The 42372-nt window shown below is 69.1% G+C and carries 40 protein-coding genes and 2 pseudogenes; 21 read left to right on the plus strand and 21 right to left on the minus strand.

Going from position 1 to position 42372, the window contains the following annotated elements; genetic code table 11:
* Positions 1-87 precede the first annotated feature (87 nt).
* The 7 genes from ACSAMQ_RS09095 to ACSAMQ_RS09125 all read right to left on the minus strand — a co-directional run bounded on the left by ACSAMQ_RS09095 (position 88) and on the right by ACSAMQ_RS09125 (position 6796).
* On the minus strand, positions 88-1077 hold the full coding sequence (locus ACSAMQ_RS09095) for an AAA family ATPase (RefSeq protein WP_036147966.1): 990 nt from the start codon (positions 1075-1077) through the stop codon (positions 88-90).
* Complete coding sequence (locus tag ACSAMQ_RS09100) at positions 1074-2300, minus strand: DUF4350 domain-containing protein (protein WP_435395338.1); 1227 nt, start codon at positions 2298-2300, stop codon at positions 1074-1076. The genes ACSAMQ_RS09095 and ACSAMQ_RS09100 overlap by 4 nt, the downstream gene beginning before the upstream one ends.
* A complete protein-coding gene (locus tag ACSAMQ_RS09105; protein WP_435395339.1) occupies positions 2297-3976 on the minus strand; it encodes a DUF4129 domain-containing protein in 1680 nt (559 codons plus the stop codon). The genes ACSAMQ_RS09100 and ACSAMQ_RS09105 overlap by 4 nt, the downstream gene beginning before the upstream one ends.
* Positions 3973-4989 (minus strand): stage II sporulation protein M, encoded by a 1017-nt coding sequence (locus tag ACSAMQ_RS09110; RefSeq protein ID WP_435395340.1) that lies wholly within the window; start codon positions 4987-4989, stop codon positions 3973-3975. Before ACSAMQ_RS09110 ends, ACSAMQ_RS09105 begins: the two co-directional genes overlap by 4 nt.
* Positions 4986-5669, minus strand: coding sequence for an RDD family protein (locus ACSAMQ_RS09115; protein ID WP_435395341.1), 684 nt, complete (start codon positions 5667-5669; stop codon positions 4986-4988). The genes ACSAMQ_RS09110 and ACSAMQ_RS09115 overlap by 4 nt, the downstream gene beginning before the upstream one ends.
* Entirely contained in the window at positions 5669-6172 is a 504-nt protein-coding gene (locus ACSAMQ_RS09120) for an RDD family protein (protein WP_435395342.1), read from the minus strand. Before ACSAMQ_RS09120 ends, ACSAMQ_RS09115 begins: the two co-directional genes overlap by 1 nt.
* Before the next feature lie 81 nt (positions 6173-6253).
* Entirely contained in the window at positions 6254-6796 is a 543-nt protein-coding gene (locus ACSAMQ_RS09125) for a gamma carbonic anhydrase family protein (RefSeq protein ID WP_435395343.1), read from the minus strand.
* A gap of 174 nt (positions 6797-6970) precedes the next feature.
* Here ACSAMQ_RS09125 and ACSAMQ_RS09130 point away from each other — a divergent pair, with 174 nt between their 5' ends.
* Together ACSAMQ_RS09130 and xth are read left to right on the plus strand one after the other, a co-directional pair.
* Entirely contained in the window at positions 6971-8398 is a 1428-nt protein-coding gene (locus tag ACSAMQ_RS09130) for a coniferyl aldehyde dehydrogenase (RefSeq protein WP_435395344.1), read from the plus strand.
* A 111-nt stretch (positions 8399-8509) separates the two neighbouring features.
* The gene (xth, locus tag ACSAMQ_RS09135; protein ID WP_435395345.1) at positions 8510-9277 is read left to right on the plus strand and encodes an exodeoxyribonuclease III; all 768 of its coding nucleotides are present in this window, start codon (positions 8510-8512) and stop codon (positions 9275-9277) included.
* Positions 9278-9530: 253 nt separating this feature from the next.
* On the opposite strand, the gene ACSAMQ_RS09140 is transcribed toward xth, so the two are convergent.
* Both ACSAMQ_RS09140 and ACSAMQ_RS09145 read right to left on the minus strand, forming a co-directional pair.
* Complete coding sequence (locus ACSAMQ_RS09140) at positions 9531-9806, minus strand: GlsB/YeaQ/YmgE family stress response membrane protein (RefSeq protein ID WP_435395346.1); 276 nt, start codon at positions 9804-9806, stop codon at positions 9531-9533.
* 325 nt (positions 9807-10131) lie between these two features.
* Positions 10132-11517 carry an AMP-binding protein gene (locus tag ACSAMQ_RS09145; RefSeq protein WP_435395347.1) on the minus strand — a complete coding sequence of 462 codons (1386 nt, stop codon included), beginning with the start codon at positions 11515-11517 and terminating at the stop codon, positions 10132-10134.
* A 203-nt stretch (positions 11518-11720) separates the two neighbouring features.
* Between ACSAMQ_RS09145 and ACSAMQ_RS09150 the strand changes: the two genes are divergently transcribed.
* The 10 genes and pseudogenes from ACSAMQ_RS09150 (at position 11721) to rpmG (ending at position 19505) form a co-directional block, all read left to right on the plus strand.
* The gene (locus tag ACSAMQ_RS09150) at positions 11721-12332 is read left to right on the plus strand and encodes a 4'-phosphopantetheinyl transferase family protein (protein ID WP_435395348.1); all 612 of its coding nucleotides are present in this window, start codon (positions 11721-11723) and stop codon (positions 12330-12332) included.
* 198 nt (positions 12333-12530) lie between these two features.
* Positions 12531-13175 (plus strand): annotated as a pseudogene (gene rsmG / locus ACSAMQ_RS09155) (16S rRNA (guanine(527)-N(7))-methyltransferase RsmG); the annotation flags it as partial.
* A gap of 516 nt (positions 13176-13691) precedes the next feature.
* Complete coding sequence (locus tag ACSAMQ_RS09160; RefSeq protein WP_435395349.1) at positions 13692-14510, plus strand: ParA family protein; 819 nt, start codon at positions 13692-13694, stop codon at positions 14508-14510.
* Positions 14507-15424, plus strand: a complete 918-nt coding sequence (locus ACSAMQ_RS09165) for a ParB/RepB/Spo0J family partition protein (protein WP_435395350.1) — start codon at positions 14507-14509, stop codon at positions 15422-15424. The genes ACSAMQ_RS09160 and ACSAMQ_RS09165 overlap by 4 nt, the downstream gene beginning before the upstream one ends.
* A 343-nt stretch (positions 15425-15767) precedes the next feature.
* Entirely contained in the window at positions 15768-16199 is a 432-nt protein-coding gene (locus tag ACSAMQ_RS09170; RefSeq protein WP_435395351.1) for a hypothetical protein, read from the plus strand.
* A 115-nt stretch (positions 16200-16314) separates the two neighbouring features.
* The gene (locus tag ACSAMQ_RS09175) at positions 16315-17280 is read left to right on the plus strand and encodes an NAD-dependent epimerase/dehydratase family protein (RefSeq protein WP_435395352.1); all 966 of its coding nucleotides are present in this window, start codon (positions 16315-16317) and stop codon (positions 17278-17280) included.
* A gap of 298 nt (positions 17281-17578) precedes the next feature.
* Positions 17579-18319, plus strand: a complete 741-nt coding sequence (locus ACSAMQ_RS09180; protein ID WP_435395353.1) for a glycosyltransferase family 2 protein — start codon at positions 17579-17581, stop codon at positions 18317-18319.
* An 8-nt stretch (positions 18320-18327) separates the two neighbouring features.
* Entirely contained in the window at positions 18328-18663 is a 336-nt protein-coding gene (locus ACSAMQ_RS09185; RefSeq protein ID WP_435395354.1) for a lipid-A-disaccharide synthase N-terminal domain-containing protein, read from the plus strand.
* 427 nt (positions 18664-19090) lie between these two features.
* The gene (rpmB, locus tag ACSAMQ_RS09190; RefSeq protein WP_057916198.1) at positions 19091-19327 is read left to right on the plus strand and encodes a 50S ribosomal protein L28; all 237 of its coding nucleotides are present in this window, start codon (positions 19091-19093) and stop codon (positions 19325-19327) included.
* A gap of 13 nt (positions 19328-19340) precedes the next feature.
* Positions 19341-19505, plus strand: coding sequence for a 50S ribosomal protein L33 (gene rpmG / locus ACSAMQ_RS09195; RefSeq protein WP_031370656.1), 165 nt, complete (start codon positions 19341-19343; stop codon positions 19503-19505).
* A gap of 593 nt (positions 19506-20098) precedes the next feature.
* On the opposite strand, the gene ACSAMQ_RS09200 is transcribed toward rpmG, so the two are convergent.
* Positions 20099-21337 carry a trypsin-like serine peptidase gene (locus ACSAMQ_RS09200; RefSeq protein WP_435395355.1) on the minus strand — a complete coding sequence of 413 codons (1239 nt, stop codon included), beginning with the start codon at positions 21335-21337 and terminating at the stop codon, positions 20099-20101.
* Positions 21338-21850: 513 nt separating this feature from the next.
* Complete coding sequence (locus ACSAMQ_RS09205) at positions 21851-23440, minus strand: proprotein convertase P-domain-containing protein (protein WP_435395356.1); 1590 nt, start codon at positions 23438-23440, stop codon at positions 21851-21853.
* 395 nt (positions 23441-23835) lie between these two features.
* Between ACSAMQ_RS09205 and ACSAMQ_RS09210 the strand changes: the two genes are divergently transcribed.
* Complete coding sequence (locus tag ACSAMQ_RS09210) at positions 23836-27345, plus strand: NahK/ErcS family hybrid sensor histidine kinase/response regulator (RefSeq protein ID WP_435395357.1); 3510 nt, start codon at positions 23836-23838, stop codon at positions 27343-27345.
* On the opposite strand, the gene ACSAMQ_RS09215 is transcribed toward ACSAMQ_RS09210, so the two are convergent.
* Complete coding sequence (locus tag ACSAMQ_RS09215) at positions 27333-28088, minus strand: SDR family NAD(P)-dependent oxidoreductase (RefSeq protein ID WP_435395358.1); 756 nt, start codon at positions 28086-28088, stop codon at positions 27333-27335. The genes ACSAMQ_RS09210 and ACSAMQ_RS09215 overlap by 13 nt on opposite strands.
* Positions 28089-28223: 135 nt before the next feature.
* Between ACSAMQ_RS09215 and ACSAMQ_RS09220 the strand changes: the two genes are divergently transcribed.
* Positions 28224-29114, plus strand: coding sequence for an AraC family transcriptional regulator N-terminal domain-containing protein (locus ACSAMQ_RS09220; protein ID WP_435395359.1), 891 nt, complete (start codon positions 28224-28226; stop codon positions 29112-29114).
* Positions 29115-29123: 9 nt separating this feature from the next.
* Here ACSAMQ_RS09220 and ACSAMQ_RS09225 read toward each other — a convergent pair whose 3' ends face one another.
* The 3 genes from ACSAMQ_RS09225 to ACSAMQ_RS09235 all read right to left on the minus strand — a co-directional run bounded on the left by ACSAMQ_RS09225 (position 29124) and on the right by ACSAMQ_RS09235 (position 31056).
* Positions 29124-30011, minus strand: coding sequence for an RNA polymerase sigma-70 factor (locus tag ACSAMQ_RS09225; RefSeq protein ID WP_435395360.1), 888 nt, complete (start codon positions 30009-30011; stop codon positions 29124-29126).
* A gap of 69 nt (positions 30012-30080) precedes the next feature.
* Positions 30081-30491 carry a cupin domain-containing protein gene (locus tag ACSAMQ_RS09230; protein ID WP_435395361.1) on the minus strand — a complete coding sequence of 137 codons (411 nt, stop codon included), beginning with the start codon at positions 30489-30491 and terminating at the stop codon, positions 30081-30083.
* Between the two features lie 85 nt (positions 30492-30576).
* Entirely contained in the window at positions 30577-31056 is a 480-nt protein-coding gene (locus tag ACSAMQ_RS09235) for a carboxymuconolactone decarboxylase family protein (RefSeq protein ID WP_435395362.1), read from the minus strand.
* A gap of 175 nt (positions 31057-31231) precedes the next feature.
* Here ACSAMQ_RS09235 and ACSAMQ_RS09240 point away from each other — a divergent pair, with 175 nt between their 5' ends.
* From ACSAMQ_RS09240 to ACSAMQ_RS09255, 4 genes are all read left to right on the plus strand, one after another.
* Positions 31232-31507, plus strand: coding sequence for a sigma factor-like helix-turn-helix DNA-binding protein (locus tag ACSAMQ_RS09240; RefSeq protein ID WP_435395363.1), 276 nt, complete (start codon positions 31232-31234; stop codon positions 31505-31507).
* 89 nt (positions 31508-31596) lie between these two features.
* The gene (locus ACSAMQ_RS09245; RefSeq protein ID WP_435395364.1) at positions 31597-32544 is read left to right on the plus strand and encodes a LysR substrate-binding domain-containing protein; all 948 of its coding nucleotides are present in this window, start codon (positions 31597-31599) and stop codon (positions 32542-32544) included.
* 137 nt (positions 32545-32681) lie between these two features.
* On the plus strand, positions 32682-33452 hold the full coding sequence (locus tag ACSAMQ_RS09250) for an SDR family oxidoreductase (protein WP_435395365.1): 771 nt from the start codon (positions 32682-32684) through the stop codon (positions 33450-33452).
* Positions 33453-33886: 434 nt separating this feature from the next.
* Entirely contained in the window at positions 33887-34528 is a 642-nt protein-coding gene (locus tag ACSAMQ_RS09255) for a GNAT family N-acetyltransferase (protein WP_435395366.1), read from the plus strand.
* Between the two features lie 69 nt (positions 34529-34597).
* Here the strand turns inward: ACSAMQ_RS09255 and ACSAMQ_RS09260 are convergent, their stop codons facing one another.
* Both ACSAMQ_RS09260 and ACSAMQ_RS09265 read right to left on the minus strand, forming a co-directional pair.
* Positions 34598-34942: a 5-carboxymethyl-2-hydroxymuconate Delta-isomerase gene (locus ACSAMQ_RS09260; protein ID WP_435395367.1), complete on the minus strand. Its 345-nt coding sequence runs from the start codon at positions 34940-34942 to the stop codon at positions 34598-34600.
* A gap of 64 nt (positions 34943-35006) precedes the next feature.
* Positions 35007-35591, minus strand: a complete 585-nt coding sequence (locus ACSAMQ_RS09265) for a lipocalin-like domain-containing protein (protein ID WP_435395368.1) — start codon at positions 35589-35591, stop codon at positions 35007-35009.
* Positions 35592-35621: 30 nt separating this feature from the next.
* Here ACSAMQ_RS09265 and ACSAMQ_RS09270 point away from each other — a divergent pair.
* Together ACSAMQ_RS09270 and ACSAMQ_RS09275 are read left to right on the plus strand one after the other, a co-directional pair.
* Positions 35622-35744, plus strand: a pseudogene (locus ACSAMQ_RS09270) (LysR family transcriptional regulator); the annotation flags it as partial.
* A gap of 75 nt (positions 35745-35819) precedes the next feature.
* On the plus strand, positions 35820-36452 hold the full coding sequence (locus tag ACSAMQ_RS09275) for a LysR substrate-binding domain-containing protein (protein ID WP_435395374.1): 633 nt from the start codon (positions 35820-35822) through the stop codon (positions 36450-36452).
* Positions 36453-36498: 46 nt separating this feature from the next.
* On the opposite strand, the gene ACSAMQ_RS09280 is transcribed toward ACSAMQ_RS09275, so the two are convergent.
* Positions 36499-36918 carry an H-NS histone family protein gene (locus ACSAMQ_RS09280; RefSeq protein ID WP_435395369.1) on the minus strand — a complete coding sequence of 140 codons (420 nt, stop codon included), beginning with the start codon at positions 36916-36918 and terminating at the stop codon, positions 36499-36501.
* Positions 36919-37139: 221 nt separating this feature from the next.
* Here ACSAMQ_RS09280 and ACSAMQ_RS09285 point away from each other — a divergent pair, with 221 nt between their 5' ends.
* Positions 37140-38687, plus strand: a complete 1548-nt coding sequence (locus tag ACSAMQ_RS09285) for an amidase (protein WP_435395370.1) — start codon at positions 37140-37142, stop codon at positions 38685-38687.
* A gap of 275 nt (positions 38688-38962) precedes the next feature.
* On the opposite strand, the gene ACSAMQ_RS09290 is transcribed toward ACSAMQ_RS09285, so the two are convergent.
* The 3 genes from ACSAMQ_RS09290 to ACSAMQ_RS09300 all read right to left on the minus strand — a co-directional run.
* A complete protein-coding gene (locus tag ACSAMQ_RS09290; protein ID WP_435395371.1) occupies positions 38963-39613 on the minus strand; it encodes a response regulator in 651 nt (216 codons plus the stop codon).
* 38 nt (positions 39614-39651) lie between these two features.
* Positions 39652-40395, minus strand: coding sequence for a sensor histidine kinase (locus tag ACSAMQ_RS09295; RefSeq protein ID WP_435395372.1), 744 nt, complete (start codon positions 40393-40395; stop codon positions 39652-39654).
* Positions 40392-42372: tetratricopeptide repeat protein (locus ACSAMQ_RS09300; RefSeq protein WP_435395373.1), on the minus strand; the 1981-nt coding region annotated here is incomplete at its 5' end. The genes ACSAMQ_RS09300 and ACSAMQ_RS09295, both read right to left, overlap by 4 nt.

Consider the following 42372-nt stretch of genomic DNA (forward strand, 5'->3'; position numbering starts at 1 on the left):
AGCCGCGACGCGGCAGGGCCCGGTCGCGCGGCACGCTCAGGCCGGCGCTGGCGACGCCGGTGGGCAACGGCGGTGGCGCGGCACGGCTCATTGCCGGGGCGCTTCGACCTTGGCCAACAGCGCCTGCAGCACGTCGTCGGGCGACTGGCCTTCGATCTGCAGCTCGGGCGCGAGCGCGATGCGATGGCGCAAAGCCGGCTTGGCGATTTCGCGCACGTCGTCGGGCGTGACGAAGTCGCGTCCCGACAGCACCGCCTGCGCGCGCGCCGCGCGGACCAGGGCGAGGCTGCCGCGCGGACCGGCGCCCAGCGCGATGCCGGCCCAGTCGCGGGTCGTGCCGACGATGCGCACGACGTAGTCGATCACCGTCTCGTCGACCCGGACCAGCGCGGTGCCCTGCTGCATCGCCACGATCTCTTCCGGGCCGAGCACGCGCCGCACCTGCGACAGGTCGAAGTCCGACGCGCTGCGGCCCAGGCTGACCGCGGTCACCATGCGCTTCTCGTCGGCGCGGGTCGGGTAACCGATCAGGATCTTCAGCAGGAAACGATCGAGCTGCGCCTCCGGCAACGGATAGGTGCCTTCCTGCTCGACCGGGTTCTGAGTGGCCAGGGTCAGGAACGGCGGCGGCAGTTCGAAGCTGTGGCCTTCGATGGTCACCTGCAGCTCCTGCATCGCCTCCAGCAGCGCCGACTGGGTCTTGGCCGGAGCGCGGTTGATTTCGTCGGCGAGCAGCAGGTTGGTGAAGACCGGGCCGCGACGGATGTTGAAGCTCTCGGTCTTGGGGTCGTAGACCGCATGGCCGCTGATGTCGCTGGGCATCAGGTCGGGGGTGAACTGGACGCGGGCGTAGCCGCAGTCCAGGGCCTTGGACAGCGCGCGCACGACCAAGGTCTTGCCGAGCCCGGGCACGCCTTCGAGCAACGCATGGCCGCCGGCGAGCAGGGCGATCAGGATCTGGTCGAGTACGTCGGCCTGGCCGATGAAGGCCTTGCCGACTTCGTCGCGCACGGCGGCGGCGCGTTCGGCTAGCGCGGTGCCGGTGATCGGGACGAGCGGAGCGGCGTCGAGGCTCATAAGCGGTTTCTCATGCGGATCAAAGTGGCGATGCGGGCGCGGAACGCGGCGTGGTCGCGTACCGGCGGCGGAGTGAGGGCGTCGCGGATGTCGTTGGCGGCGATCGGCGCCGGATCGGCCTTGAAGCGCTCGATCAACAGCGCGATCTGCGGCTCGCCGTCGAGCGCGGCGGCATAGGGGTCGCGGCGGCGCAGGCGGGCGATGAAGGCGCGCCGCGCCGACTCGTACAGGCGCGGGCCGTAACCGTAGCGATATACGTGTTCGCCGCTGGCGACGATGTGTTCGAGCAGCGAGCGCCGCTCCAGCGCCGGCGCCGGTCGCAGCGGGCCGAAGCGCTGGGTGCGCTGCCACAGCCAGCCGAGCAGGCACAGCAGCATCGGCAGCCAGGCCATCCAGCTCTCGCGCAGCAGGGTCTTCCACAGCCTGGGCACTTCGGCGGCGTAGATCAGGTGCACGGTGCCGGCGCGGTAGTTCGGCGCCAGCACCTGGCGCGCGAACGCGGCATTCGCCGGCGCGGCGATCTCGTCGTCGCCCAGGGCGATGCGGTCGAGCAAGGGGTTGCCGCTGCCGGTGCGGTTGGACAGGAAGTCGAGGTCGGCGAGCACGTCGACATGGCCCTGGCCGCGCGGGAAGCGCGCATACACGTAGGCACTGTCCTCGTCGCCCCAGGCGTAAACCGGGTCGGCGTCGCTGTTGTAGAAATAGAAGCGGCGCGCCGAGCAGAACAGGGGTTTCGGCTCCAGGCCGCGCTCGTACAGGCCGACGCATTCGTTGCGCAGGTATTCCGGGTCGGCGGCGTCGGTGGCATCGAGCAGGGTGATGCCGAGCGCATCGAGCACCGGCACCGGCGAGTCGCCGACCTGGTCTTCGAGCGGCGGCGTGCGCACGATCAGGTGACCGCCGCGCTCGACCCAACCCAGCAAGGCCTCGGCTTCGCTGCCGGCCAGGGTGCGCGGGTCGCGATAGATCAGCACCGTGTCGCGCGTCTGCAGCGGGTGGGTCGCCAGTTGCAGGCGCTGGCGCGCCTCGACTTTGACCCGGTCGCGTTGCAGGGCGAGCTTGAGCACGTACAGCGGATTGCTCGCGGCCTCGCCGCTGCGCGCGGCGGCGACGGTTTCCTCCACCTTGTGGTAGTCGCGGCGCCACAGCGCGCCGACGGTCAGCGCCACCACGAACAGCGCGGCCGCGCCGACACCGGCGAGGATCAGGCCGGTGCGGTTCATGCCGCCCACCCGAAGCGCCGGCTCAGCTGACCCACCAGATCGTCGAAGTCGTCGCCGCTCGGCAGGGTTTCGGCGTACGCCGCGTATTGCCAGGTACGCACCGCGCGCGCGAACGCCTCGCGGTCTTCGGCCGAGGCCAGCTTGCGCGAGGCGCGCAGGCACTGGGCTTCGGTCGCGCCCGGCACCAGCACGATGTCGGCGCGTTGCGCCATCGATTCGACCGCGGCGCGGTACATCAGGGCCAGCGCATCCCGCCGGTGGCCGGCCTGCCACAGGCGGCGGATCGCGGTCGGGATATCGTCGGGCAGCGGTGCGTGTTCGGGCAGCGGCGCGTTGCGCACGTCGCCGGGCGTCTCGTCCTCGTCGACGCCGCCGTCGCGGAACCAGCCGATCCAACGCGAAGCGGTCAGCAGCAGGGCGACGACGATCAGGGCCACCACGCCCCACATCGCGACCTGCAGAAAGCCCGCCACGCCGCTGCTGAGCCCCTTGAACAGACCCTGGTTGATCGCGTCCTCGCGTTCGTCCTTGGTCTTGTCCTTGCTCTCGGACTTGGCTTTCCAGACGCTCTGCTTGCGCTTGGGGTCGACGGTCGGGTCCTTCATCGCCCGGGCGACCGCATCGCGCAGGCCGCGATCGTCGCTGCGGCCGTCGCGAAAGACCTCGCCGAGCGTCGACGGCAACCGGCGCGTCTTCTTCGCGTCGTCGTCGTATTCGCGGATCGGCGCTTCGCTCGCCGCTTCCTCTACGGCTTCCTCGGCATCGCCGTCGCGATCGTCGGCAGCGGCCTGCCCGCTCGCGTCGGTGCCCGCGTCGATGTCCACGGCGGCGCCGGTCTCGACCGCAGGCGGCGTCTGCGCGGCCGTGTCGGGCGAGAAACCGATCATCGCGCACAACACCAGCAGCATCGGCGCGGCCGCGGCGGCGAGGCGCGCGCGCAGGCGGCGGAACACGATCTCGATGTCCCAGCCCTCGATCTGGGTACGCCGGTTGAGGTACAGGCCGAAGCCGGCGCCGACGTAAAACGGTTCGATCACGCTGACCGCGCCCCAGGCCAGCAGGTTGAACAAGGCGCTGAGCCACTGCGGCTCCACGCCGATCGCTTCGATCAACGACTTGAAGGTGTCGGGCAGGTAATCGAAGGGCACGAACATCAACCCGCCGAGCACGCTGCCGATGACCAGTGCCATTTCGAAGTTCACGCACACCAGGGTCAGCAAAGCGCACACGCCGTACACCGGCGCGCCGAGCGCGGAACGGCGCTGCCGCGCTTCGCCGCCGTCGCCGCCTTCGAGCAGGTCCACCGGCAGGTACAACGACCGCGCCGGGCTGAGCCGGCGCCAGGTCAGATAGGGCAGCCACCAGCGCGCACCCCAGCGCAGCTGCGCGCGCACGGTCTGGCGGGTACCCGGGGTCTCGCCGAACACCGCGCGCGAGATCACGAACAGCGGGATGCGGTCGAACCAGGGCTTGAGCCACCACATCAGCAGGCCCGACAGCCAAAGCAGATCCAGCGCCCAGCCGGCGACATTGAGCAGCAGCAGGATCGGCAGGGTCACCAGCAGCCAGGGCTTCCAGATCGCGCCGGCGTGGCTGCGCACCAGGGCCATGCCGAGCTCGCAGGCTTCCCAGGCGGTGCGCGGACGCAGCGAGACGGTCAGGGCTTCGAGCTTCATGCCACGTCTTCGTCGTCGCGGTGCACGGCGTTGCGGCCGCCGCGCAGCAGCCACAGGCCGACCAGCACCCACAGCACCAGGCCGACGGCGTACTTGATCCCCGCCGGCACGCTGCCGATCGACGACCAGAACGCTTCGACGAAGGCGGCGAACACCAGCATCGCGAACACGCCGATGCAGATCAGCGCGCCGCGGCGGCCGCCGTGGATCAGCGAATCGATGCGCCGGCGCTGTCCGGGCGCGATCAGGCTCAGGCCCAGGCGCAGGCCGGCGCCGCCGGAGATGACGATGGCGGTGAGCTCGGGCGCGGAGTGGCCGGCGACGAAACGCCAGAACGGCTCGCCGTGGCCGACCGCCTGCAGATGCCCGGCGACGCCGCCGATCATCACGCCGTTGAAGATCAGCACGAACACCGTGCCGAGCCCGGCGACCAGGCCGCTGGCGAAAGTCTGGAAACCGATGCCGACGTTGTTGCCGATGTAGTGGGCGAACATCTGCAGGTCGTCTTCGCTGGTGCGGCCCAGCGCGCTGTCGGGCTTGGCCGGGTCGTACATCTGCTCGAAGCGGACCAGCGACTGCGCGTCGAACAGGCCCGCGGCGAGTTCCGGGCGCATCTGGATGGCGACGAAGATGCTGATCAACGGCAGCCAGAACAACAGCGCCGCGGCCAGCATGCAGCGCCACTCGGCGCGGACCAGGCGCGGGAAACCGGCCAGCAAGTACTCGGCCGCACGCCGCCAGTGCACCGGCTTGGTCCGGTACAGCACGCTGTGGCCGCGCTGCATCAGCTGCTGCAGGCGGTCGGTGACGACCGCGCTGTAGCCGCGCCGGCGCGCGAGCGCCAGTTGCTGGCACAGGCGGCGGTGGCGCTCGGGAATCTTGTCGTCGCGCAGGCCGGTCCAGTCGCGGCGGTGGCTGCGCGCGTTGCGCGCGCTCGCAGCGCGCATCTCCAGCCAACGCTCGAGCTCGCGCCACTCGGCCTCGTGGCGGGCGACGAAATGCTCCTGCCTCATCGCCGCCCCAGCAGCCAGTTGGCGATGCCGTACAGCCGTGTCACCGCAGTTTCGCCGCGGGCCTGGGTCAGGGTTTCGGTGAGGTCGGCCAGTTCGGCCTGGCGCGCCGCGGTCAGGCCCGGGCCGCGCTCGGCGAACGCGACCACCGCCGCCTGTTCGTGCGGCAGCAGCACCATCGACGGCGCCAGCGGCGGGCTGACCGCGGCCGCGCGGATATCGGTCTGGCGCGCGGCGTGCACGACCAGAGTGCCGGCGACCATGTCGCCGAGGCGGCGGCCCCAAGGATCGATCAGGCTGGTGACCAGACCGACCGCGTAGCAGACCGGCAGCGCGTCGACGACGCGCAGCAGGTTGCGGGTGAACGAAGCCATCCAGCCGACCGGGGCGCCGTCGGCGGCGACCACGCGCAGGCCCAGCGCCCACTTGCCGGGCGTGCGGCCCTGCATGAGCACCTCGAACAGCACCTGGTAGAACCAGGTCATCACGAACACCGCCAGGCCCAGGATGGCGTTGCCGGCCTCGCCGAACAGGCCGACCAGAGCGCGGAACAGCGCCACGTAGATGACCGCGCGCAAAGCCAGATCGATGATCCAGGCCAGCGCCCGCGGTACCGGGCCGGCCGCGCGCAGGTGCAGGGCCACGCCCTCCGGCGTCACCACCTGGCGGTAGGTGTCGAGCATCAGGCGTTGACGACCTTCGTATCCGCCATCAGGTCATGCAGGCACAGGCTGTCCTCGCCGAAGATCCACAGCACGTTGACCAGCGCGAACACGCCGCCGAGGCAGGGAATCGCCTCGATCAGGGCGATCAGGAACATGCGCAGGCCGAGGATCCGGCCGAGCGAGGCCGGGGTGCCGTCGGTGCGCACGATCTTGATGCCGATCCAGCGCTTGCCGAGAGTCTGGCCGCTCTGGTTGAGCAGGACGAGGTTGTAGACGAACAGGCCGAGCAGGAGCAGGACGCTCAGGCCCATCATGGCCATCTGGATCGCCGAGGGTTCCTTGCTTTCCGGATCGATCGCGACGGCGACGAACATCGGCAGGAAACACATCAGGGACAGCCCGCCGTCGATCAGGCGGGCGACCAGGCGCATGCCGCGGTCGGCGCGGACGGTTTGTTGCCATTCGGCATTCGGCAGCGCCGGCATGTTCGGCGCAGCGTACGGATTCTGCGTTTCTTCCATGTAACCCCTGACTCCCTGAGTCCTGCTTTCCCCTGCCGCGACTGTAAACGCGGCCATCGGCCCTGACTAGCCCGGCCGGGACTAGCCAGGCAGCATGCCCAGGTAGCGATCCTTGAGCCGCACATAATGCTGTGCGCTGTATTGCAGCTGTTCGATCTCGCGGTCGCTGAGGCGGCGCGCGAGCCGGGCCGGGTTGCCGACCCACAGCTCGCCCTCGCCGACGATCTTGCCCGGCGACAGCACCGCGCCGGCGGCGACGAAGCCGTAGCGCGACACGCGCGCGCCGTCGAGCAGCTTGGCGCCCATGCCGATCAGGGCGAACTCGTCGACCGTGCAGGCGTGGACGATGGCGCCGTGGCCGATGGTGACGTCGTTGGCGATGACCGTCGGCAGGCCGCCGGGCCGGGTGAACGGTCCCTCATGGGTGACGTGGACGATGGTGCCGTCCTGGACGTTGGTGCGCGCGCCGATCGAGATCGAATTGACGTCGCCGCGGACCACGCAGTTGGGCCAGATCGAGACGTCGTCGCCGAGCTCGACCTCGCCGATCACGGTCGCGGCCGGGTCGACGTAGACGCGCGCGCCGAGAGTGGGAAACTTGTCGAGATAGGGACGTAGGCTCATGCGTGCATTGTAGGCGCTCGCGGTCGGCGCAAGACGCCGCGGGCGCGCAACCGCCACGGACGGTACGGTGACGGCGAGCGAGGCGCTGTCTTGAACGCAACGGCCGATCCGCCCCCCTCGGTTGTCCCCTGGCGCCCGCGCGCCGGGCGCCCGAACCCGACTAGACTGCGGCGTATGGATACGATCGCCACGACCGCCCCGACCGAACTCGCCCCCACCCGCGAACGCCTGCGCGCCGCCTGGCAGGCGCGCAAGCCCGACTACGCGCAACGCCGCGCCGACCTGCTGCGTTTGCGCGACGCCTTCCGCGCCCGCGGCGCGGCGATGGATGCGGCGATCCGCGCCGATTTCGGCCACCGCTCCAGCCACGAGAACCTGCTCTCGGAGGCGATGATCACCCTGGCCGAGATCGACCACGCCCTGGGCCACCTGCGCCGCTGGATGCGCCCGCGCCGGGCCGCGGTCGGCTGGCGCTTCTGGCCGGCGCGCGCCGAGATCCGCCCCGAACCGGTCGGCGTGGTCGGCATCCTCTCGCCGTGGAACTACCCGGTGAACCTGGCCCTGGTGCCGCTGGTCTCGGCGATCGCCGCCGGCAATCACGTCTATCTGAAACCCTCCGAACATACCCCGCGCACCGCCCAGTTCCTGCGCGAGCTGCTGGCCGAGGTCTTTCCCGACGACCGCGTCGCGGTCGCGCTCGGCGGCCCGGAGATCGGCGCGGCGTTCTCGGCGCTGCCGTTCGACCACTTGCTGTTCACCGGCTCGACCGCGGTCGGGCGCAAGGTCATGGCCGCGGCCGCGCCTAACCTGACCCCGGTGACCCTGGAACTCGGCGGCAAGGCGCCCGCGTTGATCTGCGCCGACTACCCGATCGAGCGCGCCGCCGCGCGCATCGCCAGCGGCAAGTGGTTCAACGCCGGCCAGACCTGCATCGGCGTCGACTACGTCTTGGTCGACGCGGCGCGCCGCGACGAACTGGTCGCCGCCCTGCTCAAGCAATTGAAGGAACGCTACGGCGACCTGGTCGCGCCGCAGGACTACACCCGCATCATCAACGCCAGCCAATACGCGCGCTTGTCGGGCTATCTCGACGACGCGCGCGCGCGCGGCCTGGAGGTGGTCGAACCCTTCGCCGGCAGCGTGCCGCGCGAGCAACGCGTGGCCGAGCGGATCTTCCCGCCGGCGCTGGTGATCGACCCCGGCGCCGACGCCGAGGTCATGCAGCACGAGATCTTCGGGCCGATCCTGCCGGTGCTGTCCTACCGCAGCCTCGACGAGGCCATCGCCCGCATCAACGCGCTCGACCGGCCGCTGGCGCTGTACCCGTTCGGCCACGACCGCGCCCAGATCGAGCGCATCCTCGCCCAGACCCTGGCCGGCGGCGTCACCGTCAACGACACCCTGCTGCATTTCGGCGCGCACGACCTGCCGTTCGGCGGCATCGGCCCGAGCGGCATCGGCGCGATCCACGGCCGCAACGGCTTCGACACCTTCAGCAAATTGCTGCCGGTGTTCCACCAGCGCCGCCTCGCCGCGAGCGACCTGCTCAAGCCGCCGTACCGCGGCAAGATCGATGCGATGATCCGCTGGCTGGCGAAGTAAACGCAGCGCCTGTTTCCGGCGGCCCTCGCCGCGGCCGCCTCGACCGCGCCGCGACGGGAACGGCGATGCCGGCAGCGCCCGGACCGGCACCGAGCGGCTACACTTGCCGCCATGAAAATCGTCAGCTGGAACGTCAACTCGCTCAACGTGCGCCTGCCGCATCTGGAACAGTGGCTCGGTACGTTCGCTCCCGACATCGTCGCGCTGCAGGAAACCAAGCTCGAGGACGCGCGCTTCCCGGACACCGCACTGGCCGGCGCCGGCTACCGCAGCGTGTTCGCCGGGCAGAAGACCTACAACGGCGTCGCCATCCTCTCGCGCGAAAGCGCGAGCGACGTGCAAGTCGGCATCCCCGGTTTCGACGACGAGCAAAAGCGCGTCATCGCCGCGACCGTCGGCGGGCTGCGCATCGTCAATCTGTACGTGGTCAACGGCCAGGACGTCGGCACCGACAAGTACGCCTACAAGCTGCGCTGGCTCGACGCCGTGCACGCCTGGGTGCAGAGCGAACTCGCCCGCTATCCCGACCTGATCGTGCTCGGCGATTTCAACATCGCGCCGGAAGCGCGCGACACCCACGACCCGGCGGTGTGGAACGAACACCACATCCTGACCTCGACCGCCGAGCGCGAAGCCCTGCAGCGCCTGCAGGCGCTGGGCCTGCACGACGCCTATCGCCTGCACAGCCAGGAAGAAGGCCAGTTTTCGTGGTGGGATTACCGCCAGGCCGGTTTCCGCCGCAACCTCGGCCTGCGTATCGACCTGACCCTGGTCTCCGAATCGCTGCGCGCCCGCTGCGTCGCCGCCGGCATCGACCGCGAACCGCGCACCTGGGACCGCCCGAGCGATCACGCCCCGGCCTGGGTGGAAGTGGTTTGAGGACTCGGGACTCGGGACTCGGGACTCGGGACTCGGGACTCGGGACTCGGGACTCGGGACTCGGGACTCGGGACTCGGGACTCGGGACTCGGGACTCGGGACTCGGGACTCGGGAAAGAGCATAAAAAGCTTGTGGCTTGATGCAAGCATCGCTTCAACGCTGTTACCGAGTCCCCAGTCCCCAGTCCCGAGTCCCGAAACAAAAAAAGCCCGGCCGAAGCCGGGCTTTTTCTGTTGCGGTAAACGCCAGCGCTTAGCGCACGCGTCCGCGGCGGAACAGGTTGACGATCGCGAGCAGGACGATCGCACCGACCAGCGACAGCAGCAATCCGGACAGGCTGAACGCGCCGCTGTTGATGGTGCCGCCGCCGATCCCGAGCACGCCGCCCAGCCAACCGCCGAGGAACGCGCCGACGATGCCGACGATGATGTTGAGGAAGATGCCCTGCTGACCATCGGTCCTCATGATCATGCTGGCGATCCAACCGATGACGCCGCCTACAATCAGCCAAATGATGATACCGAGCATGTGCGTTCTCCTAGCGATTCTGATGAGCCCAAGGCGACATGACCGTGATGCGATCACTGTGCCTCGTTCGGGGGCAGGGGAAGCATGAATCGGCCCACGTGACGGTCGTGTCAGAAACCGCGCTTAGGAATGTGAAGAAAATGCTGCACTGGCAGGCATAAAGCACACTGCGCCTGGCTCGGACTCACGCGGACGTTGAGCCGGCGTTTCGTTTCTCCCGATGAGCGTCGCGATCCGATGGCCGGTGCCGGTTCGGCGTCATCGATGCGAAGCCGGCATGAAGGACTCCGGTTTCGTACTCGTGCCGTGGCGGCTTGCGCCGCGCTTACTCGCTCTCGCGCAGCATCGCCTCGACCGCGTGGCGCGGCAGTTTGCCGGTTTCGTTGCGCGGCAGGGCGTCGACGCGGCGCAGCGGACGCGGCAGGAACACCGGATCGATGCTTTGCCGCAGCGCCTGCAGGATCGCGGCTTCGTCGAGCGTCGGCGCGACCGCCAGCGCGGCGATGCGGCGCACACCGAAGGCGTCGGCCGTCTCGAGTTGCAGCATCACTCCGTCGACCACGCCCTCGACCGCGAGCAACTTGCGGGTGAGATCGCCGAGCGAGGCGCGCTTGCCGGCGATCTCCAGCAGGTCGGCGCTGCGGCCGCGCAATACGAAGCGCCCGTCGGCTTCGACTTCCATCAGATCGGCGAGCACCACCGGCTCGGGCAGGTGCGGCGCATGGATCGCGGTGCCGTCGGGTTGCGGGCATATGCGCACGCCCGGCAGCGGCGTCCACGCCGCTTCGCGCGCGGTGCGGCGGCGGGCGAATACGCAGGTCTCGGTCGAGCCGAACACTTCGCGCACTTCGCAGCCGTAGCGGGTTTCGGCCGCGACCGCGAGTTCGACCGGCAGCGGCGCGGTGGCCGAGACGATGCCCGCCAGCGGCGGCAGTTCGACGCCGGACTCGACCAGCGCGCGCAGATGCACCGGCGTGGTCACCAGCAACGGCGGAGTCGGCGCGTCGCCGAGCGCGCGCGCGACATCGCCCGGGAAAAACGGCCGATCGGCGTGCACCGCGATCGGGCCGAGCAAAGGCAGCAGCACCGACATCTCCATGCCGTACATGTGCTGCGGCGGCACCGTCGCGACCAGGTAGGTGACCTCGTCGGCGCGCAACAGGTCGCCGAGCGCTATCAGGTTCTGCGCGGTGCTGGTGCGGAAGGCTTGCCAGGTCTTGGCGTTGGGCTTGGGCTGACCGGTGCTGCCGGAAGTGAAGCCGATCGCGAGCAAGGCCGCGGCCCGCGCCGACAGCGCGTCGCCGTCCTCGCGCGGCAGTTCGGCCGGCAGGCGCAGATAACGCGGCGGCAGCGGATCCAGGGCGAGATCGCCGATGCAGTAGCTGTCGGGGTAACGCGCGAGCACGTCGTCGACCACCGCCGGCGCGCGCGACGGCGGCAGCAGATTGGCTTGCCCGCGCAAGGCCACCGCGCACAGCGCGACCAGGAAGCGGTAGCGGTTTTCGCACAGGTTGACCGCGTACTGGGCCGCGGGCAGGGTCGCGGCGAGCGCCCGCACCTCGGCCTCGAAGCCGGCACGGTCGATCGCACCGCCGGGACCGAAGGCCAGGGCACGCCCGGGCGCGCCCGCGACGAGCGCGAACGACTCGCCGCCGGGCGACGCAGGATCCTGGCTGAACGGAACGAGGCTCGGATCGATAACCGCTGACATCAATGATTTCCCGCGGCCGCACGGCCGTTTCCAATAGCGCAACTTGCCCGGGCCCGCCTGATCGCCAGCTGAGGGTCCGTCCGGACCTCGCCGCATGGCAGCGCGACCGCACCGCGCCCCCGCGCCGTGCCGCCGCCACGAACCCGTACCCCAGGGTTTAGCTTACGCTGACCGGCCTGCCGCAGGCCAAAGCCCATCTGTTCATGTCCCTGTCCGGCCATTCGCCTTCGCCCCTCGATACGTATACCGAGCGCTCCGACGGCCACGAGCTGCGCTGGACCTGGCTGGCCCACCGGCACGGGCAACCGGCCGAACCGGAGGCGCGCGAATGGTTGGCGAGGCAGCTCGGCGACCCCCGGCTGTCGCTGACCCGCGACGACCGTCAGCGCCCGCACCTGGACCCGCCGCACCAGCGCTACGACTGCAATTGGAGCCACAGCGGCGAGCGCCTGTTGGTCGCGCTGGCCCATCGGGCGCAGGTCGGCGTCGACCTGGAGCGCCTGCAACGGCGACCGCGCGCGCTGGAGGTGTCGGCGCGCTTCTTCACCGATCGCGAGTCCGACTGGCTGCGGGCGCATCCCGACCGCGACCGCGCCTTCCTGCGCCTGTGGTGCGCGAAGGAGGCGGTGCTCAAGGCGCACGGCCACGGCCTGTCGTTCGGCCTGGACAAGCTGCGTTTCGAGGAACGCGACGACCGGCTGCAATTGGTCGAATGCGATCCGGCCCTGGGCCGGGCCGAGCAATGGCACCTGCGCGAGATCGAGCCGGCCCCCGGGTACCTGGGCGCGCTGGCGTGGCGCCCGCTGGCGGACTAAGCGGCGCGGGTTTTCGCGCGCCTCGCCCAGAGACGGATACGGATACGGACCTCGAGGTTTCGCCGCCGCCGCGGTTTCGCGGTCGCGGCTTGCGCCGCCCTGCCCTTTGCAGGCCTGCCCGTCGCAGGCGTGGCTTCGGGGAGCTTCGCCGCCGCCCCTGGCTGCGCCCGGCTCGGCCCATCGGCGATACTGTCGCCGATGAATACCCCCGTCTCCTTACCGCCCGGGCTGCGCAGCGAGCTCGAAGCCGGCCTGTCGGCGCTCGCCCTCGATCCGGCCCTGTCGGCGCCGCTGCTGGACTACCTGGCCCTGCTCGCGCGCTGGAACCGCACCTACAACCTGACCGCGGTGCGCGACCCGCACGAGATGGTCGCCAAGCACCTGCTCGATTCGCTGGCCATGCACCCCTACGTCGACGCGCTCGCCGACCGCGGCGGCGCCCTGGCCGACCTGGGCACCGGCGCCGGCCTGCCCGGCATCCCGCTGGCCATCGTCAAGCCGGGCCTGCGCGTGAGCCTGGTCGAGAGCAACGGCAAGAAGGCCCGCTTCATGCGCGAGGCCTTGCGCCAGCTGGGCCTGAAGGACGCGCGCGTGGCCGAGTCCCGGATCGAGGCCTTCGCCGAGCTCGGCGCCTACGACGCGATCACCGCGCGCGCCCTGGCGACCCTGCCGCTGATCCTCGAACTCGGCGGCCACCTGCTCAAGCCCGACGGCGTGCTGCTGGCGATGAAAGGCGTGCGCCCGGACGAGGAGATCGCCGCCCTGCCGTCCGGCTGGAGCGTGCGCTCGGTCGAACCGATGCGGGTGCCGGGCCTGGCCGCCGAGCGGCATATGGTGGTGGTCGGTCGATGCGACTCGGGACTCGCCAGCCGGGACTCGGGACTCGGGACTGGGGACTCGGATCAAGCAAAGGCAGCGCGACCTGGCGAGTCGCCTTAACCGCAGGGCGCGCCGCCCACACTCCCCAGGTTCGTCGGCCGGGACTCGGGACTGGGGATTCGGGTGAAGCAGGGGGAGTGCGACCTGGCGAAGGCGCCTTAACGGCAGAGCGCCGTCGACAGCCCAAGGTTCGGGGCTCGGAACCCGGTTCAAGCAAAGGCAGCGCGACCTGGCGGATCGGCTTAACCGCGGGAGATCGGCAGGGGCCGGCAAGTCCCAGTCCCGATCCGCGCGTCCCGAGTCCCCCGTCCCGACCGGCGAGTCCCGACCCCCGAGCCCCGACCCCGAACCCCGAGTCCCGAGTCCCGAGTCCCGAGTCCCGAGTCCCGGCTTAAGACTGGGGCATAATCCCCAGTCCGGCCGGCGCCAGGCGCCGTCCTCCTTCATGTCATCTCATCGTTACAGCAGGGGACGAGCCGCATGGCCCGCATCATCGCCGTCGCCAACCAGAAAGGCGGGGTCGGCAAGACCACCACCGCGGTCAACCTGGCCGCCGCGCTCGCGCGCACGCCCAAGCGCATCCTGCTCGTCGACCTGGACCCCCAGGGCAACGCGACCATGGGCAGCGGCGTCGACAAGCGCCAGCTCGAGGACTCGATCTGCGAGGTCCTGCTCGGCGAGGCGGACGCCGCCGCGACCATCGTGCGCACGCCGGAAGACTTCGACCTGCTGCCCGGCAACATCGACCTGACCGCGGCGGAAATCCGCCTGATGAACGAGGACGCGCGCGAGCAAAGGCTCAAGCGCGCGCTGGCGCCGCTGCGAGGCAGCTACGATTTCATCATCATCGACTGCCCGCCGGCGCTGTCTTTGCTGACCCTGAACGCGTTGACCGCGGCCGACTCGATCATCGTGCCGATGCAGTGCGAGTACTACGCGCTCGAAGGCCTCAGCGCGCTGGTCGACACGATCGAGGCGCTCAAGGCCAACCTCAATCCCTCGCTCGAAATCGAAGGCGTGTTGCGCACCATGTTCGACGTGCGCAACAACCTGGCCAACGCGGTTTCGGCCGAACTCACCAACCACTTCGGCGATCGCGTGTTCCGGACCATCGTGCCGCGCAACGTGCGCCTGGCCGAGGCGCCGAGCCACGGCCAGAGCATCGTCGGCTACGACAAGGCCAGCCGCGGCGGCATCGCCTACATGGGCCTGGCCGGCGAAGTGCTGCGCCGCCAGCGCGAACGCGACCAGGCCGCCAAGGCCGCCGCGCAGGCCGTCACTGCGGAGACCCCGGCATGAGTCACCCTGCCAAGAAGCGCGGCCTGGGCCGCGGCCTCGAAGCCTTGCTCGGCCCCAAGGCCGCCGCCGAAGCGCCGACCCTGGTCGAGGCCCAGCCCGGCGACCTGTTGCGCAACCTGCCGGTCGATTCGCTGAGCCCGGGCAAGTACCAGCCGCGCAAGCACTGGGACGAGGACAAACTCGCCGAGCTGGCCGAGTCGATCAAGGCCCAGGGCGTCATCCAGCCCATCGTGGTGCGCGAGATCGGCGAGAGGGGCGGCAAGACCTACGAGATCATCGCCGGCGAACGCCGCTGGCGCGCCTCGCGCCTGGCCGGCCTCGAAGTGATCCCGGTGGTGATCCGCGAAGTCGACGACCGCACCGTGGTCGCGATGGCGCTGATCGAGAACATCCAGCGCGAAGACCTCAACCCGCTCGAAGAAGCCACCGCGCTGCAACGGCTGATCGACGAATTCGACCTCACCCACGCCCAGGCCGCCGAAGCGGTCGGCCGTTCGCGCGCGGCGGTGTCCAACCTGCTGCGCCTGCTCGAACTGCCGAGCGAGATCCGCATCCTGGTCGAGACCCGCGCCCTCGAGATGGGCCATGCGCGCGCCCTGCTCACGCTGGCCCCGCAGGCGGCGATCGCGCTGGCCCGCCAGGCCGCCGAGAACCAGTGGTCGGTGCGCGACGTCGAACACCGGGTGCAGCAGCTCGCCGCCGGCAAGGTGCCGGTGTCGGGCAAGCCCAAGCCGGCCAAGGCCAAGCCGCAGGCCGACATCGTCACCCTCGAACGCGAACTGTCCGAATCGCTGAGCACCAAGGTCAACGTGCTGCACGGCCGCGGCGGCAAGGGCCGCCTGGTCATTCATTACACCGACCTGGATTCGCTCGAGGGCGTGCTGGAGCGTCTGCGCGGCAAAGTCGAGGCCTGAGGCCGGCCGAGCGGGGCGCCGAGAGGCGCATCGCGGTCGCCGCGACCCGTCCTCGCGGCGGCGGCAGGCACGCGGCGGTCATCCGCCACCCCTATCCTTGAACGCTCACCGCCGGCCCGCCGGCCCGCCGGTCGTCGCCGAGGCCGCCGGGACGGGAGTCGAGCACGGGCTCGATTCGTCCGGCATAGCCTGCGGGGGCGAACCGGGGCCGTCCTGTGACGCTTTACGGCGGCAGGGCCGGATCGATCCACTAAAATGCTCCGTCCATCCTGGCCGGACCCATCGCCGCGGTTCGATCGTCCGCCTCCGACCACCGATCCGACACCACCGAAAGGAGATTCGTATGAAATGGATTGCCGCCGCCACCTTGTTGCTGGCACCGGCCCTGGCCTTCGCCCAGTCGGGCAGCTGCCCCGAACTCAGCGACCCCAGCCTGAAATGGGGCGAACGCCAAGGCGCCAACTACACCATCTGCTACCTCGAACTGCCGTCGAGCCTCGGCTCCGGCTCGGGCCTGGGCGTGTACCTGGGCCAGCGCAGCTTCAAGCCGAACAAGAAGGCGCGCGCCGAGAAGGGCACGGTCGGCACCCAGGCGGTCACCTGGTACAAGAAGCCGACGATCAACAACGCCCGCCCGTATTCGCGCGAAACCGTGATCAACCTGCCGGGCGCCAAGCCCAAGAGCAAGGTCAAGGTGTATGTCTGGATCGACGCGAGCAGCCAGCAACAGCTCGACGAAGCCTTCGGCCTGTCGCGCCAGGTCGCGGTCCAGTAAGCGGCGCCGTCGCAGCGCCCCCGGCGTCCTCCGCCGCGGGCGTTACGACCTTCCTCCGACATCGGTTCATCGATAGTCCGGCAAGCTACCCCTTCTCCACCGCGTTGCAGTTCCCATGACCCTCCTCGTCACCGGCGTAGCCGGCTTCATCGGCGCCAACGTCTGCCGCGCCCTGCGCGCGCAAGGCCAGGCGGTGGTCGGCCTCGACAACTACAACGACTACTACGACCCCCGGCTCAAGCGCGACCGCGTCGCCGCGCTGTGCCCGGACGTCGACATCCGCGCCCTCGATCTCGGCGATCGCGACGGTTTGGCCGCGCTGTTCGACGAGGTGCGGCCCGAGCGGGTGATCCACCTCGCCGCCCAGGCCGGCGTGCGCTATTCGCTGACCCATCCGCACGCCTACGTCGACAGCAACCTGACCGGCTTCGTCAACCTGCTCGAGCTGTGCCGGCACCGCGAGGTGCAGCACCTGGTCTATGCCAGCTCCTCGTCGGTGTACGGCGATTCGGCCACGCCGCCGTTCTCGGAAGACCAGCGCATCGACCGGCCGCGCTCGCTGTACGCCGCGACCAAGGCCGCCAACGAGCTGATGGCGCACACCTACGCCCACCTCTACGGCCTGCGCGCGACCGGCCTGCGCTTCTTCACCGTCTACGGCCCTTGGGGCCGGCCCGACATGGCGCCGTTGCTGTTCTCGCGCGCAGTCCTGGCCGGGCGCCCGATCGAGGTGTTCAACCACGGCAGGATGCGGCGCGACTTCACCTATATCGACGACATCGTCGCCGGCGTGCTCGGCGCGCTCGCCCACCCATCCGACCAGGACCCGCCGCACCGCGTGTTCAACCTGGGCAACCACACTCCGGTCGAGCTCGAACGCTTCATCGAGGTGATCGAGCAGGCCGCCGGCCGCAGCGCCGAAAAGATCTACAAGCCGATGCAGCCGGGCGACATGGTCGAAACCATGGCCGATACCCGCCGCGCCCATGCGGCGTTCGGCTTCGAGCCGAGCACCTCGATCGAGCTCGGCCTGCCGCGGGTGGTCGGCTGGTGCCGCGGCTACTTCGGCGAGCGGGCCTGAGCCTGCCGGACCGGCGCCCGCGCCGGACCATGTGAAGCTCCGCTTCGCCGCGGCGATGACACACTATCCTGGCTCCCTCGCGCTTGCGGCCGGAGCCGACCACCCCCACCTGCCCTGCAGTTCCTGTCCCTCGGGGCGTCGGCCCGGAAACACCGGGCGCCCGGCGGCCCGGCGGCGCAGGGCGGCCTGAGGCGCCGTCGCGTATCGGCGGTCGCGCCTGCACTCGCCCGCAGCGCGTCCGCCCCGGCCTGCCAGCCCCAGGGCGCAATCGCATCGAATCCATCGCGAGTTCCAAGCAATGACGCAAAGCCCACAACTGTCCGTCGTCGTACCGGTGTTCAACGAACAGGACAACGTCGCCCCGCTGATCCAGGAAATCACCACCGCCCTGCGCGGCCGCGCACCGTCGGACGGCGGCGATTTCGAGATCGTCTACGTCGACGATCACTCGCGCGACGGCACCCTGGCCGCGCTGGAAGCACTGAAGGCCGGCGTGCCCGAGCTGCGCGTGCTCCATCACGTCACCCAGAGCGGGCAGAGCACCGCGGTGCGCAACGGCGTCAAGGCCGCGCGCGGCGCCTGGATCGCGACCCTCGACGGCGACGGCCAGAACGACCCGGCCGACATCCCCAAGCTGCTGGCCAAGCGCGCCGAATCGGCGCCCGAGGTGAAGCTGTTCGCCGGCTGGCGGGTCAACCGCCAGGACTCCGGCAGCAAGCGTTGGGCCTCCAAGTGGGCCAACGCGATCCGCAGCCGCATGCTGCGCGACGACACCCCCGACACCGGCTGCGGGATCAAATTGTTCGAGCGCGCCGCCTTCCTCGAACTGCCGTACTTCAACCACATGCACCGCTACCTGCCGGCGCTGTTCCAGCGCGCCGGCTGGAAGACCGTGAGCGTGCCGGTCAACCACCGTGCCCGCAGCACCGGCGTATCCAAGTACAACAACCTCAACCGCGCCCTGGTCGGCATCGCCGACTTGCGCGGCGTCGCCTGGCTGATCCGCCGGGCCAAGGTCACCGCCATCGTCGAACGCTGAGGCGCGCCATGGACTTCATGAACTCCCCGATCGCCTGGCTGGCCTGGACCGGGCTGCATATGTCGCCGTGGAAGCTGATCGGCCTGGTCGGCGCCTTTATGTTCGGCGGCCGCTGGCTGGTCCAGTTCATCGCCAGCAAGCGCCAGGGCAAGCCGGTGATCCCGCGCGCGTTCTGGTACATGAGCCTCGTCGGCAGCGTCATGACCCTGAGCTATTTCGTGTTCTCGCAGAAGCAGGACTCGGTCGGGGTGATCCAGAACCTGTTCCCGGCCTTCACCGCCGCCTACAGCCTGTACCTGGACATCAAGCACCGCGGCTGGCATCGCGACCGCAACGGCCACTAACCGTCTCAAGCAGGATTGCGACTTCAGCGTGCTCAGGGTAGGGGCAGCGCCAGCCGCGCCTGCGCCCTACGCCTACCGCGCCACGGCGGCGCCCCCGTGCTCGTCGGACTTTCCCGGCCCGTTCCGTCCGACCAGCCGCTCCGCGGTCGCGGCTGGCGCCGCGCCTAGCCCGGACTGCCGTGGTTCGCCCCCCGGCCGATCCAAGTGCTTGTTCCGGCTTGAATTTGCCGGCATAATGCGCGGCTCGCTGCGTCCGGCTTGCCCCTAGGGGTGTCCGGGCGGACCCGGAAACGCGATTCCGGCCCGCCACGGTGCAGCGGTTTTCAATCCTGACCCGTGTCGCGTGATGCGTGCATTCGTTCGAATGCCGGCATCGGGGCCGCCGCCTCCCTGGCCAAGGGAAGCACAGACCTTTTCGAGGTGCGTAATGTCCCGCGTATGCCAAGTAACGGGCAAGCGAACGACGACTGGCAACAACGTCTCGCATGCCATGAACAAGACCCGCCGCCGTTTCCTCCCCAACCTGCACGAGCGCCGTTTCTGGGTCGCCAGTGAGAACCGTTGGGTGAAGCTGCGTGTTTCCGCCCATGCCCTGCGCACCATCGACAAGAACGGCATCGACTCCGTTCTCGCCGAGCTCCGCGCCCGCGGCGAAAAGATCTGAGGAGGACTGACCCATGGCTTCCAAGCGCGACAAGATCCGCCTGATCTCGACGGCGAACACCGGTCACTTCTACACGACCGACAAGAACAAGAAGAACACCCCGGCGAAGATGGAGGTCAAGAAGTACGACCCCGTCGTCCGCAAGCACGTGATCTACAAGGAAGGCAAGATCAAGTGATGCTGGCGCGTTCGCGCTTAGCGCGAACGCCTGTGTCATTCCGCGAAAGCGGAGATCGAAGCCTTCAGAAGGAACCCGCCCGTGTGGCGGGTTTTTTTTGGCCTGGTGGTTCGGGACTCGGGACTCGGGACTCGGGACTCGGGGTTCGGGGTTCGGGGTTCGGGGTTCGGGGTTCGGGGTTCGGGGTTCGGGGTTCGGGGTTCGGGGTTCGGGTTCGGGTTCGGGTTCGGGTTCGGGTTCGGGTTCGGGGTCGGGTTCGGGGTCGGGGTCGGGGTCGGGGTCGGGGTCGGGGGGTCGCGCATCATTCCCTCAACATCTCTCCAAAGCCGCCACCCCCGCGAAGGCAGGGGTGAATGGATGCGCTTGCGAGCCACCGGCCCGCGCATCCGTGAGCGCCGAGGCGCCGGGCGCTCTGGCCGGGCCGTAGAGACTTCAACGCAATGCCTCGGTAAAGCCCTGGGTACTCGGCTCCGCCGAGGTGAAGCACAGCCCGCCTTCGCGGGGATGACGCAGGGGAGCGCGCAGCGCCTCTCGCAACCGGCTCAGCACGCGCAGCCGTGCGTCCATCCGCACGGCTGCGCTGTGATCGCCGCTCAGGGCACCACGTTGTTGAAGAAGGTCTTCACCTGCGGCCAGATCAGCTGCATCTTCACGCCTCGGTTCGGCGCCTGCAGATTGCAGTTGCCGCCGAAGTGGTGCAACGCGACGACCTTGTGCGAGGAGCGCGCCAGCACCGGCGAGCCGGAGTTGCCGCCTTCGGTATCGCAGTAGTAGCCCGCATCGGTGTTGGTGCCGTAACCATCGGCATCGGCGTCGATGACTTTGCAGCGGCCGCCGCCGTCGCGATCGCTGACGACGGACAACTCCTTCATGCGCGTGGCGGGATGACCGCTGATGTAGATCTCTTCGCCGAGCACCGGCTTGCGCACGTCGAGGCCGAGATAGCCGAAGCCGGAGATCGCGGCGAAGTTCTTCACCGTCAGCAGGCTGTAGTCCAGGGTCTGGTCGGTCTTGAGCAACTTGTCGCCGGCGACCTTGGTCAACGTGCCGCTGGTGGTGCCCGCGCAGGTGGTGGCCTGGTAGTTGAACCAGTACTCGGACGCGGCCACGTCGGCGGCGCTGTCGAGGCAGTGGTTGTTGGTGAAAATGCGGTTGTCGGCGCCCACGCGCCAGGCGGTGCACCACTTGGTGCCGTTGAGCAGGATCAGCGCGACCGGCTTGGAACGCGCGACCGCGGTCGCGTCGGTGCCGGCGTAGCACGCGACCGGGCGGCTGTCCTTGACGCCGCAGATCGACTTGGCCGAGACGTCGCCGCCGAGCAGGCCGGCCTCGCTGAATTCGCCCATCAGCTCCTGCGGAAAACCTTCGTCGTAACGGCTCACGCGCACCCCGTGGCGCGGCGCCCACGGCTCGGCCGGCGTGCCGGTCAGGCGCAGCACCGCGGTGTTGCCGGCGATCGACATCGCACCGAACCGGGTCTTGCCGTCCTCGCCGAGCGCGGCATCGACGGTGTGGCGGCCCAGCTCGCCCTGGCGATAGCGATAGACCTCGGTGCCCTGCGGGTTCGATACCTGCAGGGTCACGCCGGCGGGGAGATCGAAGTGTTCGAAGTGCACCTTGATGAAGGCCGCATCGGGCGTGCCGATCCGCACCGGACGCGACCACGCCGATTTGGACAGGCCCGAATGCGGCCCGAGGCGCAGGTCGACGGCGCGGGTCTGGCCGGCGGTCAGCGGCGCGGGGCGGGGCTCGGCGGCGAAGGCGGTGGCGGTCAACAGGCAGGCGCCGATCAACAGGCCGAAAGCCTGCGGCGAAATCCTTGCGATGGTCATGTCGTCTCCTAAGATTCCGATCCGGCGCTCTGTGCGCGACTGCGAACGCCGCGCATGCGCCGCACACGAGCTTGCACAGCGCGAGCGCCGCACAAATGCTTCAAGCAAGCTCGAAATAGCCTGCAAACGTGACCGCGATCGGATTCGCGGCGCGGATGTGCGGAACTTGAATCGAGCGCGCAGCGGGTATGTGCGCATGAGCTGAACGCGTTCGCGGCGGCGGATGGCGCGGATTTCGTGCAGTGCTCCCAGGTAGGAGCCGCGCGAGCCGCGACCACGCCGCCTCAGGATGGCGACGCGGCCGGCCATCCCGCGGTCGCGGCTTGCGTCGCTCCTACCCCGCAGGTACCGGACAATGATGGAGCGTGCGGTCTTTGTAGGAGCGGCGCGAGCCGCGACACGATGCTTCACGATTTCGTCGCAACCGGCGACATCGCGGTCGCGGCTTACGCCGCTCTTACAGGCGAAATGTGAGGCGCGACCCGCGCGTGCGGGCCGCGCCTCCACCGTGGCTTAGAACTGCAGGGCCCAACGGTCGATCTTGCCGACGTCCTGCGCGGCGTTGTCGTTGACGCGCAGCTTCCACACGCCGTTGGCGACTTCGCTCGACGCATTCACCGTATAGGTCGCGTTGATGTTGTCGGCGCTTCCGCCGCTGCGGTTGTGCAGGTTGTAGAGGCTGCCGTCGGGCGCGACCAGGTCGACCTTCAGGTCGCCCTGGTAGGTGTGCACGATCGCGACCTCGACCTTCAAGGTCGCCGGGGCATTGCCGGCGACGCCGCTCACGGTCAGCGGGCTGTCGACGGTGGCGTTGTCGTTGATCGCATAGTCGGTGGCGTTCTCGAAGCGCGGGCCCGGCGTCGGGCCGCCGGTGTCGCCGTCCGGCACCACGCCGCCGAAGTGGGTCGAAACTTGCGGCCAGATCAACGAGAACTTCGCGCCGGAATTCAGGCAGCCGCCGAAGTGGTGCAGGGCGATGGCCTTGCGGGTCGAGCGCGCGATCACCGGCGAGCCCGAGCTGCCGCCTTCGGTGTCGCAGTAATAACCGATGTCGGTGTTGGTGCCGTTGCCGTTGACGTTGGCCGAATCGACGCGGCAGCTGCCGCCGCCGTTTCGGTCGTCGACCACGCTGAGTTCCTTCATGCGTCCGCCCGGATGGCCGGAGATGAACAAGCCCTCGCCCGCGGTCGCCGCGCGCACGTCGAGGCCGAGATAACCGAAGCTCGAGATGGTCGCGAAGTTCTTGACCGTGAACAGCGTGTAGTCGAGGGTGGCGTCGGTGCGCAGCATCTGGTCGCCGGCGACCTTGGTCACCGTGCCCTGGCTGCCGCCGCAACTGCTGAGCTGATAGTTGAACCAGAACTCGGCGCCGGCCACCGCCGCGGCGGTGTTGATGCAGTGGTTGTTGGTGAACATGCGGTTGTCGGGACCGACGCGCCACGCCGTGCACAGGCTGCCGCCGCTGCTGAGCATGCGCGCGACCGGGCGCGAGCGATCGAAAGCGGTGGCGTCGCTGCTCGCGTAGCAGGCCGCGGCCTTCTTGTCGTCGACGCCGCAGATCGACTTGGTGCCGACCTGGCCGCCGAGCAGATCGGCATCCTGCAATTCGCCGAGCATCGCCTCGGGATAGCCTTCCAGATAACGCGTCACCACCACGCCGTGTCCGGAGTTCCACGGCTCGCGCGGCGTGCCGACCAGGCGCAGCACCGCGACCGGGCCGCCGATCGACATCGCCGAGAAGCTCTGGCGGCCGTCCTGGCCGAGGTCCTTGGCGACGGTATGGCGGTCGCGCTCGGTATTGCCGTAGCGGTAGACCTCGCGGCCGTCGGGGCTGGCGACTTCGAGCATCACCCCCTCGGGCAGCGAGAAGCGGTCGAAATGCACCTTGATGAAGGCCGCGTCGGGCGTGCGGATCTCGACCGGTTCGAACGCGGCCTTGCCGCCGGCGCCGAGGCGCAGGTCGGTGCTGCGCTGCTCGGCGATCTTGAGCGGCGCGGGCGCGGACACGGCGGCGGCCTGCGGAACGTAGGACAAGGCCAGGCCCGTGGCCAGGGCGACGGCGAGCAAGGTGGGCGCGAAGGTTTTCGTGGTTCCGGACTTCATTGCGGTGTCCCTCCTGGAGCGGCGATGGCGCGCAAAGCAGTCGCAACGGCGGTCGGCCGCCGATAAGGCGGCACAGCGTCGCGGTGCAGACGCCGGGGATGACGAGTCGGAGCGCACGGCGGGGGCCGGCGCCGCAGCACGCTCTCAGATCGCCCCGGCCGAAACCGTGATCGCAGTGGTTCCGTCCGCGGCCGTATCGCCGAATCTTGACCGCGGCCTCAGCGCGAGCGTGCCGGCGGTGCGGCGCGGTCCGCCCGGGTCCTGGCGCGCCAGCTCCGGCCCAGGCCGCCGCCGCGCCTCCACCACCCGCGGCCAAAGTCGAAGCCCGGCGCCGGTCCGGCCCGCGCGCCCAGGCCGTACACTCGACCGACTTCACCGATTCCGAACCCGCGCCCTTGGTCCCAGGCTGGATTCTGCTGCTGGTATCGGCCGGCTACGTCGGCCTGCTGTTCGCGGTCGCCTACTACGGCGACCAGCGCGAACGCACGCCGCGCGCGCGCTGGCTGCGCACCGCGGTGTACTCGCTCGCGCTCGCCGTGTACTGCTCGTCGTGGACCTTCTACGGCGCGGTCGGCACCGCCGCGCGCACCGGCCTGGGCTTCCTGCCGATCTACCTCGGCCCGCTGCTGATGCTGGCGTTCGGCTGGCGCATCCTCGAACGCCTGGTGCTGATCTCCGGCGAACACCGGATCGTCTCGATCGCCGACTTCCTGTCTTCGCGCTACGGCCGCGCGCCCGGCCTGGCCGCGCTGGTCGCCGCGGTCGCGCTGACCGCCGCGGTGCCCTACGTCGCGCTGCAGTTCAAGGCGGTGGCGATGAGCGTGGAGGTGCTGGCCGGGGTGCCGTCCGACGGCGGCCTGCTCGCCGACCCGGCGTTCTACGTGGCGATGATGCTGGCGGTGTTCGCGATCCTGTTCGGCACGCGCCAGATCGACGCCACCGAGCACCACCACGGCATGGTCCTCGCGGTCGCGCTGGAGTCGCTGGTCAAGCTGATCGCCTTCATCGCCATCGGCGTGTTCGCGCTGGTCCACTTGCCCGGCCTCGGCAACTTCCCGCAGCGAATCCAGCAGGCCGCCCAGGTGGTGACCCAGCCGGGCCTGCCGGCCGGCTTCATCACCCAGACCTTGCTCGCGTTCACCGCGATCATCTGCCTGCCGCGCCAGTTCCACGTCGCCGTGGTCGAGTGCCAGGACCCGAACGACCTGCGCGCGGCGCGCTGGCTGTTCGGCGGCTATCTGGCGCTGATCACGGTGCTGGTGGTGCCGATCACCCTGACCGGCCAGGCCGTGCTCGCCGGCAGCGGCATCTCCCCCGACACCTACGTGCTGGCGCTGCCGCTGCAGTTCGACCAGCAGGCGCTGGCGTTGATGGTCTACATCGGCGGTTTCTCGGCCGCCACCGGCATGGTCATCGTCTCCAGCGTCGCGCTGTCGACCATGGTCAGCAACGACCTCGTCGTGCCGCTGCTGCTGCGCAGCGGCGCCTTGAACGAAAGCCAGGGCATCGACCGACAGGTGCTGTGGGTGCGGCGCATCACCATCGTGATGCTGGCGCTGTTGGCGTATGCCTATCACCGCGGTTCGCTCGGCGCGAACGGCCTGGCCCAGCACGGCCTGCTCGCCTTCGCCGCGGTCGCGCAATTCGCCCCGGCGCTGATCGGCGGCCTGTACTGGCGCGGCGCCAGCCGCTCGGGCGCGTTCTCGGGCCTGTTCGCCGGCACCGTGGTGTGGATCTACACCCTGCTGCTGCCGGCGCTCGCGCGCGGGGGCTGGATCGCCGGCGACTGGTTGGCGACCGGCCCGCTCGACATCGTCTGGCTGCGCCCGGAGCAGTTGTTCGGCCTGGTCGGCTGGGACCCGCTCACCCACGGCACCTTCTGGTCGCTGCTGTTCAACATCGGCGCGTTCTTGTTCATCTCGGTGCGGCAGCGCCCGCGCCTGCAGGACCAGCTGCTCGCCGCCCCCTTCCTCGACCCTTACGTGCGCCGCCCCGCGCTCGGCCCCGGCGGCTGGGCCGGCAGCGTGCGCAGCGGCGAGCTGCTCGCGCTGGCCGAACGCATCGTCGGCGAGCGCCATGCGCGCCGCGCGTTCGAGGACTACGCCCACCAGCAAGGCCGCGAATGGCTGCCGCTGCAGCCGGCCGACCGCGCCCTGGCCCAGTTCACCGAACGCCTGCTGGCCGCGGCGATCGGCGCGGCCTCGGCGCGCCTGACCCTGACCAGCGCCCTGCGCGGCTCGGGCATGGAACTCGGCGAAGTGGTGGCCCTGCTCGACGAGGCCAACCAGGAACTGCGCTTCAACCGCCAGGTGCTGTCGACCACGTTGGAGAACATCAGCCAGGGCGTCAGCGTGGTCGATCCGGAAATGCGCCTGGTCGCCTGGAACCGGCGCTACCAGGAACTCTTCGACTATCCCGACGGCATGCTCTACGTCGGCCGTCCGGTCGGCGACCTGCTGCGCTGGAACGCCGAGCGCGGCGAGATGGGCACCGGCCCGCTCGACGAACAGACCATCGAGGAACTGGTCGGCCGCCGCCTGGCCCACCTGCGCGCCGGCGCGCCGCACGTGTTCGAGCGCGTGCGCGCCAACGGCCAGGTCATCGAGATGGTCGGCCGCCCGCTGATCGGCGGCGGCTACGTCACCAGCTATAGCGACGTCACCGACTACAAGCGCGCCGAACAGGCGCTGCGCGAAGCCAACGAGACTCTCGAACAACGCGTCGAGCAACGCACCCAGGAAGCCGAGTCGGCGCAGCAGTCCAAGACCCGCTTCCTGGCCGCGGTCAGCCACGACGTGCTGCAGCCGCTCAACGCCGCGCGCCTGTTCACCACCGCCCTGCGCGAAAGCGACGACATCGGCGAGCAACGGCGCCTGGCCGAAAGAGTCGACGCCTCGCTGCGCGCCGCCGAAGACCTGCTCGACGGCTTGCTCGACATCTCGCGCCTCGACGCCGGCGCGTTGCGCCCGGAGTTGACCGACTTCGACGCCGGCGAACTGCTGCGCGAACTCGCCGCGCAATACGCGCCGAGCGCGGCCGGCCGCGGCCTGGAACTGCGGGTGCGCCTGGCCCAGGCCTCGATGCCGGTGCGCAGCGACCGCCGCCTGCTGCGCCGCGCGCTGCAGAACTTCCTCGCCAACGCCTTGCGCTACACCCGCGAAGGCGGCGTGCTGCTGGCCGCGCGCCTGCGCCCGCATCGCGACCCCTCGCAACCGGGCCGGATCGAAATGCAGGTCTGGGACACCGGCCCGGGCATTCCCGAGCATCACCTCGAACAGATCTTCGACGAGTTCCGCCGCTTCGATCAGCCCGGCAGCGGCGGCGAACGCGGCCTCGGCCTGGGCCTGTCGATCTGCCAGCGCATCGCCCGCACCCTCGACCATCCCTTGCGGGTGCGCTCGCAGATCCGCCGCGGCAGCGTGTTCTCGATCACCGTGCCGCGCGGCCAGGCGCAGCGCGCCCAGCCGGTCGCCGAACCGGCGAATTCGGCGGCGGCCGATTCCCTGTCCGGCCTGCGCGTGCTGTGCATCGACAACGACCGCGAGATCCTAGACGGCATGCGCGCCCTGCTCGACCGCTGGGGCGCTACCGCTTTGCTGGCGGCGACCGTCGACGATGCGCTGGCGCTGCTCGATCAAAACCCCGACGTCGCCCTGGTCGACTACCACCTCCACGACCGCCTCGACGGCCTGGCCACCATCGACGCCCTGCGCGAACGTCTCGGCGTCGTGTTGCCGGCCGCACTGCTGACCGGCGACGGCAGCGATGCGCTCAAACTCGCCGCGCGCGAACGCGGCTGCCGGGTACTGACCAAGCCGATCAAGCCGGCGTCGCTGCGCGCGTTCCTGGCCGCGCAGAAGCAGGCCGCGCAGGTCAGGCTGCGGCCGCCGCCTCAGATCGCCTGACCGCCCGAGACCTCGATCCGCTGCGCGTTGACCCAGCGGTTCTGCTCGGACAGCAGGCCGGCGATCATCGGGCCGATGTCGTCGGGCAGGCCGACCCGGCCGAGCGCGGTCATCTGCGCGAAGTGGCGGTTGAACTCCGGCGTGTCGCGCACCGCGCCGCCGAAGAAGTCGGTCTCGATCGCGCCCGGCGCCACCGTGTTGACCGCGATGCCGCGGCTGCCGAGTTCCTTGGCCAGATACAGGGTCAGCACCTCGACCGCGCCCTTCGCCGCCGCATACGCCGACCAGCCCGGCGCTGAGAAGCGGGTCAGCCCGGTCGACAGGTTGACGATGCGGCCGCCGTCGGCGATCAGCGGCAGCAAGGCCTGGGTCAGGAAGAACACGCCCTTGAAGTGGACGTCGACCAGGCGGTCGAACTGCGCCTGCGTGGTCTGCTCGAACGGCGCATAGTCGCCGTGGCCGGCATTGTTGACCAGGTGATCGAAGGTCTCGCGTTGCCAGGTGTCCTGCAACACCGAGCGCAAGCTCTGCACGAATGGCGCAAATGCGTCGATGTCGCCGGTGTCGAGCGGCAAGGCCACCGCCTTGCGCCCCATCGCCCGGATCTCGGCGACCACCGCGGCCGCGTCCTCGGCCCGGCGCTGGTAGGTGAGGACGACGTCGCCGCCCTGGCGGGCGATGTTGAGTGCGGTGCTGCGGCCGAGTCCGCGGCTGGCGCCGGTGACGAGGGCGATCTGGTTCATGGGGCGGCTCCTGGGACGAATGAGGGCGCCACTATCGGACCCGCGTCCCGCCGCCGGTTGCTGGAATCTCGGCCTTGTTTGCCTGATCCTCCAGGCTGGCCCGTGCCGTCGCAGCGACGCAGTAGGCTCGCCTCCGTGACCACTCTTCTCGATACCCTCGCCCATTACGCCCAGGCCCACGCCGATTCGGCCGGCCTGGCCCGCACCCCGATCCCCGGCCTCGCCGCGATCCGCGCCACCGCGCCCAGCGGCCTGCTCCACGAAATCCCGCGGCCGCTGGTCTGCCTGGTCCTGCAAGGGAGCAAGCAGGTCGCCATGGGCTCCCAGAGCTTCGCCTTCGGCGCCGGCGACTCGCTGTTGATCGCCGCCGACGTGCCGACCGTCAGTCAGATCACCCAGGCCAGCGCCGCCGCGCCCTACCTGTCCTTCGTGATGGAACTCGACGCCGCGGTCATCGCGGACCTGGCCACGGAAATGCAGGCGGCGCCCAGCGCCGACCGCTTCCCGGTGCGGGTCGAGCCGACCGACAGCGAAGTCGCCGATGCGGCCTTGCGCCTGATGCGCCTGCTCGACCGCCCCGCGGCGATACCGGTGCTGCAGACCCAGTTGCTGCGCGAACTGCATTACTGGCTGCTGCTGGGCCGGCACGGCGCCGCGATCCGTCGCCTGGGCTGGCCCAACGGCAACGCTCAGCGCATCGCGCGCGCGGTGGCCGTACTGCGCGCCGAGTTCGCCCAACCGCTGCCGGTCGAACGCCTCGCCGCGGCCGCCGGCATGAGCCCGTCCTCGTTCTACCAACATTTCCGCGAGGTCACCTCGCTGTCGCCGCTGCAGTTCCAGAAGCAGCTGCGCCTGATCGAGGCCCGGCGGCTGATGCTGTCGGAGGGCGTCAGCGCCAGCAGCGCCGCGTTCGCGGTCGGCTACGAAAGCGTCCCGCAATTCACCCGCGAATACGGCCGCGCGTTCGGCCTGCCGCCTGTGCGCGATACCCGGACGGCGAAAAACAAGGCGCGCACGCCGGCATGAGCGCCGGCTCTAGTTCGCGAGGCGGGGGCGCTCGGCGGCGATGCGCAGCAGTTTCTCCGGATTGCGTTGCACGTAGATGTGCAAGATGCGCTTGCCGTCGGTCTCGTAGGACTGCACCGATTCGAGTTGCTCGCCGATATAGCGAAGCACGCCCAGGCGGCCATTGATCGAGGCCAGTTCGATACGCAGATCGTGCTTATGGCGCAGGGTCGCCGCGAACAACAGTTGGGCGATACGCGGCCCGCCGACCATCGGCTCGGGAAAGCTGGTAACGATGCCGCCGCCGTCGCCGATCAAGGTCGCCGACTCGGCCATCATCTGTTTCATCAGCCGCAGATCGCCCTTGGATAAGGCCTCGGCGAAGCGGCTCATCAAACGCTGGTGCGCCTCGGCCGAGACCACGTAGCGCGGACGTTCCTCGCGCAGCTGGCTCTTGGCGCGGTGCACGATCTGGCGGCACGCGGCCTCGCTTTTGTCGAGCGTCGCGGCGATGTCGCGATAGTCGGCATCGAAGACTTCGCGCAGCAGGAAAGCGGCACGCGCCTCGGGCGCGAGCCGCTCCAGCACGATCAGGAACGCGATGGACAAATCGCCGGCGGCCTCCTGCAACGCTTCCGGCGACGCGGCGGCATCGGTCAGCACCGGCTCCGGCAACCAGATGCCCGCATACTGCTGGCGTTCGGTGCGCGCACGGCGCAAGCGATCGATCGAGCGCCGCGTGGCGGTGGTGACCAGCCACGCTTCCGGGTCGTCGATACGTTGCCGATCGGCGTCGTGCCAAGCCAGCCACACGTCCTGGACCACGTCCTCGGCTTCGGCCAAGGATCCGAGCATCCGATAGGCAATGCCGCGCAGGCGCGGCTGCAACCGGGTGAAGAGATGGGTAGCGCCTTCCATGCCAGTTAGGTCGGGGCAGCAGGCCGCATTGTGACATGCCGCCTGCGGCCGGCTGCCGGCCCACCCGGTTCAGGGGACCGGAATCAGCGCCGGCTTGTCCGCATCCTTCAGCAGCACGACCACGAACCTGGCCGGCTTGTCCCGACTGGCATTGCGTCCAACCGTGTGCACGTCGCCGGGCGCTTCATGGAAGGTCTGCCCCGCGGTCAGGGTTACCTCTTCGCCGCCGGCCACGCCCATCACGATGGAACCTTCGAGGACATAGACGAACGCGTGCGCATCGTGGCGATGAACTGGATCGGCGCCCCCGGGCGGGTACTCGACCTCGAGCATCAATACTTCCTTGCCGGGGTACTCGGGCAGGGCCCGGGTCATCAACGAGGCGATCGAGGGCACCGGGACGTTCGGGCCGGGGCCATGGGCCGAAACGATTCCCGGCGCCAGCAGAAGCAGCAGACTCAATGAAGGATGGATGCGCATGGAAACTCCTTGGTGTGTCCGCCCGCGAGCGGCGTGCGAATGCGGCCGACCGACCGACGCCGCTCTGGCGCCGGCCGACGTCCGATCAGCTCAGGTTCGCCTTGTCCAGGCCGAATGCCTGGTCGCGGCTGCCTGGCACGGGCCGGAACGCGACGTTGACGCGATTCCAGGCATTGATGGACATGACGATGAAGGTGAGGTCCGAGATCTCCTGTTCGGACAGCTGAGTACGCACGCGCTCGTAGATATCGTCCGGCACGCCTTGCGGCGGAATCTGCGTCAGTACTTCGGTCCATGCCAGGGCGGCGCGTTCGCGCGGAATGAATAGCGTCGACTCGCGCCAGGAAGCGAGATGATGCAGGCGCAGCGGTCGCTCGCCGTGGAGGCTGGCCTGCTTGACGTGCATGTCCAGGCAGAACGCGCAGCCGTTGATCTGCGACGCGCGGATTTCGACCAGGTGCCGAACGGTCGGCTCGATCGTCGACTTGTCCGCCTGCATGCTGAAATCGATCAGCTTCTTGAAGAAGGCGGGGGATTGCTGCTGGTAATCGAGACGCTGACTCATGACGGAAGTTCCTTGAAGGACTGGGAGAAGGCGGCCTGAAGCCGCACGGCAGGCATCCAGCCTAAGCAGCCCGGCGCTTGCCCGGTAGGCACCGCGACGGACGCGCCGTGTTGAGCGCATCGCACCAATGCGCCGGTCTTGTCACAAGCGCGCGCGCTGAAACGACCATTGGGGAATGAGCATTCCCTTGGGCGAATCGAACCCCGTGGCCGCGCCGTCGAACGCCGAGCGCGTCTGGCTGGAGTTCCTGGCTGCGCTGCATGCGCTCGCGCCCGAGGCGCAGGCGGCGTTCGTGCTGCACGAGGTCTTCGAGACCAGCTACGTCGACATCGCCGAGCTGATCGGTCAGCCCGAGGACCTCTGTCGCGCCCATGTCGAGCGAGCTCGTGTCCATGCCTTGGCGCTCAGGCGCCGTCCATCCGGCGATCGGGACGAGGCGTCGCATTCATGAGCGCCGTGCTGCAGGTCGCCGTCGACGGCCAGGATCCGCTGTCGTGCAGTTTCTCGGCGAGCTATGCCGGTGTCGTCGCCTTCATCGCCGTGGCCACCGAAGGCAGTTTCGCGCGTGCGGCGGATCGGCTGGGCGTGGGCCGTTCTGCGGTCAGCCGCAGCGTCCAGAAGCTGGAGGGACAAGTCGGCGCGCGCCTGTTCCTGCGCACGACACGATTCACCTCGCTCACCAGCGAAGGCGAGCTGTTTTTCGAGAACTGTCGCCCCGGCGTGGAACGCATCACCCAGGCCCTGGACGCAATGCGCGACCTGCGCGAGGGCCCGCCGCGCGGGCAGTTGAGGATCGGCGCGAGCCTCGGATTCGGGCGCAACGTCGTCGCGCCGCTACTGACCGAATTCCGCTTGCGCCACCCCGGAATCGGCGTGGAACTGATCCTGGACGATCGCCCGGCCGATCTCGCGGTCGATCGCATCGACGTCGCGTTTCGCGACGGCCGCATGGACGACAGCCAGGTGATCGCCAAGCGACTGGTCCCGATGCGGATGTTCGTCTGCGCCTCGCCCGACTACGCGCGACGCTACGGCCTGCCCGCTACGACCGACGCGTTGCAGGCGCATGCCTGCATCAACCGCCGATTGCCGAACGGCCGCCTGAAGAGTTGGGACTTCACGCTCGACGGCCGCCCGCACGCGACGACGCCCCAGGCCGAACTGGTGTTCAACGACGACGACCTGGCGCTCCAGGCGGTGCTGGACGGCCATGGCCTGGCGCAGATGCCCGCGTTCCAGATCTGCCATGCGTCGCGAGCGGGACGCTTGCTGACCTGCCTGGACCGGTTCGCACCGGACGATCGCGGGCATTACCTGTGTTACCTGAGCCGGCGCCAATTGCCCAAGCGCATTCGTGCCTTCATCGACTTCGCCACCGTGCGCATACGCGCTTTGAATCTCGATCTCCATGTCGATGGTCCGCGCATGCGGGCCCGCGCGAGTTCGGAAGCGAGTGCCTGCCAGGAACCCGCGGGAGCCGCCACCTGATTCGGCGCGGCAGGCAACACCGCGCAGCCGGGCGCGCGGCCAACGACGTGGACCCGCGAGCACCGGCGTGCTTATCGACTATCCGATGCCTCCATGCCGGAGACATCGCCCCGCTCCATCAACCATAGAGGTGACACATGAAATTCGTCGTGATCGGCGGTACCGGACTCATCGGCAGCAAGGTGGTCTCGCAACTGCGCAACCAAGGGCATGAAGTCGTCGCCGCCGCGCCCTCGACCGGAGTCGATGTCCTGACCGGCGAAGGACTGGACGCGGCCTTGGCCGGCGCCGACACCGTGGTGGACCTGGCCAACTCGCCGTCTTTCGAAGACGCCGCCGCCATGGACTTCTTCCGTACCGCGGGCGGCAACCTTTCGCGCGCCGAGGCCCGCGCCGGCGTAGTCCATCATCTGGCCTTGTCCGTGGTCGGCACCGAAAAGCTGGCGGCTTCGGGCTATTTTCGCGCCAAGCTCGCCCAAGAACAGTTGATACGCGAATCCGGCCTCGCCTACACGATCGTGCACTCGACGCAGTTCTTCGAGTTCCTGCCGGGCATCATCCAGTCCGGCACCGACGGCGAAACGGTCCGCCTTCCTGCCGCCCTGGTCCAACCGATCGCCTCGACCGACGTCGCCGACGCAGTCGCACGCCTGGCCCTGCAGGCTCCGGCGAACGGCATCGTCGAGATCGCCGGCCCGGTACGCGAACCGCTGGCCGACCTGGTCGGGCGCTTCATGAAAGCCATACAGGACCCGCGAACGGTCCTCAGCGATCCCGATGCCCGCTACTTCGGCGCGGAATTGCAGCGCGACACGCTCGTGCCCGCCGGCCCGACCTGGCAGGGCGCCTTGGACTTCGAAGCCTGGTTCGCGCAGTCGCGATACGCACAGGCGGCGCCGCGAACGTAACGCCGCCCGCCGGCGCATTCATCGATTCCATCGCCGGCCTAAAAGCCACGGGGCTCGCCACCACCTCGGCCCTGTCGTGGCGGTTGCGCAGCATCGCAGCCGCCACGAGCAGGCGATGCGGACCGAAGCCGGTCTTTGTGAAGCACGACCGCTGCGGGCCGGCCGAGCCCGCAACAGGCCGATCTTGAGTACGCCTACGGCCACACCGCGAATCTGCCGCCATGCGATCCGCATACGGGCGCTGCGGAGTGCTCCCGCCTGCACGGCTTGCTCGAGGCAGCCTGGCGTCCTATCCCTGCCGTGATCTCAACTTCGGAGACAGGCCCATGCTCTAGTCGAAAGCTACGGGGGACGTCGCGGCTGCGTGTCGGCATTGGCACGGTGCGTTCGGTCGCCGGAGAATACCCCTCCACCGAATCTCATCGACACTAGCCATGACCGCATTCCGCATCGACCCGCAACTCCTGCTCGCCTGGCAGGCCGCGCATTGCGTCGCCCGCGGCGCTCCCGCCCCCGTGCACGACCGCGGCGGCTTTCGCGTGGATACCCACTCGGAAAAGGAAACCAGGCGCTGGGTGTTCCCGCGGCTGTGCGATGGCTTGGGCGAAATCGCCCGCGAGATCGCCGCGCCCCGGCACTACCTGAAGCTGTGCGGCACCGACGAGGAGCTGCGAAGCGCACTGCCGGCCCGCTGGGAGATCCAGCCCGCGAACTATCTGATGACGACGGCCGCGGCGAACCCCGATCCCAAGCCGCTGCCGACCGGGTATCGGATCGAACTGCATCGAACCGGCCCGGTCACCCGCGCCAACGTCGTCGCGCCGAACGGCGACCTGGCCGCGACCGGCTGCGCGGCGGAAACCGCGGACGCCTTCGTCTACGATCGGATCGAAACCGCGCCGGACCACCGCCGCAAAGGCCTCGGCGTCGCGGTGATGGTCGCGCTGGGCAGCGCGAAGCGATCCTCTGCCAGCCGGCCGCTCCTGGTCGCGACCGAAGACGGCCGCGGCCTGTATGCGAACCTGGGCTGGTCGGTGCTCGCACCGTTCGCTGCCGCGGTCATTCCGGAGCCCTGAGCGGACCGGTCTCGAAGCCGTTCCAGGCCAACGGCGGACGCCACCCTCGCGCGGACGCCAACTGCCGAGCTATAGCATCGTGCGATTGAAATAGGTCGCGCGTTCGAACTCGGCGATGTTCTCGGCTATGCGAGGGAGCTCTGGGAACATCTCGGCCAGCTCGCCGACGATGGCCTTCGACAAGGCCAAGCGTTGCTCGATGCTGCGTCCCTGCATGATCCAGACGAAGGCGTGAATGAAATCCTCGCGTCCGCCGCCTACGGCCTGGAGGGTGTAGGGGCGGATGCGGACCTTGATATCCGATTCATCGAACAGACCCGAAGCGTTCGCCACTCGATGCACCCGAGTGATGATCGATTCTTCGCTGTGAATCCGAAGCAGTTGCCCGGAACAGTCGATTACGAAGTGCGGCATGCCGGCTCCAACGGTAGATGAGTGAATCGGGGCGCGAACGCCTCCGAACCGAACACGGCAGGGCTTAATCGAGCCGGCGCCACACCGACAACGGGATGCTCCCATCCGCCCGCGGCGGTACCTGGTAGCGCAACTCGGCGCCATCCAACCGGTACCGGCGCTTCTGGGTCGTGCCTTCCCAATTTGGGAAGGACGAACCTTCGATCGAGAACGCCAGCACGCCCGCGTGTTCGTCGATCGCCAACCTGCCGTAGTGGGTGCTGCTGCCTAGGACCGCAGACCTGAATTCGTCGGCGCTGCCGTCGGCCTTGCTGTCGCTGGCGAAACGCAGGCGCTCGGACTTGAAGATCTGCAGCGAGTACCGTCCCCCGGCGTCGACGATGAGCCGGCCCTTCGGGTGCTCGCCGTAGTCGCGCACGGTCTTCCCGTCCGGCAGGCGCTTGTCCGCCGCGACCAGGGTCCAGGTGCCTTGCAGAGGAAAGACGCTTGCCGGCTGCGGCGCGTCGCGGACGGCCAGCCCCGCCAGCATGACGGCGAATACGCCGGTCAATGATTTCATCGCGGTGAGTCCTTTATGGGTCGGAATCGACGGGTCCATGCTAAGCCGCTTGATCGATATGAAAAACGCATCTAAAAGGATATCTGTCATTTCAAAATCGAATCCATGCAGACGAAGGCGATGGACGTGGACGCGGTCAGGGCTTTTTTGCTGGCGGCCGACCTGCAGAGCTTCACCCGCGCGGCCGACGTACTGGGCACGACCCAGTCCGCGGTCAGCCTCAAGCTGCAGCGCCTGGAAGGGCAGCTCGGCCGCCGCCTGCTCGAACGCACGCCGCGGCATGTGCGTTTGTCGGCCGAAGGACTGGCCTTTCTCGGCGTGGCGCGCGAACTGGTGTCGTCCCACGACCGCGCGATTGCGGCTTTCGAGACCGAACCGCGCCGGCTGGCGATCGGCATCAACCAGCAACTGGTCGGCAGCGAACTTCCGCTGCTGCTGCGGCAGATGCGCGACCACGATCCGAAACTTCTGGTTGAGATTCGCATCGGCGGCACCCAGGACCTCATGCAAGCCCGGGAGCGGGGCGAACTCGACGCCGTGCTGGTGCTGCGTCCCGAGGACCGCGGCAAGCGAGGCAAGATCGTGTTCGCGGAATCCTTTTCGTGGTTCGCGGCGACCGGCTGGGAGCCGCGAGCCGGCCAACCGCTGCCGCTGGCGACCCAAGGCGAGTCCTGCCGCATCCGCATCGAAGCGGTACGCGCGCTCGACCGGGCCGGCGTCGAATGGCGCGAAGTGTTCGTCGGCAAAGGCGCCGCGATCCTCGGCGCCGCCGCCGTCGCCGGCCTCGCGGTGGCGCTGCTGGCGCGGCGCGCGGCGCCCCCGGGCACGGTCGACGTCGGGGGGCCGTTGTCGCTGCCGCCGATTCGCTCGCAGGACGTGATGCTCTACAGCAACCTCAGCGACCGGCGAACGCGCGATGCACTGCGGGTGCTCGCGCTGGCCTTTCAGTGAAGGGGCTCAGCACGCACAAGCTTCTTCAAGCGTCGCGAACGACGCGTCAGCCTTGCTTGACGAGCGTCTTCTGCCCGATCGAACTGCTCTTGCGTGCGGTGGGCTTGGCCAAACCGGGGATCAGAAAATCGGCGACGCTGCGGCCGTGCTTGGTCTTCTGCGCCAGCCAACGCGGCATCCGCCCACGCCCCGACCAGGTGTTGCGCTTGTTGTCCGGATCGCGGTACTTGGCCGCCACCTTGCCCGTCTTCCGACGCGGCGAGCGCTTCTTGGGAGCCGCCTCGGCGACCGGCCGATCCCCATAAAGCTCGTCGATCGTATAACCGCACTCAGCGGCGAGCGCGATCACTTTTCGACGCACCTGGGCAATGGGGCGACGACTGGATATCAACTGTTTCCGCCGCTCGGCGGCAGTCAGAAGGGAGGTCAGTTCCGACAGGCTGAGCTTTTCGATATCGATATTCATGCCGCAAAGGGTCCGGCCATAGCCATCGGCCTGTCAAGCCACATGCCGATAACCCCTGGAAAATGCGCTCCGGGATGGTTTCCACGGCCAGGACCTAGGGGGTTGCGGCCCGTTGCGGCCGTGGGGGTACCCGTTAAAATTCGCCAAAGCAGGATAAGCAAGCGAGAATCAGGAGCGGCAACGCCTCGATTGAAGACCGCCGACCTACACGCAGGGCCATCATGACTCCGATTTCCGGGCGCGACCTTCCTGGGGCGTCGGGCGCTGCAGCCTCATCCGGCAGCCCTTCGGCCTCGGCGCAGAATGACCTCGCAACCGGAGCGCTGGCATTTTCGTCGGCGACCGACCTGGCGCAGCTGATTCAGCGAAAACAAATCAGCTCGTTCGAGCTTACTCGGTACTACATCGAGCGCATCGAGCGGTTCGATGAAGCGTTGAATGCCATCGTGGTGAGGGATTTCGAACGCGCCTTGGAAGCGGCAAGGTCGGCGGACGAGTCGCTTGCCCGGGGACACCGGTTGGGACCGTTGCACGGCGTCCCGATGACGATCAAGGAAGCCTTCGACGTTACCGGGTTGCCGACGACCTGGGGCGTGCCGGAGCAACGCGACCATCTCGCCCGGAACGACGCCGCGGTGGTCGAGCGCCTGAAAGCGGCCGGTGTCCTTTTCATCGGGAAAACCAACGTCCCGCTGCGACTCGGGGACTGGCAGAGTTACAACGATCTCTATGGCATCACCAACAACCCCTGGGATACGCAGCGGTCGCCGGGCGGGTCTTCCGGCGGATCGGCCGCCGCGCTCGCGGCCGGTTTGACCGGCCTGGAATTCGCCTCCGATATCGGTGGGTCGATCCGAAACCCGTCCCACTTCTGTGGCGTGTACGGACACAAGCCCACGTATGGCATCGTTCCCACGCTCGGCCACAATCCCCTTGGCGTCGCATCCGCGCCGGATCTCAATGTCGTCGGCCCGATGGGACGAAGCGCAGAAGACTTGGCGTTGGCGCTGGACGTCGTGGCGGGTCCCGACCGGTTCCGGTCGCCGGGATGGAGACTGGCGCTTCCGCCGCCGAAGGCACGCACGTTACGAGGCCTGCGCGTTGCGATCTGGCCGAGGGAGGATTTCGTCGCCACCTCGGTCGAGATATCGGATCGCGTGCAGGAGGTCGGAGAGGTTCTCGCTCGCGCGGGCGCGATAGTTTCCGACCTGGCGCGTCCCGAAATCTCTCCGAGGCAATCGCACCACACCTATCTGAACCTGTTGGCCTCGACCGGGCTCGTCGGCCTTTCCGACGAATACTATTGCGTTAATCAGCGCCTGGCCGCGGAGCTCGATGCGGACGACGAGTCGCCGTTGGCGGTGCTGATGCGCGCCCGCGTACTGGACCATCGGAGCTGGTCCGATCACGACGAAGCGCGCACCAATGACCGATTGCGATGGCGCGCCTTCTTCGACGACTGGGACGTAGTGATATGCCCGATCTCGGCAACAACGGCCTACGCACACGACCATCGCCCCAAGCCCGAAAGAGTGCTCGCCGTCGACGACACATCGACTTCGCACTACGAGCATTACTTCTGGATCGGCCTTGCGACCGCCGCCTATTTGCCGAGCACAGCGTTTCCGAGTGGACTGTCGAACGCCGGGCTGCCGATCGGCCTGCAGATCATCGGCCCGGAATATGGCGATCGAACCACCATCGAAGTGGCCCGGCTGATCGCACAAGAGCTTGGCGGTTTCCAGGCGCCGCCTGGCTATGGGGCTTAGCGCCAAGGCCCGATGCCTGCCTCCTGCCGGCCCTCGACCTTGTCGGAAGACGATCCGCTGTGAGTTCGGTCATCCGATAGCGCAGCAATCTCCTACGCGCCGCCTAGTTTCGATCCTGCGGTATCGCAGTACTGCATGAGCAATGGGGCGGTGTGTCGCGGTAACGAAGCGACGTGAGGGGACGCGGTCGCGGCTCGCGCCGCTCCTACCCTGGGCGTGCTGAAGGCTCGTCGCGACACGCAAAGTTGCGGTGCTAGGTGTGTCACGGGGCACGCTTAGTCGAGCAAGCCCTTGCGCAGGGCGTAGCGCACCAGTTCGGCGGTGTTGCGCACGTCGAGTTTGTCGAGCACCCGGGCGCGGTGGTTCTCGGCGGTCTTGGCGCTGATGTCGAGCTTGCGGGCGATTTCCTTGGTGGTCAGGCCCTCGGCGATCAGATGGAACACTTCGCGTTCGCGCGGGGTCAGGCGGCCGTAGGGGTCTTCGACGGTGCGCTCGGGGTGGCGCATCTGTTCGGCCATGGCCTTGGCCGCCTGCGGGCCGAAATAGGTGCGGCCGGCATGCAGGCTGCGCACGGCGGCCAGCAGTTCCGAGGCGGCGCTGTCCTTGACCAGGTAGCCGGACGCGCCGGCGCGCACCGCCTGCAATACGTATTCTTCTTCCTGATGCATGGTCAGCACCAGCACGCGGGTGCCGGGCACGGCCTCGCGCAAACGGCGCACGACTTCGATGCCGTTGAGGCTAGGCATCGAGATGTCGGCGACGACGATGTCGGGGCGGGTGGCGATCGCGCGGGCGACGGTTTCCAGGCCGTCGGCGGCCTGGGCCACGACTTCGATCGCGCCGTCGGCCTGCAACAAGCTCACGAGACTCTCGCGCACGAGAGTGTGGTCGTCTGCGATCAGAACGCGAATGGCGAAGCTCGTCATGCGGGCAAGGTGCGCGTCGGCTTCGCCGCCGTCAAGTCTCAAGCGTCGGCGGCGGACGGCAACGGCAGCACCGCGCGCAAACGCGTGCCTTCGCCCAGCACGGAATGAATTTCGAGCCTGCCGTCGTACAGGCGCAAGCGTTCGCGCATGCCGCCCAGGCCGCAGCCGCCGGATGCGGCGACCGCATCTGGGTCGTAACCGCAACCGTCGTCGACGACTTGCAACTGCAGCAGGCCGCCGCGCGCGACGAGGCGCAAAAGCACACTCCGTGCCTGCGCGTGTTTGGCCGCGTTGTGGAGCGCTTCCTGGGCCACGCGGAACAGCAGGGTCTGCAGATCGCCGTCGAGCGCCGGCAAGTCTTCGATCTCGATCGCGATCTCCATGCCGCTGGCTTCGCTCTGGCTGCGCGCCAGCCAGCGCAGCGCCGGTTCCAGGCCGAGGTCGTCGAGGATCGGCGGACGCAGCAGGCGCGAGAGTTCGCGGGTGTCTTCCAGCGTGTCGGCGCATAGCGCGATCGCCGCTTGCAGGCGCGCGCGCTGCTCGTCGGACAAGCCCTCGCCGAGTTGGACCAGGCGGTGCTTGAGCGCGGTCAGGTTCTGGCCGATGCCGTCGTGCAGTTCGCGCGCGAGGCGGCGGCGTTCGTCTTCCTGCACGCGCCATACCGAGCGGCCAAGCCGGCGGAACTTGCGTTCGTTGGCTTCCAGGCGCTGCAGCAGGCTGCGGTACTGATCGCGGATGCGATCCAGCGACAGGTCCGGCTCGGTAGGATCGGAACGGTTCATGGGGTTTCCTTGCCCGGCGCCGACTCGACGCGGTCGAAGCCGGCGCGCAGGGCCTGCGGCAATCCATCGCGCAAGATCTTCAGCGCGGCATCGGCCTTGTTGCGTGCGCTGCGTTCGCCGGCGATGTCGCCGACCGCGGCGTAGGCGCGCGCGCCGAGCCGGTGCAGCGCCAGGGCGCGATGAAAATCGCCGTCGCGCAGGCGCTGCACGGCCTCGCGGTAGTGCGCGGCGGCGGCGGCGGGATCGCCGGCCGACAACGCATCGCCCATCGCCAGCTCAAGCCAGGCCAGGCGCAGGCCGGCGTGGCCGAGGCTGGCGGTGGCGCGGTCGAGCCCACGTTCCAGCGCGCGGTCGGCGCGGTCGGCGCGGGCTTGCTCCAGCGCGATCTGCAATTGCAGTTGACGCACGCCGGAGGCCTCGGCGAGCCGGAGCGCTTGGCGCAGGGCCGGCGCGGCCTGTGCCGCGCGGCCTTCGCGCATCGCCAACTGCGCCTGCAACAGATGGGCGATCGCGCGCTGCTCGCTGGAAGCCTGGGCGAGCGGCTGGCGTTGTTCGTCCAGCAGGCGCCGCGCCTCGGCCCAGGCGTGCGCCTCGATCAGGGCCTGCACCCGCAGCAGGTCGACGTCGACCTGGCCGCGTACGTCTTCGCGTTGCCGGAACAATTCGCCGGCCTGGCGCGCCTGGCCGATCGCCGCGCCGTAGTGGCCCTGCAGCAGTTCCAGTTCGGCGAGATTGCGCCGGCTCACCGCGACCTCTTCCAGCATCTGCTGCTGCTCGGCCGCGCTCAGCGAATGCTGCAACAGGCGGCGCGCTTGGCCCCACTGGCCGCGCGCGGTCGCGAGCAGGCCGAGGTTCTGTTCGGTGCGGATGCGCCCGGTCTGTTCGCCCAACGCGGCATAGGCTTCGGCGGCCTGTTGCCAGTACACCTGGGCGTCGTCGTAGGCGCCGAGCTGATAGTCGGCGAAGCCGATGTTGTTGAGCGCCTGCGCGGTGCCGTGCGGGTCCTCGACTTCGCGCCAGGCCTGCAGGGCGCGGCGGAAGGCGTCGAGCGCGCCGGGGTAGTCGCCGCGCTCTTCGGCGAGCAGGCCGAGTTCGTTCTCGACCGCGGCCAGGCCGGCGCGATCGTCGAGTTCGACATGCAGCGCGCGCGCCTGCGCCAGCGCGGCGCCGGCTTCGTCGAACTTGCCGGAAGTGGCGAGCACGTTGGCGAGGTTGCGCAGGCTGGTCGCGACGCCGCGGCGGTTACCGAGCGCGCGCCGCAGGTCCACCGCCTTGCGGTATTGCTCGGCGGCGTCGGCCGACTGGCCGAGACGGCCGTAGCCGACGCCGAGCGCGTTGACGGTTTCCGCCTCGCCGCCGAGGTTGCGGCTGCGCTTGAACAGCACCAGCGCGCGCACCAGATACTCGTCGACCGCGCGTCGCGCCTGCCCCTGCAGGATCGAAAACTTGCCCAGCTCGAACCACACCCGCGGGTCGTCGGCGTCGCGCTCGGCGAGGCGCAACAAAGCCGCTACCGCGGCCTTGAAATCGCCGCCGGCGCCGAGGCCACGGGCGATATTGAGTTCGGCGTAACTGTCGTCCGGGGTCCTGGCGAGCCATTCGCGCCAGGCCGCGACCGCCTTGGGCGGGTCGCCCTGCAGCAGCGCGTGTTCGGCGTCGAGCCGGCGGCGCAGACGTTCGCCGATGCCGGCCACGGCCTGGCCGCGCTCGATCGCTTCGAAGGCAGTGTCCTGCTCGCCGATGGCGATGGCGGCTTCGCCTTGCGCGAGCCAGGCCATGGCGTAGTCGGGCGCGGCGGCGGTGGCAAGGCCGAACTGGTCCAGCGCATCGCCCAGGCGGCCTTCGCGACGCGCCAGCAGGCCGGCGCCGTAGGCATCGAGCGCCTTGGCGTCGGGCAAGGCGAGCGCGATCGCCGACGGCAAGGCGAGCGCGCGCACGGTGTCCGGCTTCGCCGCCCAGGCCTGCAAGGCCGCGCCC

It is taken from the genome of Lysobacter sp. 1R34A, from assembly GCF_051217035.1.
Lineage (GTDB): Bacteria > Pseudomonadota > Gammaproteobacteria > Xanthomonadales > Xanthomonadaceae > Lysobacter.

Coding starts and splice junctions, on each gene's coding strand:
- ACSAMQ_RS09280 (WP_435395369.1), bottom strand. CDS start 36,918: ATGAATATCGATATCGAAAAGCTCAGCCTGTCGGAACTGACCTCCCTT.
- ACSAMQ_RS09240 (WP_435395363.1), top strand. CDS start 31,232: ATGAGCATTCCCTTGGGCGAATCGAACCCCGTGGCCGCGCCGTCGAAC.
- ACSAMQ_RS09145 (WP_435395347.1), bottom strand. CDS start 11,517: ATGTCAGCGGTTATCGATCCGAGCCTCGTTCCGTTCAGCCAGGATCCT.
- rpmB (WP_057916198.1), top strand. CDS start 19,091: ATGTCCCGCGTATGCCAAGTAACGGGCAAGCGAACGACGACTGGCAAC.
- ACSAMQ_RS09110 (WP_435395340.1), bottom strand. CDS start 4,989: ATGAGGCAGGAGCATTTCGTCGCCCGCCACGAGGCCGAGTGGCGCGAG.
- xth (WP_435395345.1), top strand. CDS start 8,510: ATGAAAATCGTCAGCTGGAACGTCAACTCGCTCAACGTGCGCCTGCCG.
- ACSAMQ_RS09295 (WP_435395372.1), bottom strand. CDS start 40,395: ATGAACCGTTCCGATCCTACCGAGCCGGACCTGTCGCTGGATCGCATC.
- ACSAMQ_RS09125 (WP_435395343.1), bottom strand. CDS start 6,796: ATGAGCCTACGTCCCTATCTCGACAAGTTTCCCACTCTCGGCGCGCGC.
- ACSAMQ_RS09120 (WP_435395342.1), bottom strand. CDS start 6,172: ATGGAAGAAACGCAGAATCCGTACGCTGCGCCGAACATGCCGGCGCTG.
- ACSAMQ_RS09200 (WP_435395355.1), bottom strand. CDS start 21,337: ATGACCATCGCAAGGATTTCGCCGCAGGCTTTCGGCCTGTTGATCGGC.
- ACSAMQ_RS09115 (WP_435395341.1), bottom strand. CDS start 5,669: ATGCTCGACACCTACCGCCAGGTGGTGACGCCGGAGGGCGTGGCCCTG.
- ACSAMQ_RS09205 (WP_435395356.1), bottom strand. CDS start 23,440: ATGAAGTCCGGAACCACGAAAACCTTCGCGCCCACCTTGCTCGCCGTC.
- ACSAMQ_RS09235 (WP_435395362.1), bottom strand. CDS start 31,056: ATGAGTCAGCGTCTCGATTACCAGCAGCAATCCCCCGCCTTCTTCAAG.
- ACSAMQ_RS09165 (WP_435395350.1), top strand. CDS start 14,507: ATGAGTCACCCTGCCAAGAAGCGCGGCCTGGGCCGCGGCCTCGAAGCC.
- ACSAMQ_RS09095 (WP_036147966.1), bottom strand. CDS start 1,077: ATGAGCCTCGACGCCGCTCCGCTCGTCCCGATCACCGGCACCGCGCTA.
- ACSAMQ_RS09265 (WP_435395368.1), bottom strand. CDS start 35,591: ATGACAGATATCCTTTTAGATGCGTTTTTCATATCGATCAAGCGGCTT.
- rpmG (WP_031370656.1), top strand. CDS start 19,341: ATGGCTTCCAAGCGCGACAAGATCCGCCTGATCTCGACGGCGAACACC.
- ACSAMQ_RS09105 (WP_435395339.1), bottom strand. CDS start 3,976: ATGAAGCTCGAAGCCCTGACCGTCTCGCTGCGTCCGCGCACCGCCTGG.
- ACSAMQ_RS09185 (WP_435395354.1), top strand. CDS start 18,328: ATGGACTTCATGAACTCCCCGATCGCCTGGCTGGCCTGGACCGGGCTG.
- ACSAMQ_RS09150 (WP_435395348.1), top strand. CDS start 11,721: ATGTCCCTGTCCGGCCATTCGCCTTCGCCCCTCGATACGTATACCGAG.
- ACSAMQ_RS09175 (WP_435395352.1), top strand. CDS start 16,315: ATGACCCTCCTCGTCACCGGCGTAGCCGGCTTCATCGGCGCCAACGTC.
- ACSAMQ_RS09180 (WP_435395353.1), top strand. CDS start 17,579: ATGACGCAAAGCCCACAACTGTCCGTCGTCGTACCGGTGTTCAACGAA.
- ACSAMQ_RS09230 (WP_435395361.1), bottom strand. CDS start 30,491: ATGCGCATCCATCCTTCATTGAGTCTGCTGCTTCTGCTGGCGCCGGGA.
- ACSAMQ_RS09170 (WP_435395351.1), top strand. CDS start 15,768: ATGAAATGGATTGCCGCCGCCACCTTGTTGCTGGCACCGGCCCTGGCC.
- ACSAMQ_RS09255 (WP_435395366.1), top strand. CDS start 33,887: ATGACCGCATTCCGCATCGACCCGCAACTCCTGCTCGCCTGGCAGGCC.
- ACSAMQ_RS09290 (WP_435395371.1), bottom strand. CDS start 39,613: ATGACGAGCTTCGCCATTCGCGTTCTGATCGCAGACGACCACACTCTC.
- ACSAMQ_RS09260 (WP_435395367.1), bottom strand. CDS start 34,942: ATGCCGCACTTCGTAATCGACTGTTCCGGGCAACTGCTTCGGATTCAC.
- ACSAMQ_RS09140 (WP_435395346.1), bottom strand. CDS start 9,806: ATGCTCGGTATCATCATTTGGCTGATTGTAGGCGGCGTCATCGGTTGG.
- ACSAMQ_RS09250 (WP_435395365.1), top strand. CDS start 32,682: ATGAAATTCGTCGTGATCGGCGGTACCGGACTCATCGGCAGCAAGGTG.
- ACSAMQ_RS09215 (WP_435395358.1), bottom strand. CDS start 28,088: ATGAACCAGATCGCCCTCGTCACCGGCGCCAGCCGCGGACTCGGCCGC.
- ACSAMQ_RS09285 (WP_435395370.1), top strand. CDS start 37,140: ATGACTCCGATTTCCGGGCGCGACCTTCCTGGGGCGTCGGGCGCTGCA.
- ACSAMQ_RS09225 (WP_435395360.1), bottom strand. CDS start 30,011: ATGGAAGGCGCTACCCATCTCTTCACCCGGTTGCAGCCGCGCCTGCGC.
- ACSAMQ_RS09100 (WP_435395338.1), bottom strand. CDS start 2,300: ATGAACCGCACCGGCCTGATCCTCGCCGGTGTCGGCGCGGCCGCGCTG.
- ACSAMQ_RS09160 (WP_435395349.1), top strand. CDS start 13,692: ATGGCCCGCATCATCGCCGTCGCCAACCAGAAAGGCGGGGTCGGCAAG.
- ACSAMQ_RS09130 (WP_435395344.1), top strand. CDS start 6,971: ATGGATACGATCGCCACGACCGCCCCGACCGAACTCGCCCCCACCCGC.